Source organism: Aquabacterium sp. A08 (genome assembly GCF_011742065.1).
The window spans coordinates 1-46,801 of record NZ_JAAQQT010000639.1 but is presented as its reverse complement, the minus strand read 5'-3'; the positions used below and the strand labels follow the sequence as shown (position 1 = coordinate 46,801).

Here is a 46,801-nt window from a genome sequence, read left to right as displayed (position 1 = left end):
TGCAGCAGCTGCCAGCCGGCGCGCAGGATCTCCTCCACGCTGTCCTTGTGCTGCGCGTCCAGCCGGGGGTCGAGGTCCAGCGTCTGGGCGTAGCCCAGCATCAGGTTGAGCGGGGTGCGCAGTTCGTGCCCCATGTGGGACAGGAAGGCCGGCTGGTGCTGCGCCAGCGCGTGGCTGGCCACGGCCTGCAGCTGGCCCAGCGCGGCCTGTTTGTCGGCCAGGCTGGAATGGAGTTCCAGCATGCGCTGGCTGCTGGCGCGCAGGGCCAGCAGCAGGGCGGCATTGCGCGCGGCCTGCAGCAGCGCTTGGCGCTGTTGCGGTGTCAGCTGGCGTGGCACGGTGTCCAGGGCGCAGGCGGTGCCCAGCGGCAGCCCGGCCTCGTCGTGCACCACCGCGCCGGCGTAAAAGCGGATGAACGGCGCCCCAGTCACCAGGGGGTTGTCGGCGAAGCGCGGGTCTTTCAGCGCGTCGGGCACCTCCAGCAGCTCCGCCTCGCTCAAAGCGTGGCCGCAGAACGACACCCGGCGCGGCGTTTCGCTCAGCGCCACGCCGCGCCGCGCCTTGAACCACTGGCGGTCCGCGTCCACCAGGGTCACCAGCCCCATCGGCACCTGGCATTGCTGGCAGACGAAGTCCACGACCTGGTCGTAGGCCGCCTCGGCGGCCGTGTCCAGGATGCGCAGGGCGTGCAGGGCGGCCAGCCGTTCGGCTTCGCGGGGCAGCTCAGGCGGTGCTTGCATGTGGGACCTTCGGGTGTGGGGCGGCGGTGGGCGCCAGGGGCAGGGTGATCCAGAAGGTGCTGCCCAGCCCCGGCTGGCTGCGCACGCCGATGGTACCGCCCATCAGTTCCAGCAGTTGCCGGGTGATGCACAGCCCGATGCCGGTGCCTTCGATGCTGGCGCCGTCGGTGTCCAGCCGCTGGAAGGGCTTGAACAGGTCGTCCATGCGTTCGGGCGGGATGCCCCGACCGGTGTCGCTCACCTCCAGCCGCAGCTGGCCCCGGGGCCCGGCTTGCAGCGCCACCACCACCTGCCCATCGGCGCGGTTGTACTTCACCGCGTTGGTCAGCAGGTTGAGCAGCACCTGGCGCAGCCGCAGCGCGTCGGCCCACAGCACGGCGGTGGGGGCTTCGGGCAGGTGCAGCGTCACGCCGTGGCGCTCGGCCAGGCCGCGCACCAGCTGCTCGCAGTCGCGCAGGGTGTTGGCCAGGGGCACCGGCTCCAGCGACATCTCCACCTTGCCGGTGTTGATCTTGGCCAGGTCCAGCACGTCGTTGATCAGCTCCAGCAGGTGCCCGCCGGCCTGCAGGATTTCGGCCACGTTGTCCTGTTGCAGCGGGGTCAGCTCGGGGTCGATCTGCAGCATCTGGCCAAAGCCCAGGATGGCGTTCATCGGGGTGCGCAGCTCGTGGCTCATGGTGGTCAGGAAGCGGTCCTTGCTGCGCGAGGCGGCCTCGGCGGCTTCGCGCGCCTCGGCCAGGTCCAGTTCGTGGCGTTTGCGGCTGTCGATGTCCTGCACCGTGCCGTAGAGCCGTTCGCAGCGCCCCTCGTGCCACTCGGCGTTGCCGATGTGTCGCACCCACAGCTCGCGGCCGTCGGCGGTGACGATGGTCAGCTCCAGGTCCCAGCCCTGGCCGTGCCGCAGGGCGCGCCCGGCCGCCAGGCGCAGGGCATGGACCTGGCGCACGCGGCCCAGCGCATCGCTGAGGCCAAGCGCGGTGCCACTGGGCACACCAAAGATCTGGCAGGTCACCGGCGACCAGTGCACCTGCGCGCTGCCCACCTCGTGGTCCCAGGTGCCAATGCCGGCGGCCCGGTTCGACATCTCCAGCGCCTGCTGGGTGTTGCGCAGCAGCTTTTCGTCGGCCTTGCGCGCGGTGATGTCGTGGCTCATGCAGACGATGCGGCGGATGTGGCCGTGGCTGTCCAGCACCGGGGTGACGGTGCTGTCGAGCCAGTAGAGGTGGCCGTCGCGGGCACGGTTGCAGACCTCGCGCCGCCACGGCCGGCCGCTGCGCATGTGGGCCCACAGGTCGTCCCAGAATTCCCGGGGGTGCACGCCGGAGCGCAGCAGCCGGTGGTCCTGGCCGATGAGCGCCTCCGCCGGGTGGCCGCTGATGCGGGCAAAGGCCTCGTTGACCCGGGTGATGGTGCCGGCGCTGTTGGTTTCGGCGTACACGCTGTGCTCGGTCATGGCGCGCGCGAACGAGGCCAGTTCGCTGCGCAGTTCCTGGCGCCGGCGGCGGTTGTGGGTTTCCTCGGTGATGTCGCTGAGCAGGCCGACGAACACGTCCTGTGGCGGCAGCCGGGCCTGCCCGACCGACAGCCGCACCGCCAGCCGGCGGCTGTCCGCCTTGAGCAGCAGCAGTTCGCGCACGCCGGGCCGGATCAGGCCCAGCGGGTCGGGGTCGGGCGCGTCGGTGTCGGTGCACAGCCAGCTGTGCAGCCGGCGCTCGGGCAGGCCGTCAGCGGGCAGTCCCAGCAGCTCGCGGGCCCGCACGTTGGCCGTCAGCAGCCGGCCTTGGGCGTCGAAAGTCACCAGGCCGTCGAGCGCGTTGTCCAGAATGGCCGCAAAGCGGTGTTCCTTGTCGGACAGGGCCTGCACGGTCTGACGGTAGGCCAGCCAGGTGGCGCTGCCCCCCGCCACCAGCAGCACCAGCAGGAACACCAGCAGGGTTTGCGACAGGCGGATCGGGTCGGTGCCCACCTGCAGCGACGCCAGCACGTGGTGCATGCCCAGCAGCGAGAGGTAGTGGCTCAGCACCAGCCCCGCCCCCGCCACCCCCCCGGCCAGCAGGTCGCGCTTGAGCAGCTGGCCGGTTGACCGGCCCAGCGTGCCGCGCCCCAGGCGCAGCCAGAAGGCCCAGCCAAAGCCCAGACCCGACAGCAGCAGCGGCGGCAGGTCGTGCCAGCCCAGCAGCGCCGTCCAGGGGGTGCCGGCGGCGGCCACCGCGCCGATGTGGCTGCCCAGCATGCCGGCGCTGATCAGCAGCCCGGCGGTGGCGCAGCGCCGGTACGACACCGGCGGCGCCGCCAGCCGGTCCAGGCCCAGCCAGGCCGCGGCCACGGTGGGCACGATCGACAGCAGCAGCCCGCCGTCGTCGGCCGGCAGGGCCGTGCCCTGCAGCCCCAGGGCAAACGCCCCCAACAGGTGCACCACCCACAGGCCGGTGCCCAGGGTCAGCGCCGCGCTCAGGTGGGCCAGGCGCGCCTGCAGCGGCACCGCGGCCTTGTGGGCCAGGCCGGTGATCTGCATCACCAGCACGCAGGCGGTGACGGCGGCCAAGGCCGACAGCGCCACCAGCCAGCCGTCCGGGCTGGGGGCCGGGTGGGGCAGTGACAGTGCGTCGGTCAGCGTCCAGGCCATGGCGCGGGTCAGCGGGGCCGGCGCTCGTAGGTCACGAAGGCAAAGGCCAGCCCGTCGTCGCTGCGGTGGCGCTCGCGGGCGGTTTCGGTCCAGTCCGGCCCCAGGGTGGGGGCGTGGGCGTCGCCGTCGTACACGCGGTCGATTTCGGTCACCAGCGCCCGCTGCGCCAGCGGTTCGGCTTGGGCGTAGATTTGTGCGCCGCCCATGACCCAGACCTCGGCCGGGGCGGGCGTTTGAGCGCGGCACCGGGCCAGGGCCGCCTCCAGGCTGTCCACGGGCACGGCGCCTTCGGCCTGCAGCGCCGCGGCGCGCTGGGGGTCGCGCGTCAGCACCAGATTCAGGCGGCCGGGCAGGGGCCGAAAGCGCGCCGGCAGCGACTCCCAGGTGGCCCGCCCCATGACGACCGGGCAGCCTTGGGTGTGGCGCCTGAAGTGCGCCAGGTCTTGCGGCAGGTGCCAGGGCATGGCGTTGTCCCGGCCGATGACGCCGTTGGCGGCGCGGGCGTAGATGAGGTTGATGCGCATGGCGGCCCAGCATAGCAGCCCCGCCCCGCCGTGGCTGGCCGGGGGGTATGGTCCGTCCTGGCCCATCCGCCGCCACCGCCCGGCCCGGTTTGGGCACAATGCCCGCATGCCGAACACCACCGCCGCCTTTCCCTTTTGTGCCTGGCTGGGCCTGCGTCACCCCGTGGTCCAGGCGCCCATGGCCGGCTCGCAGGACAGCGCGCTGGCGTTGGCCGTGTGCGCCGCTGGCGGCCTGGGCTCCCTGCCCGCCGCCACCCTGAGCCTGGACGCTTTGCGTGCCGAACTGCAGCGCTTGCAGGCGCAGGCGGCCGGCCCCTACAACGTCAACTTCTTCTGCCACCGCCCGCCCACGCACGACGCGGCGCGCGAAGCCGCCTGGCACCGGGCTCTGGCGCCGTTCTGCGCCGAGGCCGGTCTGCCGCCGCCCAGTGGCCCGGCCGTGGCGGCGCGCGCCCCCTTCAGCGCCGCCGCCGCCGAGCTGCTGGCCGCCTTCCGCCCCCCGGTGGTGAGTTTTCACTTTGGCTTGCCCGAGCCGGCGTTGCTGGCGCAGGTCAAGGCCTGGGGGGCCAAGGTGCTAGCCAGCGCCACCACGGTGGACGAGGCGCGCTGGCTCGAAGCCCACGGCGCCGACGCCGTGATCGCCCAGGGGCTGGAGGCCGGCGGCCACCGCGGCCTGTTCCTTACCGACGACCTGACCACCCAGCTGGGCACCTTCGCCCTGCTGCCCCAGGTGGTGCGCGCGGTGCGGGTGCCGGTGATCGCGGCCGGGGGCATTGTGGACGCCGCCGGCGTGGCCGCCGCGCAGGCCCTGGGCGCAGCCGGCGTGCAGGTGGGCACCGCCTACCTGCTGTGCCCCGAGGCCACCCCCACGCCGCTGCACCGCCAGGCGCTGCGGTCCGACGCGGCACAGCACACCGCGCTGACCAACCTGTTCACCGGGCGACCGGCGCGCGGCATCGTCAACCGCGCCATGCGCGAACTGGCCGCCGGCACGGTGGGCCTGAACCCGCTGGCCCCGGCGTTTCCGCTGGCGGCCAGCGCCATGGCGCCCTTGCGCGCCGCCGCCGAAAGCGCGGGCCGCAGCGACTTCACCCCGCTGTGGGCGGGCCAGGGCGCGCCCGCCTGCCGCCCCCTGCCGGCGGGCGCGCTGACCCAGGCACTGGCCAGCGGCTGGCGGACCTGAGCGCCGGCCGCGCCACGGCGGGCCGCTTCGGCGTGCCCGACCGTCGCCCGGCGGTGCCTGTCGCTAAAATGAAGGGTTAGCCCAGCCGGTGCCCGTGCGCCGCTGCGCCGGCCCCTCAACCCCGACCCCCCGCGTGGTGCCGCCACGCCGCAGCCGACCATGACCCAGCCTTCCGCGACACCCGTGGCCTCCGTGGCCGAGATCCGCAAGACCTTCCTGGACTTCTTCGCCGCCAAGGGCCACACCGTGGTCGCGTCCAGCCCGCTGGTGCCCGGCAACGACCCGACACTGATGTTCACCAACAGCGGCATGGTGCAGTTCAAGGACGTGTTCCTGGGCACCGACAAGCGCAGCTACGTGCGCGCCGCTTCCGTGCAGGCCTGCCTGCGCGCCGGTGGCAAGCACAACGACCTGGAAAACGTGGGCTACACCGCCCGCCACCACACCTTCTTCGAGATGCTGGGCAACTGGTCCTTCGGCGACTACTTCAAGCGCGAATCGCTGAAATGGGCCTGGGAACTGCTGACCGAGGTCTACCAGCTGCCGGCCGAGCGCCTGCTCGCCACCGTGTACGCCGAGGACGACGAGGCCTACGACATCTGGACCCAGGAAATCGGCCTGCCGCCCGAGCGCGTCATCCGCATTGGCGACAACAAAGGCGGCCGCTACAAGTCCGACAACTTCTGGATGATGGCCGACACCGGCCCCTGCGGCCCGTGCTCGGAAATTTTCTACGACCACGGCGACCACATCCCCGGCGGCCCCCCGGGCAGCCCGGAAGAAGACGGCGACCGCTTCATCGAGATCTGGAACAACGTGTTCATGCAGTTCGAGATGCACGAAGACGGCTCCGTCACCCCGTTGCCCGCCCCCTGCGTGGACACCGGCATGGGCCTGGAGCGCCTGGCGGCCATCCTGCAGCACGTGCACAGCAACTACGAAATCGACATCTTCGACGCGCTCATCCAGGCCGCCGCCCGCGAAACCGGCTGCAGCGACCTGGCCAACCCGTCGCTGAAGGTGATCGCCGACCACATCCGCGCCACCGCCTTCCTGATCAGCGACGGCGTGATTCCGTCGAACGAAGGCCGCGGCTACGTGCAGCGCCGCATCGTGCGCCGCGCCATCCGCCACGGCTACAAGCTGGGGCGCAAGGCACCGTTCTTCCACAAGCTGGTGCCCGACCTGGTGCGCCTGATGGGCGCGGCCTACCCGAACCTGGCGGCACAAGCCCAGCGCATCACCGAGGTGCTGAAGGCCGAGGAAGAGCGCTTTTACGAGACGCTGGAAAACGGCATGCAGATCCTGGACGCCGCGCTGGCCGACGGCGCGAAGGTGCTGCCCGGCGACGTGGCCTTCAAGCTGCACGACACCTACGGCTTCCCGCTCGACTTGTCGGCCGACGTGTGCCGCGAGCGCGGCCTGGGCGTGGACGAGGCCGGCTTCAAAGCCGCCATGGAAAAGCAAAAAGCCCAGGCCCGCGCCGCCGGCAAGTTCAAAATGGACAAGGCGCTGGACTACACCGGTGCCGGCAACACCTTCGTCGGTTACGAGCAGCTGGCCACCCAGGCCAAGGTGCTGGCCCTGTACGTGGACGGCACCCCGGTGGCCGAACTGAAGCACGGCCAGACCGGTGTGGTGGTGCTGGACACCACGCCCTTCTACGCCGAAAGCGGCGGCCAGGTGGGCGACCAAGGCGCGCTGACCAGCGGCTCGGCCCGCTTCGCGGTCGAAGACACCCTGAAGATCAAGGCCGATGTCTTCGGCCACCACGGCGTGCTGGAACAAGGCACCCTGGCCGTGGGCGACCACGTGGCCGCCGAGGTGGACACCGCCCTGCGCGCCGCCACCGTGCGCAACCACAGCGCCACCCACCTGATGCACAAGGCCCTGCGCGAAGTGCTGGGCGGCCACGTGCAGCAAAAAGGCTCGCTGGTCAACGCCGAGCGCACCCGCTTCGACTTTGCCCACAACGCCCCGGTGACCGACGCCGAAATCCGCCAGATCGAGGCCATCGTCAACGCCGAAATTCTGGCCAACGCCGCCGCGCAGGCGCGGGTGATGGACATCGAAAGCGCCCAGAAGACCGGCGCCATGATGCTGTTCGGTGAGAAATACGGTGAGACGGTGCGGGTACTCGACATCGGCTCCAGCCGCGAACTGTGCGGCGGCACCCACGTGCAGCGCACCGGCGACATCGGCCTGTTCAAGGTGGTGGCCGAAGGCGGCGTGGCCGCCGGTGTGCGCCGCATCGAAGCCGTGACCGGCGCCAACGCTTTGGCCTACCTGCAAAGCCTGGAAGCCACCGTGAGCGAAGCCGCCGGTGCCCTCAAAGCCCCCGCCGCCGAACTGACCGGCCGCGTCGCGCAGACGCTGGAGCAGATCAAGGCGCTGGAAAAGGAAGTGGCCGCCTTGAAAGGCAAGCTGGCGTCCGCCCAGGGCGACGAGCTGCTGGGTCAGGCGGTGGACGTGAAAGGCCTGAAAGTGCTGGCCGCGAAGCTGGACGGCGCCGACGCCAAGGTGCTGCGCGAGACCATGGACAAGCTCAAGGACAAGCTGAAAACCGCCGCCATCGTGCTGGCCGCCGTGGACGGTGGCAAGGTACAGATCGCCGCCGGTGTGACCGCCGACAGCGTGGGCAAGGTCAAGGCCGGCGAACTGGTGAACTTTGTGGCCCAGCAGGTGGGCGGCAAGGGCGGCGGCAAGCCCGACATGGCCATGGCCGGCGGCACCGACGCCGCGGGCCTGCCCCAGGCCCTGGCCAGCGTGCAAGGGTGGGTGGCCGAGCGGGTGTGATCGCCGCAGTCTGCCCCGGCTGAATGCCCAAGCCGCAACGTCTGAGCGTTGCGGCTTTTTTATCAAACATCCCCCAAACAGGGGATGTTCAAAGTGCTGACAAGTTGAAACAATCCACGAAGTTTTAACACGGTGGAGTAAATAAATGAAAGTAGGGCTTTTCCTGCTGGCTGTCGCAGCAATCACTGCAGGTTGTGCGGCACCCGCTCGCTTCGATTTCGTAAAAGAAGGAGCATCAGATCACCAGCGTACAGATGCTCGTTCTGAATGTGACTACCAAATTCGGTTGAACAAAACGCCTGCTCATGAACAAGAAGAATTGCGCAGACTTTGTATGCAAGGCAAGGGGTATCGTTTGAAACGAATCAATTGAGAGCAGGTGCTCCTCAGCATCCCGATTGATAATATCTCAGTTTTACTGGCGCTGGTTTCAGAAGAGAAGTCGCCCAAACTGAAGGGCGATTTGGGTATTGGCAAAAGCAGTTTGGGCTTGAATTCTGAGATAAGTTGACGGTATGGCGTCTTTGCTACGCATTCCTCCGTACCCACCGCCCCAGCGGTGCCTCCACCCAGCGTTCGAACGCCCCGCCGAGCAGCACGCTCACGCCCCACACCGCCAGGAACAGCGCCACCCCGGCCACGGCGCCGTGCAACTCCCAGGCCGCGAACAGCGCGTTGCCCAGCAGCAGCACCGGGAAGTGCACCAGAAACAGCGCGTACGACGAGCGCCCCAGCACCTGCAGCGCGGCGCCCAGGCCGCAGGGCAAGGGCAGGCGCCAGGCCCAGCGCTGCACGGTGGCCAGCCACAGGGCCACGGCCAGCGCCAGGGCGATGCGGTGCCGGAATTCCAGCAGCAGGGCCAGCGTGCCCAGCACGACCAGGCCGGCGAGCCACGCGCCCCGGGCCCACGCCTGTGGCCATTGCCCGGACCAGCGCGCCATCACCCCCAGCCCGTAGGCGCCGAAGAAGTAGATCGACCAGTCGTCCAGCCCAGGGGCGCGGTTCCACCACAGCAGGGAGGCGGCCGCGGCCCCCAGCACCAGCACCTGCGCCGGCCACGCCTGCCCGCCGCGCTGGCCCAGCCACAGCAGCAGCGCCAGCAGCGCGTACAACTGGAAGTCGATGGCCACGTACCAGATGCCGGCCGACAGCGCTTCCACCCCCATCACCTCCTGCAGCAGCAGGGCGTGGGCCAGCCATTCGTCCAGCGAGGGGGGCTCGGGCACCAGGTCGCCGCTCAGCCAGGGGCGGGACACGGCCGCAGCCGCCATGGCCAGCGCCAGCGCCACCAGGAACGGCGGGGCCAGCCGCAGGTAGCGCCGCCACAGGCTGAGCCCCAGCGCCGACACGCCGCCCGCCATGGCCGGCATCAGGCTGGGCACGGCCAGGTAGCCGCCCAGCACCAGGAACACCTGCACCGCCATGCGGCCGTAGCCGTAGAGCCAGTCCATCAGGGCCGGGGCGGCGTGTTCCATGGCCTCGGCCACCGGCCCGTAGGCCGACAGGTGGTGCAACACGATGGTTTGCGACGCCAGCACCTTGAGCGCGTCGATGCCGGGTTGGCGGGCGGTGGTCACGGTGCGTCCGGCCAGCGCAGGCAACGCGCGCTCTCGAAGCGCCGGGGCGCGCCGGTCACCGGGTCGGTGAAGGCGATGGCCTGGGCCAGCAGGCGCAGCGGGTTGGTAAAGTCTTCGGCCTCGCCCGGTGCGCGCCGCACCACCGGGTAGAACTGGTCGCCCGCCATCGGCAGGCCCAGGCCGTTCAGGTGCACGCGCAACTGGTGGCGTTTGCCGCTCACGGGTTCCAGCCGGTAGCGCGCCCACGGGCCGCGCTGCTCCAGCAGGTGGATGTGGGTTTCGCTGTTGTCGGGCAGGCCTTCGTGCGGCGCGGCTTCGCGCATTTTGTAGAAGGCGTCCTCGCACTCCAGGATGTGGCTGCGGCGCGTCTGCGGCCAGGCCAGGTGCGGCGCAGCGGGGGCGATGGCTTCGTAGGTTTTGGCTATGTGCCGTTCGCGGAACAGGCGCTGGTAGGCGTCGCGGTCTTGCGGGCGCACGCTGAACACCACCAGCCCGGCGGTTTCGCGGTCGATGCGGTGCAGCGGGCTGAGGTTGGGCAGGTTCAGCCGTCTTTTCAGGCGCACCAGCAGGCTCTGCTGCACGTAGCGCCCACCGGGAGTGACGGGCAGAAAGTGCGGTTTGTCGGCCACCACCAGGTGTTCGTCCTGGAACACCACCGTTTCCTCGAACGGAATGACCGGCTCCTGCGGCAGCGCGCGCCAGTAGTACACGCGGGCGCCGTTCTCGTAAGGGGCTTCGGGTGGCAAGGGCAAGCCGTCGTCGCCCACCACCTCGCCGGCTTGCATGCGCTGCAGCCATTCGGTGCGCGGCACGCGCGGCAGGCGCTCGGCCAGAAAGTCCAGCAGCGTGGGCCAGGGCGCCACGCGCATGCGCGGCAGCGCCACGCAACTGGGCGAGACCCCGTCGCGCATGGGGATGGACGCGTTTTTGGGCACGTGGGCCATGGTGGCTTTTGGGGGCGCGGTCAGCGCAGGAAGCGGGCGCGCACCCGCAGGTCCGGCCCCACGGGCGTCACCTCGTGGAAAGCCAGCTTGGGCCCTTGGTCCAGTTCGGTGAACGGGCCGATGTTCGCCAGCCCGGCGCCGGGGCCCAGCAATTGCGGCGCCAGGTAGAGCAGCAGTTCGTCCACCAGCCCTTCGCGCAGAAAGGAGCCGTTGAGCTTGTGGCCGGCCTCCAGGTGCAGTTCGTTCACGCCACGCCGGGCCAGGTCGGCCAGCATGGCGGCCAGGTCCACCTTGGCGTGCGCTCCCGCAGCGCCGGGGGCACCGGGACAGTCCACCACGGTGGCGCCTGCTTGCGCCAGCGCGGCGCGCTGGGCGGCGGTGGCGGGCGGGTCGCTGGCGGTGTAGATCAACACCTCGCCCGGCGGCGGCAGAATGCGCGCGGCTGGCGCGATCTCCAGCCGGGAGTCCACCACCACCCGCAGCGGCTGGCGCGGGGTGGGCACCAGCCGCACATCGAGCCGGGGGTCGTCTTCCAGCACGGTGCCGATGCCCGTCAGCACGGCCGATGCGCGCCGGCGCCAGGCGTGGCCATCGGTGCGGGCGGCTTCACTGGTGATCCACTGGCTCACGCCGTTGGCCAGCGCGGTGGTGCCGTCGAGCGACGCCGCAATTTTCAGGCGCACCCAGGGCCGGCCGCGTTCCATGCGGCTCAAAAAGCCGATGTTCAGCTCGCGGCTGGCCACGGCCAGGGGGTGTTGCGGGTCCAGCAGGTGCACGTCAATGCCAGCGGCGCGCAGCCGCGCCAGCCCTTGGCCGCCCACCAGCGGGTTGGGGTCGGGCAGGGCCACGACCACACGCCCCACCTGGGCGGCGATCAGCGCGTCGCAGCAGGGCGGGGTGCGGCCGTGGTGGCTGCAGGGTTCCAGCGTGACCAGGGCGGTGGCCCCACGCAGGTCGGCCCCAGAGGCCTGGGCGGCGCGCAGCGCCACCACTTCGGCGTGTGCGCCACCGGCTGCTTGGGTGTGCCCCTCAAACACCTGCCCGTTGCGGGTGACCAGCCGGCACGCCACCCGCGGGTTCGGGTCGGACAGGCCGATGGCCTGGGCCGCCAACGCGTCCAGGCCGTCCAGCCACTCGGGCGGGCAGGGGGCGGGGGAGGGGGCGTTCATGTCAGCGCGCCGTGCGGCCGGGGGCGGCGCGGTTCAGGCCGGGCGGCGGAACACCAGGTCCCACACGCCGTGGCCCAGGCGCAGGCCCCGGTTCTCGAACTTGGTCAGCGGCCGGTACTCGGGCTTGGGTGCGTAGCCGCCCAGGCCGGCGTCGGTGGCGGTGTTGGCCAGCAGCGGCTCGGCGGTCAGCACCTCCAACATCTGCTCGGCGTAGGGCTGCCAGTCGGTGGCGCAATGGATGTAACCACCGGGCTTGAGCCGGCTCACCAGCTTGGCCACCAGCGGCGGCTGGATCAGGCGGCGCTTGTTGTGCTTCTTTTTGTGCCAGGGGTCGGGGAAGAAGATGTGCACCCCGTCCAGCGTACCCTCGGGCAGCATGTGGTCCAGCACCTCCACCGCGTCGTGCTGCAGGATGCGGATGTTGGCAATCGCCTGCTCGCCGATGCGTTTGAGCAGCGCGCCCACGCCGGGCTCGTGCACTTCGCAGCACAGGAAGTTCTCGTCCGGGCGCACCCGGGCGATGTGCGCCGTGGCTTCGCCCATGCCAAAGCCAATTTCCAGAATCAGCGGCGCGCTGCGGCCGAAGGCGGCGGGTGCGTCCAGCGCCTGCGGCGCGTAAGGCAGCAGAAAACGCGGCCCCAGGTCGGCAAAGGCCTTGGCCTGGCCGGTGGTGGTGCGGCCCGCGCGCTTGACGAAGCTCTTGATGGTTTTGGGGTGCGGCACGCCCTGGGGCGCACCGGCCGCGTCGGCGGGCGGCTGGTGGGGGGCGGTGTCGCCCGGGGTGGGGGATGGGGTAGCGTTCACAGCCCGGCATTGTAGGCACCCGGGCCGTTGCTGGCCATGTGCCGGCTGGCCACCATGGCGGCGCACGCGGGCGGCGCGGGGGTCAGGTCAGCGCCGCCCGCCGGGCCCAGTGCTCGGTCCAGGCGGCCAGCGCCGCTTCCACCGGGCCGTGCTGGGCGGGCAGGTGCAGCGCCCGGGCGGCGGCGTTCAGGGCGGCCAGCGGGTCGCGCACGTCCAGCGGCGGGGCGCCGTGTTGCTTCGAGAGTTTTTCGCCGTCCGCACCGCGCACCAGCGGGGTGTGGCGGTAGCGCGGCGTGGGCAGGCCCAGCGCCCGCTGCAGCAGGATTTGCCGTGCGGTGTTGTCGGCCAGGTCCTCGCCACGCACCACATGGGTGATGCCCTGGTCCGCATCGTCCACCACCACCGCCAGCTGGTAGGCCCACAGGCCGTCGGCGCGGCGCAGCACGAAGTCGCCCACGGCCTGGGCCACGTCCTGGTGCTGCGCGCCCAGGCGCGCGTCGTGCCAGCGCAGGGGCGTGGCGCTGCCGGTGGCGGCCAAGGCCGCCGGCACGTGCAGCCGCCAGGCGCGCGCGGGGCGGCCCTGCAGCCCGCCGCGTTCCGGGCGGCAGGTGCCGGGGTAGGGCCGTTCCACGTGCCGTTCGTGCGCCCAGCCCTGGGCCGCCAGCGCCTGTGCAATGTCCTTGCGGGTGCAGGCGCAGGGGTAGGCCAGCCCCGCAGCCACCAGTCGGTCCAGCGCGGCCTGGTACAGCGCGCCGCGCCGCGATTGCCAGCACACCGGCCCGTCGGGGTGCAGGCCCAGCGCGGCCAGTTGCTGCAGGATCTGCGCGTCGGCCCCCGGCACGCAGCGGCCCGCGTCCACGTCCTCGATGCGCACCCGCCAGACGCCGTGGTGGGCGCGGGCGTCCAGCCAGCTGGCCAGCGCCGCCACCAGCGAGCCCGCGTGCAAGGGCCCGGTGGGCGAGGGCGCGAAGCGCCCGTGGTAGCCGGCGGGCCGCGCCGTCATGCCATGGCGAGTGCCAGTTCCAGGCCCGACACGAAAGCGTTTTCCACCCGGTACCCCAGGCACCAGTCGCCGCACAGGCCCAGGCCCTGGCGCGCGTCCCACAAGAAGGGCAGGCCCAGCGGGGTTTGCGTTTGCGCGTAGCGCCAGCGGTGCACCGCGGCGTGCCCGGGCTGGGCGCGGATGCCGGTGATCTCGGCAAAACCCTTGAGCAGTTTGGCCGTCACGCGCTCGGCGTCGTCTTCCAGGTGTTCGGCCGACCAGGCCGGGCTGGCCTGGACCGTCCAGCGCTCCACCGGGCTGCGGCCGGGTTTGCTGGTTTCCCGCGCCAGCCAGCGGATGCGGTGGTGGTCGCCGCGCGCGGCGTGCCAGCGCGGCCCAAAGCCCGCGGCACCGGCCTGCGTCGCCTGGGGAAAGGCGACCATCAGCGTCCAGCAGGGGGCCACCGCCACCGCGTCCAGCTGGGTCTGCCAGGCTGGGGCCAGGCCGCTGTCGCGCAGCAGCGCCTGGGCCTGGGGGTGCGGCACGGCCAGCACCACCTGGTCAAAGCCGCCATGCACCTGCTGGGCGCCTTGCGGGCCTTGGGTGCGCAGCTGCCAGCGCAGGGGCGAGACGGCGTCGGCCTCCAGCCGCGTGACCTGGGTTTCGAGCACGGTCTGGGCGTTCAGGCTGCCGTCGGCCAGGGGCGCGGCCCAGGTTTTCACCAGTGCGTTCATGCCGGGGGTGGCCACCCAGTGGGCCTCGCGCGGGGGTGGGGCGCTGGCCATGGTCTGGCCCAGGTGGTCCAGCACGCGCACGGTGTTCACCCGCCACGGGGCGGTCAGGCCGGGCACCGTGTCCAGCGCCTGCTGGAAGCGCGGGTCGCGCACGGTGAAGAACTGGGCGCCGTGGTCGAAGCCGCCGAAGTCGCTGCGGCGGGTGGCCATGCGACCGCCGGCGCCCCGGCTTTTCTCGAACAGGGTGACGCGGTGGCCGGCCTGCACCAGGGTGCGGGCGCAGGCCACGCCGGCCATGCCGGCCCCGACGACGGCGATGTGGCGGGGTTCAGCAGGGGAGGCGCTGGGAGCGGTGCGGCGGCGCGGTGCGGGCATGGTGGGGGTCTCCAGGGCGGTGTGTGCAGCCACTGTACCAGCCCTGCGGGCCTCAGCGGGCGTGGTGGTTGTGCAGCAGGGCGTGTCGGGTGGCGGGTCGGGCCAGCTGGGCGGTCCACCAGGCCAGGGCGCGGCCCGCTTGGCCGCTGCCGCGGCGCCCACCGGGGGCCGCGTGGCCGCGCCAGGCGTAGCTGGGGCGGTACAGGCGCGCCGGCAGCGTGGTGGCCTTCACCACCAGCCGGCCCGCGTCCACAAACGGTTGCACCAGCGGCAGCGGCAGCGAGCCGCAACCCAGGCCGCGCAGTTGCGCCTCCAGCTTGTGCTGCATTGTGGGCACGGTCAGCACGTCCTGGCCGGGCAGCAGGCCAAAGGTCAGGCCGCTGCCGCGCTGGGTCGAATCGGCCACCGCCACCACCCGGTGGGGTTGCAGGTCGGCGGGGGTCAGCGCTTCGGTGGCCTGGGCCAGCGGGTGGTGCGGCGCCACCACAAACACGAATTGCACCTCGCCCAGCGGCGCGCTGTGCAGACCCTGGGCGTTCACGCTGTCCAGCGTCACCCCCAGCGCCAGGTCGGCCTGGCCGGTCAGCAGCGTCTCCAGCGTCCCCGACAGGGTTTCGGCCCGCAGCCGCAGCCGGGTGGGCGCACCCAGTTCGTAAAACGCCTCGCACAGCTCGAACAGGGTGGTGCGCGAGACGATGGCGTCGGCGGTGATGGTCAGCTGCGGCTCCCAGCCGGTGGCGATGCGCTTGACGCGCTGGGCCACCGCGTCCAGTTCCAGCAGCAGGTGCTCGCTCACGCGCAGCAGCTCGGCGCCGGCGGGGGTGAGCTGGGCGCGGCGCGCGTGGCGGTCGAACAGCAACACGTCCAGCGCCTCCTCCACCTGGCGCACCCGGTAGGTCAGGGCGCTGGGCACCAGGCCCAGTTCGCGCGCGGCCGCGGCCATGCTGCCGGCGCGTGCCACGGTGCCGATCAGGGTGAGGTTTTCGGGTGACAGGGCGGCGCGCTGTTTTTGCATGCAAGGGTCTGGAGTGTTCAGTATTTTTGAATCATGCCAGCAAACCGCTGCGCCGTCACCCCGGCCGCCGCGGGCTACAGTGGAGTCCTCGCCACCCCACACCGGAGACCGCCATGATGCAACTGCGCCGCTCGCAAGAGCGTGGCCACGCCGACCACGGTTGGTTGCAAAGCCACCATTCCTTTTCCTTCGCCGACTACTTCGACCCCGCCTTCATGGGCTGGGGCAACCTGCGCGTCATCAACGAAGACCGCATCGCTCCGGGCACCGGCTTTGGCACCCACGGCCACCGCGACATGGAAATCGTCAGCTACGTGCTGGCCGGCAACCTGGCCCACCGCGACAGCCTGGGCAACGTGCAGGGCATCCCCCCCGGCGAGGTGCAGCGCATGAGCGCCGGCCGTGGCGTGACGCACAGCGAGTTCAACCACGCCCCGAACCAGACCACGCATTTCCTGCAGATCTGGATCGAACCGAGCGAGCGCGGCATCGACCCCGGCTACGAGCAAAAAGCCTTTGCCGAGGCCGACAAACGCGGCCGCCTGCGCCTGGTGGCCGCGCCCGACGGCGCCGACGGCGCGGTGACCCTGCACGCCGATGCGCGCCTGTACGCCGGCCTGTTCGACGGCCCGGAAACCGCCGAACTGGCCCTGGATCCGGCCCGCAAGGCCTACGTGCACCTGGTGCGCGGCCGCCTGCGCGCCAACGGCCAGCCGCTGAGCGCTGGCGATGCGCTGATGCTCCAGGACGAATCGTCCCTGCGGCTCGACCAGGGCTGTGAGGCCGAAGTGCTGGTGTTCGACCTGGCCCCCTGAATTTTTCACCCCCTCGGCCCGCCCGGGCCCTTCCCTTGCAGGAGTTGTTTCCATGACCCAAGTCGTTGTTGTTTACCATTCCGGCTACGGCCACACCCAGCGCGTGGCCCAGCTCGTGGCCGAAGGCGCCCAAGCCGAGCTGCTGCCCATCGACGCCGACGGCAACCTGCCCGACGGCGGCTGGGACACGCTGAACGCGGCCGACGCCATCATTTTCGGCACCCCCACCTACATGGGCGGCCCGAGCTGGCAGTTCAAGAAGTTTGCCGACGCGTCGTCCAAGGCCTGGTTCGGTCGCGCCTGGCAGGACAAGGTGTTCGGCGGTTTCACCAACAGCGCCAGCCTGAACGGCGACAAGGGCGCCACGCTGATCCAGCTCCAGACCCTGGCGTCGCAACACGGTGGGCTGTGGGTCAGCCTGGGGCTGCTGCCGGCCAACACCCTGGCCGCCACCCGCCAAGACGTCAACAACCTGGGCGGCTCGGTCGGCCTGTTGGTGCAGTCGCCGTCCGACGCCGGCGCCGACAAAATCCCCCAAGGCGACCTGGACACCGCCCGCCTGTACGGCGCGCGGGTGGCCGCGGTGGCGGCCAAGTTGCGCGGCTGACCTGACCTAGGCTGGGCCGCGGTGATGCGTCTCGTGCCCGGCGACGGGGTCGCCCCGGGCTTGGCCTGCCGGCCCCCTGCGCCAGGGGGGGCCTCTACAATCCCCGGATGTTTGTCCACCTGCGCCTGCACACCGAATTTTCCGTGGTCGATGGGACCACCCGCGTTGACGAAACGGTGGAGGCCGCCGCGGCCGATGGCCAGCCGGCCCTGGCCATCACCGACCTGAGCAACCTCTTCGGCGCGGTCAAGTTCTACAAGGCCGCGCGCGGCGCCGGCGTCAAGCCGGTGATCGGTGCCGAGGTGTTTGTGCAGGGCCTGGGCGGCGAGGTCGCCCCCGGCGCGTCGGTGCAGGCGCAGAGCCTGCCGCGCCTGCTGCTGCTGGTGCAAAGCCACCCGGGCTACCTCAACCTGTGCGAGCTGCTGGCGCGCGCCTGGACGCGCAACGTGGTGCGCGACCAGGCCGGCGTCAAGTGGGAGTGGTTGCAGGAGCTGAACGACGGGCTGATCGTGCTGTCCGGCGCCCACAGCGGCCCGGTGGGCCAGGCCCTGCTGGCCGGCGACGAGGCCAAGGCCGCCGACCTGGCGCTGCAACTGGCCGGCGCCTTTCCGCACCGTTTCTACATCGAACTGCAACGTGCCGGCCGCCCCGATGACGAACGCCACGTGGCCGCCGCCGTGCCCCTGGCCGCTCGGCTCAAGCTGCCGGTGGTGGCCACCCACCCGGTGCAGTTCCTGGGCCCGGACGACTACGAAGCCCACGAAGCACGTGTCTGTATCGCCGAAGGCGAAATCCTGGGCAACCACCGCCGGGTGCGCAAGTTCACCCGCGACCAGTATTTCAAGTCGTCCGAAGAAATGGCCGCGCTGTTCGCCGATGTGCCCAGTGCCCTGGCCAACACGGTGGAAATCGCCAAGCGCTGCAACCTCACGCTCACGCTGGGCAAGCCGCAGTTGCCCAACTTCCCCATTCCGCCGGTCGATGGCGTGGTGATGTCGGTGGAGGACTACTTCCGCCACGTCTCGCACGAGGGATTGAAGGCGCGCCTGATCCACCTCTATCCGGACGAAGCCCAGCGCGAAGCCGAGCGCCCGCGCTACGTGGAACGGCTGGAGTTCGAGCTCAACACCATCCTCAAGATGGGCTTCCCGGGCTACTTCCTCATCGTGGGCGACTTCATCCAGTGGGCCAAGGAAAACGGCTGCCCGGTGGGGCCGGGCCGGGGTTCCGGCGCCGGTTCGCTGGTGGCCTACGCGCTGCTCATCACCGACCTGGACCCGCTGCAGTACAACCTGCTGTTCGAGCGCTTCCTGAACCCGGAGCGGGTGTCCATGCCCGACTTCGACATCGACTTCTGCCAGACCAACCGCGACCGCGTCATCGATTACGTCAAGGACAAGTACGGCAAGGACGCGGTGAGCCAGATCGCCACCTTCGGCACCATGGCGGCGCGTGCGGCCATCCGCGACGTGGGCCGGGTGCTGGACTTTGCCTACGGCTTCTGCGACGGCATTTCCAAGCTCATTCCCAACAAGCCGGGCATGAGCGTGACGCTGCAGTACCCGCCCGACCCGCCCAAGCCCGGCGACAAGAACAACTACGCGATCGCCATGGAGCCGGTACTGGCCGAGCGCATCCAGAAAGAGGAAGAGGTCAAGCAGCTGATCGAGCTGGCGCAGAAGCTCGAAGGCATGACGCGCAACATCGGCATGCACGCCGGGGGGGTGCTGATCGCGCCCGGCAAGCTGACGGATTTCTGCCCGCTGTACCAGCAGCCAGGCAGCGAATCGGCCGTCAGCCAGTACGACAAAGACGACGTGGAGGCCGTGGGCCTGGTGAAGTTCGACTTCCTGGGCCTGGCCACGCTGACCATTCTGGAACTGGCCAAAGAATTCATTCTGCGGCGCCACCCCAGCCAGGCCGGCTTTGCGTTCGAGAACATCCCGCTCGACGACAAAGCCACCTACAAACTGTTTCAGGACGGCAAGACCGAAGCGGTGTTCCAGTTTGAAAGCCGCGGCATGCAGGGCATGCTGCGCGACGCCAAGCCCACCCGGCTGGAAGACCTGATCGCCCTGAACGCGCTGTACCGCCCGGGCCCGATGGACCTGATCCCCAGCTTCGTGGCGCGCAAACACGGCCGCGAAGAAGTGGAGTACCCGCACCCGGCGGTGGCCGACATGCTGTCCGAGACCTACGGCATCATGGTCTACCAGGAGCAGGTGATGCAGACCGCGCAGATCCTGGGCGGCTACAGCCTGGGTGGCGCCGACCTGCTGCGCCGCGCCATGGGCAAGAAAAAGGCCGAGGAAATGGCCGAGCACCGCGAGAAGTTCCGCGCCGGTGCCCTGGCCACCCACGGCATCGGCCAAGACAAGGCCGACGAGGTCTTCGACCTGATGGAAAAGTTCGCGGGCTACGGCTTCAACAAGTCGCACGCCGCCGCCTACTCGCTGCTGGCCTACCACACCGGCTGGCTCAAGGTCCATTTCACGGCGGAGTTCTTCTGCGCCAACATGACCATCGAAATGGACGACACCGACAAGCTCAAGGTGTTGTTCGAGGACGCGCTCAAGTTCGGCATCACCTTCGAGGCGCCCGACGTGAACCGCGGCACCTACCGCTTCGAGCCGGTCAGCGACAAGGTCATCCGCTACGGCCTGGGCGCCGTCAAGGGCACCGGCCAGCAGGCCATTGAAGCCATCGTGGCGGCCCGCGAGGGCAAGGGCGTGGGCCCGGCCGGCGACACCGTGGGCCCGTTCAAGAGCCTGTTCGACTTCTGCAACCGGGTGGACCGCAGCCGCCTGAACAAGCGCACGGTGGAGGCACTGATCAAGGCCGGCGCCTTCGACCATTTCGACCTCAACCGCGCGGCGCTGCTGGCCTCGGTGGAGCGGGCCTTCGACTACGCCAACGCCCAGCAGGCCAACGCCAACCAGGGCGGCCTGTTCGACATGTTCGGTGCCGACGACCACGGCGCCAGCACCCAGGAACCCGACCTGGTGGACATGCTGCCCTGGGGCATCAAGGAACGCCTGACGCACGAGAAAACCGCCATCGGCTTCTACCTCAGCGGCCACCTGTTCGACGAGGTGGAGCGCGAGGTGCGCCGCTTCGCCCGCACCCCCATCGGTGACGTGGTGGACAGCCGCGACCCGGTGCTGCTCGCCGGCATCGTCACCGACCTGCGCATCATCAATGGCCAGCGCGGCAAGGTCGCCATTTTCAAGCTGGACGACAAGACCGGCACGCTGGAAGCCACCGCCGATGAAGCCCTCATCAACCAGCACAAAAACCTGCTGAAGGACGACGAACTGGTGCTGGCCCAGGTGCTGGCGCAGCCGGACCGCTTCTCGGGCGGCTTGCGGCTCAAGGTGCAGCAATTGTGGGATTTGGGCGCGGCGCGTTGCCGCTTTGGCAAATACCTGCGCGTGGCGGTCAATGGCCAGGCGCCCGACGTGGCGGCGCTGTTGCGCGAGTTCCCGGCCAAGCGCGAGATGAGCGAGCAGGGCGAACTGGTGCGCGGCCTGCCGGTGCGCCTGCAGGTGCTGCGCGGGACCGCGCGCTGCGACATCCAGCTGGGCGAGCAGGCGCTGGTGTTCCCGTCGGACGCGGCCCTGGCCGCCTGGAAGGCCCAGGCCCACGAGCGCCGCGCCGAAATCGTGTTCGACTGACCCCGCGCCCGAGCGGTTGTTCAGTCCTGCGGCCGGAAGCCCAGGATCAGCGTGCCGGGCACCCGGCCGTTCTCGTCCTGCGGCAGTTTGCCGGTGCGTTCCACCGCGCGCAGCACCGCGTTGTCCCACGCCGGGTGGCCGCTGGACTGCAGCAAGCGGCTGCCCACGATGGTGCCGTCGGGCAGGGTTCTGACCTCCACCTCGGCACGCGGGTTGCCGGCCACGGCGTCGGCGAAGACGATGTTGGGGCGGATGCGTGCCACCAGCTTGCCCGCGTAGCCGGCCGACGGCCCGCTGGACTGCTGGGCCGTGCCGCGCGCACCCGCCGACCCGGTGGCCCCGGCCTGCCCCATCATGCGGGCCAGGTTTTTCTGGCGTTCGGCCTCCAGCAAGGCGTCTTGTTTGGCGGCCTCGGCCTTGGCGCGCGCCGCTTTGTCGCGCGCCAGCTGGGCGGCTTTTTCTTGGTCTGCCTTGGCTTGGGCCGCCCGCTCCTGGGCCTGCCGCTCCCGGCGTTCCTGCTCCCGCCGTTTGTGTTCCGCCTCACGCGCCAGCGCCTGTTGCCGGGCTTGCTCCTCGCGCGCCTTTTTCTGTTGTTGGGCCAGGGCGATGTCGGCGTCGCGCCGCGCCTGCGACACGTCGGGCGGGGGCGGTTCGGCGGGCCGCGGCTTGGGGGCGGGGGCCGGCGCAGGCGTCGGTTCCGGCGCCACCAGCTTGGGCGCCGCCACCTGCGGCAGGCGCGACCACAGCTCGGCCTCGGCCACCACCACCGTGTCGGTCTGCCAGCCCACACCCCAGGTCAGGGCCAGCACCAGCAGCGCGTGCACGCCCAGAGCCCAGCCCAGCGGGCCGCGCCAGCGGCCGCCGTCGGGCGGGTTCAGGTCCAGGGTGTCGGCGGTGGCCTGCATCGCCTGGGGTCAGCGGCCGGGTTGCACCGACAGGCCCACGCGGGCCACGCCGGCCACCTGCAAGGCGTTCATGGCCTGCACCACCACCTCGTACTGCACCGCCTTGTCGGCGCTGATGATGACCGGTGCCGGGCCTTCGCCCGCGGCTGGGGTGCCTTGCAGCGCTTGCACCCGGCCCACCAGGTTGGCCGCGGTCACCGGCTCGCCCGGGCCGGGGCTGCCCCCTTCCTTCACCGCGGTCCGGCCTTCCTTGTCGATCAGCACCTCGACAAAGCGCTTGGGCGGCGCCGCGCTCTTGCCCACGCTGGGCAGCTCGATCTGGCTCGGTGCGAGCATCGGCGCAGTCACCATGAAGATGATCAGCAGCACCAGCATCACGTCAATGAACGGCACCATGTTGATGTCGTTCATCGTGCGGCGGCCTTTGCCGCGAGAGGCGAGGGCGGGCATGGCGGCGTTCCGGTCAGCGGCCGGCCGGGGCCAGGCCGGCGGGCGCACCCGCGGCCCCGACGTTGCGGTGCAGGATGTTGGAGAACTCTTCCATGAAGGTCTCCAGCCGGTTGGCCACGCGGTCGATGTCGTGGGTGAAGCGGTTGTAGGCCACCACCGCCGGAATCGCCGCGAACAGACCGATGGCCGTGGCCACCAGCGCCTCGGCGATGCCGGGGGCCACCGTGGCCAGGGTCACCTGCGTCAGCGCCGCCAGGCCGGTGAAGGCGTGCATGATGCCCCAGACCGTGCCGAACAGCCCGACGTAGGGCGACACCGAGCCGACCGAGCCGAGGAAGGAGAGGTTGACCTCCAGCGCGTCCACCTCGCGCTGGTAGCTCGCGCGCATGGCGCGCCGCGCGCCGTCGAGCAGTGCGTCCGGCTGGGTGATGCGGCGCTCGCGCAGCTTCTGGAACTCGCGCATGCCGCTGGCGAAAATCCGCTCCATCGGGCTGCCGGCCTGGGCGTTGCGGCTGGCCGCGTCGTACAGGTCGTTCAGGTTGGCGCCCGACCAGAAGTCGCGCTCGAAGGTCTCGGTCAGGCCGTTCACGCGCTTGAGGGCGACCACCTTGCGGAAGATCGCGGCCCAGCTGATGACCGACACCGTTATCAGCAGGGCCACCACGGCCTGCACCACCCAACTGGCGTTGAGCATCAGCGAGACGATGGAAAAGTCGTGGGTCATGGGGGCGTCAGGGCGTGGAGGATGGAATCGGGGATGCGGCCGGGCCGCAGGCGGGCGGCGTCCACCCAGCCGATGCGGATCGTGCCTTCGCACAGCCGCTGCTCGGGGGCGCCATCGCGCAGCAGCCAGGCCTCCTGTTGCAGTGTCATGGAGGCGCGGCCAAGTTCCGTCACCCGGGCGCTGACTTGCAACAAATCGTCCAGCCGCGCCGGGCGGTGGTAGCGCAGCTCGGTGCCGGTGACCACGAACATGCCGCCGGTGGTGTCGCGCAGCCGCTGCTGCTCCACCCCCAGGCTGCGCAGCCACTCGGTGCGGGCGCGCTCAAAAAACTTCAGGTAGTTGGCGTAGAAGACGATGCCGCCCGCATCCGTGTCTTCCCAATACACCCGCACCGGCCATTGAAACACCTGGGTGCTCCCCTCAGGCGTCGGCGGCCGGCGGCGCATCGGCCGGTGCGCTGGTGGGCACGACCGCCTTGGCCGGCCGGCCGTGGCCGCGCTTCTGGTCGCGCTCCACCTCCAGCGCACGCCACTGCGGCGCCAACTGGTTCAACACGCCGTTGACGTACTTGTGCCCGTCGGTGCCACCGAAAGACTTGGCCAGTTCGATGCACTCGTTGATCACCACCCGCCACGGCACGTCCACGCAGTGGCGGAACTCGTAGGCGCCGATCCACAGCACGCCGCGCTCGATCGGCGAAATCTCGGCCAGCGGGCGGTCCAGGCAGGGGGTGATGGCCGCGTCCAGCTCCACCGCCTCGGCGATGCAGCCGTGCAGCAGCGCGTCGTAGTGGGCGCTGTCGGCCTTGTGGAAACCGCTCAGGTCGCGGGTGAACTGGTCCACGTCTTCGGCCTCGTTGCGGCCGACCAGGTGCTGGTAGAGGGCCTGCAGCGCGAATTCGCGGGCGCGGGTGCGGGCCGACTTGTCGGCGGCCTTGCGCGGACGCTCGGTGCCCGTGGGGGGGGTGGGCTGGCTCATGCGCGGTTCAACCGTTGCAGCAGGCGCGCCATTTCCACCGCCACCTGGGCGGCGTCGCGGCCTTTTTCTTCCTGGCGGGCCACGGCCTGCGGCAGGTTTTCGGTCGTCAGAATGGCGTTGGCCACCGGGATCTGGTGGTCCAGTGCCACCCGGGTCACGCCCGCGGCCGATTCGTTGCACACCAGCTCGAAGTGGTAGGTTTCGCCGCGGATGACGCAGCCCAGCGCGATCAGCGCGTCGAAGCGCTCGCTTTCGGCCATGGCCTGCAGCGCGGTGGGCACCTCCAGCGCGCCGGCCACCTGCACGTGCTCGATGTCGCCGGCCTGCACGCCCAGGGCCTGCAGCTCACCCACGCAGGCCTGCGCCAGGGCGTCGGTGATGCCCTGGTTGAAGCGCGCCTGCACGACGCCGATGCGCAAATTCGTTCCGTCCAGCGCACCGGCGCTGCCCTTGTTGGCACCCAACATCTCAATTTCCTTCGGTTTTGCTCAAAAAGCCGGTCACTTCCAGGCCGTAGCCGGTCATGCTGGGCATGCGCCGCGGCGTGCCCAGCAACTGCATCTTGTGCACGCCGCAGTCGCGCAGGATTTGCGCGCCCACGCCGTAGGTGCGCAGGTCCATGCGGCCGCGCTCCGGCGCTTGCGCCGAGCGGGCGGTGCCCTCGAACTGCGCCAGCAGCTGCTCACCGCTTTCGCCACAGTTCAGCAGCACCACCACGCCGCGGCCCCGGTCGGCCATGTGGCGCAGGCTGGTTTCCAGCGTCCAGGAGTGCATGGCGCGGTCCACCTCCAGCGCGTCCAGCACGCTCAACGGCTCGTGTACCCGCACGCTCACCGTGTCGGTGGCGCCCCAGCTGCCCTTGACCAGGGCCAGGTGCACCGCGCCGCTGGGCTGGTCGCGGTAGGCGTGCGCGGTGAACTCGCCAAACGCCGTCTGCAGCGGGCGCTGGCCCACCTTCTCCACCAGGCTTTCCACCCGGCTGCGGTGTTCGATCAGGTCGGCAATGGTGCCGATCTTCAGGCCGTGCTCGGCGGCGAACAGCTGCAGGTCCGGTAGGCGCGCCATGGTGCCGTCGTCCTTCATGATCTCGCAGATCACCGCCGACGGCGAGCAGCCGGCCATGGCCGCCAGGTCGCAGCCGGCTTCGGTGTGGCCGGCGCGCATCAGCACCCCGCCCTCGACCGCCTGCAGCGGGAAGATGTGACCAGGCTGCACCAGATCGGCGGCTTGGGCGTTGGCGGCCACCGCCACCTGCACGGTGCGGGCGCGGTCGGCGGCCGAAATGCCGGTGGTCACGCCCTCGGCCGCTTCGATGGACACGGTGAAGGCCGTGCCCATTTTGGTGCCGTTGCGCGGCACCATGGGCGGCAGTTGCAGGCGTTCGCAGCGTTCGCGCGTCAGCGTCAGGCAGATCAGGCCGCGGCCAAAGCGCGCCATGAAGTTGATCGCTTCGGGCGTCACGTGGTCGGCGGCGAGCACCAGGTCGCCTTCGTTCTCGCGGTCTTCCTCGTCCACCAGGATGACGATCTTGCCGGCCTTCATGTCGGCAACGATGTCTTCCACGGGCGAGATGGCGACCGGCGCCAGAGGGGTGTTGGGGGTGGTCATGGGAGGTGGGGTTCAGGCGCTGGCCGTCGCGGCGGTGGCCGGGGCGCCCAGCATGCGCTCGACGTAGCGCGCGATCAGGTCGATTTCCAGGTTCACCGGGCTGCCGCTTTGCAGCTGGCCCAGGGCGGTGTGTTCCACCGTGTGCGGGATCAGGTTGATGCTGCATTCGCAGCCTTCGGGCAGGTCTTGCACCCGGTTGACGGTCAGGCTCACGCCGTTGACGGTGATCGAGCCTTTGTAGGCCAGGTACTTGCCCAGGGCGGCGGGCGCCCGCACCCGCAGTTCCCAGCTTTCGCCCACGCGCGCAAAGTGGCTGACGTGCCCGATACCGTCCACGTGGCCCGACACGATGTGCCCGCCCAGGCGGTCGTGGGCGCGCAGCGCCTTTTCCAGGTTCACCGGGCCGGGCTGGTCCAGACCGGCGGTCTTGTCCAGCGATTCGGCCGAGATGTCGATGGTGAAGCGCTGCTGCGCCGGGTCCAGGGTGGTCACGGTCATGCAGGCGCCGTTGAGCGCGATGCTGTCGCCCAGGCCCACGTCGTCGAGGTAGCCGGGCGGCGCCTCCAGGGTCAGGCGTTTGCCGTGTTGCGAAGAAGAACCCAAGGGGTGGACGGCGGCGATGCGCCCCACGCCGGTGATGATGCCGGTGAACATCCCGCTATTGTCGCAGGATTGGCCCGGCCCCGGGCGGCGGTGGCCGGCCGGTCACTGGCGCACTTCGTCGACCAGGGTCTTGAACTCGTCGATGTCCTCGAAGCTGCGGTACACGCTGGCGAAGCGGATGTAGGCCACTTGGTCGAGTTTTTTCAGCTCGCGCATCACCATTTCGCCCAGGCGGTGCGAGGGCACCTCGCGCGCGGGCAGGCTCAGCAGCTTTTCCTCGATGTGTTCCATGGCCGCGTCCACCTGTTCGGTGCTGACGGGGCGTTTGCGCAGGGCCAGGGCGAAGCTGGCGCGCAGTTTGGCCGGGTCGTAGTCGATGCGCCGGCCGTCCTTTTTCACCACGGCCGGGAAGGTGACCTCCGGCCGTTCGTAGGTGGTGAAGCGTTTGTCGCAGGCGCCGCAGCGGCGTCGGCGGCGGATGAAGGTCCCCTCCTCGGCGACACGCGTCTCCACCACCTGGGTGTCGGCGTGGCCGCAGAAGGGGCACTTCATGGCCGGTTTACTTGTACACCGGGAAGCGGGCGGTCAGGGCGTTGACCTTGGCACGCACCGCTTCGATGTTGGCCGGGTCGCGCGGGTTGTCCAGCACGTCGGCGATCAGGTGGGCGGTGGCGCGGGCCTCTTCGTCCTTGAAGCCGCGGGTGGTCATGGCCGGGGTGCCGATGCGCACGCCGCTGGTCACCATCGGCTTTTCCGGGTCATTCGGAATCGCGTTCTTGTTGATGGTCATGTGGGCGGCACCCAGCACGGCCTCGGCTTCCTTGCCGGTGATGCCCTTGGCGCGCAGGTCCACCAGCATCACGTGGCTTTCGGTGCGGCCGCTGACGATGCGCAGACCGCGCTGGGTCAGCGTTTCGGCCACGATCTGTGCGTTCTTCACGACCTGTTGCTGGTAGGCCTTGAATTCGGGGGTCAAGGCTTCCTTGAAGGCCACGGCCTTGGCGGCAATGACGTGCATCAGCGGGCCGCCCTGCAGGCCGGGGAAGATGGCGCTGTTGATGGCCTTCTCGTGCTCGGCCTTCATCAGGATGATGCCGCCGCGCGGGCCGCGCAGGCTCTTGTGGGTGGTGGAGGTCACCACGTCGGCGAACGGCACCGGGTTGGGGTACACGCCCGCGGCGATCAAGCCGGCGTAGTGGGCCATGTCCACCATGAAGATGGCGCCGATTTCCTTGGCGATCTTCGCGAAACGCTCGAAATCGATGCGCAGGCTGTAGGCGGACGCGCCGGCCACGATCAGCTTGGGGCGGTGCTCGCGCGCCTTGGCTTCCATGGCGTCGTAGTCGATTTCTTCCTGGGCGTTCAGGCCGTAGGACACGACGTTGAACCACTTGCCCGACATGTTCAGCGGCATGCCGTGGGTCAGGTGGCCGCCTTCGGCCAGGCTCATGCCCATGATGGTGTCGCCGGGCTTGAGGAAGGCCAGGAACACGGCCTCGTTGGCCGAGGCGCCGCAGTGCGGCTGCACGTTGGCGGCGTCGGCACCGAACAGTTGCTTGACGCGGTCGATGGCCAGTTGTTCGGCCACGTCCACGTACTCGCAGCCGCCGTAGTAGCGCTTGCCGGGGTAGCCCTCGGCGTACTTGTTGGTGAGTTGGGTGCCCTGGGCAGCCATCACGGCCGGCGAGGCGTAGTTTTCGCTGGCGATCAGCTCGATGTGGTGTTCCTGGCGCGCGTTTTCGGCCTGGATGGCGGCGAACAGCTCGGGGTCGGTCTGTTCGATGAGGATGTTGCGGTCGTACATGGCAGTCCTGGAGTCGTCGAATGACCCTTGGTGACCAAGGGCTGCCCAGGCGAACGGCACAACACCCGCCGGCGGTGACGGCAGGGCGGCGCGCTTCCCCGTGGTAAGCCCACGTCAGTCACTTGGCGCCGGCCAGGGCCGGCGGGACCTATCGCCAGTCGCGCGCGAACGGGATTTTATCAGGACGCCTGCGGCAGCGCCCCGGTCTGGGTTGGGCTGGCTTCGGCTTCCAGTTCGGCGTCAACGCTCTGTGGCGCTTGGGGGCCTGTGGGCACCACGGTGCGGCGCTGGTGGGCGTTGAAGGCCACGCGCTGGCCCTGGGCCACGCGCTGCAGCCGCTCGTGCTCCGACAGGACCTTGTCGATGTAGTCCTGGCCGCTGCTGGACACCGCGCCGACGTACAGGCGCAGCCCACCTTCGACGCTGCCGGCGCGGCGGATGGTTTCCTGCAGCACCTGGGCCCCGACCCGCAGGTTGCTCACCGGGTCGAACGCGGCCAGGCGGCCACCGAAGTCCTCGTACTTGTCGGCATGCACCCGGGTCATCACCTGCATCAGACCCTGGGCGCCCACCGGGCTGGCCGCGAACGGGTTGAAGCGCGATTCGATCGCCATCACCGCCAGGATCAGCGTCGGGTCCAGGCGGGCGCGGTCGCCGATCTCGAAGGCCTCGGCCACCAGCGCGCCGATGGGTTCCGGCGCCACGCGGTATTTGCGGCTGAGCCAGTCGGCCACCTGGGCCTGCTCGCGGGGCAGGGCCTTGGGGTTGGTCGCGGTCACGCGGTCCACCGCGCTGGGGTCGGCGGGGATCTCGCCGTTCTGCGACTGGCGCTCTTCCAGCCAGCCGAACAGCTGGCGTTCGGCGCTGCTGCGCAGGTCCGGCTGGCTGACGAACAGCACCAGGCAGGCGGCGAGCAGCAGGCCCAGCAGGGCCAGGCTGTTGTGGGTCACGGACACAAAACCCTGGGCCACGTCCTTGAACGCGGTCTGGGTCACTTGCAGGGCCCCGGACAAGCGGGGCATTTGGGGCGCTGGCATAGCACTCTCCTTTCTGGGCGTCGGGGCGGGCGGTTGAAGCCCGGCGGCGCGAGATTGGGGGGTCGCCATCGACCGCCATGGTGCGGTCAACTGGGCCGGTTTCGGCGGCGTCTAAGGGTTCTCACGGATGAAAGTGGCGCGATGTTAGGGGGATCGACATTACCAGTCAATACTTATGAACATTCTTTTTATGCAATAAAAAGAATATGAATTCGGCGCCGCAGGGGCGCCCGTGGGCAAAAAAATGCCAATGAACGGGGGGTGGGCGATTGGCAAAATCAGTTGGCCACAGGGGCCAATGCCACTACACTGAAACTGTCGGTGGTGACGCTTCAAGCACAGTTCCCACCGGCCACTGCCCGCGGTCCAGTCCGCTGGATTGCCTGGCAATCAACGGGAAGCAATACCTTGCTTCCGGCGGGGTGAGACATCCAACTTCCATTCCGCCCATCGGCACGAACTGGGTTCTGCCGAAAGCCCTGGCGGGTGCAGCCTGCCGGGGCTTTTTCTTTTCAGTCCCGGGTCGCGCGGGCCCGCACCGCGTCGATGTAGGCCTGCCCGTCGGGCGGCCGGCCGCTGCGCTGGCTTTCCCAGAGCATGCGGCCCAGGCAGTCCATCACCTGGTGGTGGGCGTCGTGCACCGAATCGAGCCGCGCGGCCAGCAGTTCCACCGCCTGGCGGATGCCCAGGGGCTGGTCGATCGAGCATTGTTCACTGATGCTCAGGTGCATGGACAGGTGCAAGAACGGGTTGTCGCGCGCTTCGGCGGCCTCGTGCATGCGGCGCAAGGCCGCGTCCACGTCGGCCAACTCGGCGTGGTATTCGGGGTGGCGCTGGATCCACTCATGGGCCAGCACCTCGATGGCCTCCATCGGCGCGGCGTGCTGGGCTTTGTCGTACACCGCACAGAAGAAGCGGCGCACATCGGCTTGGGAGGGGGCGAACATGGCTATCGGTTCAAAAAAAGGATCAGATGCGCCAGGCCGGCAGCGACCAGTTGCGCCACAGTGCCAGACCGCGCAGGCCGGCCGTCACCAGCACGCACACCAGCAGGGCCTGGCTCGGGGAGCCGCTGAACTGCCACCAGCCGACGTAGGCCCAGCCGCCCACAAAGGCGCAGACCGCGTAGGGCTGGTGGTCGTGGAAGGCGCGCGGGATTTCGTTGCACACCATGTCGCGCAGCACGCCGCCGAACACGCCGGTGACCACGCCCATGAGCACCGCCACCAGCATAGGCGAGCCGCTGTGCAGGGCCTTGCTCACCCCGGCGGCCGCGAACAGGCCCAGGCCCAGCGCGTCGGGCCACTGCATCGCGCGCTCGGTGGGCTCGAAGTGGCGGTGCCGCACAAACAGCATGGCGCCCACGGTCAGGGCCATCAGGGCCCAGAGCCAGTGCACGTGGGCGGCCCAGAAGAAGGGGCGCTGGTCCAGCAGCAGGTCGCGCAGGGTGCCGCCGCCGAATGCGGCCAGAAAGGTCACGGTGAACACGCCCACCGCGTCCAGGCGCTTGCGCGCGGCCGCGAACAGGCCCGACAGGGCAAACGCCAGCGTGGCGGCCACTTCGACCGCCAGACGCAGGTGCTCGGCCCAGGGATTGAGGTCTTGCATGGGCTGCGATGGTAGCGCTCCGCTACCATGCCTGCCCAGCCATGGACTTTGCCGCTTTACCCTTTGCCCCCATTGCCGACCCGTGGTTCTACGCCGTGGCGGTGCCGGCCGTGCTGCTCATGGGCATCAGCAAAAGCGGATTCGGCTCTGGTTTCGGTTCGCTCGCGGTGCCTTTGATGGCCCTGGCGGTGACCGTGCCGCAGGCCGCGGCCATCCTCATGCCGTTGCTGCTGGTGATGGATGTGCTGGGCATGGCCGCCTTCCGCAAAGACCTGGACCGCCGGCTGCTGGCCTTTCTGCTGCCGTTTGCCCTGCTGGGCACGCTGCTGGGCACGGTGCTGTTCCGGGTCGTCGATGCCCGACTGGTGGCCGGTGTCGTCGGCGTGGTCACCTTGCTGTTCCTGGCCCAGCGGCTGCTGTTTCCCCCGCGCGCCGACGCCCCGGCCCCGCCCCGTTGGGTGGGCGCGGTGCTGACGGTCACCGCCGGTTTCACCAGTTTTGTGGCGCACGCGGGCGGCCCGCCGGTCAACGCCTACGTGCTGCCCTTGCGGCTGCGGCCGGTGGTGTTCACCGCCACCATGGCTTTTCTGTTTTTCGCGGTCAACCTCAGCAAATGGCTGCCCTATGCGTGGCTGGGGCTGCTGGACACGCGCAACTTCGCTACTTCGCTGGTGCTGCTGCCGCTGGCGCCGCTGGGGGTCTGGATCGGGGTGACGCTGGCGCGCCGCATCGACGCCCGGCTGTTTTACTGGCTGATCCACTGGGGCATGGGCCTGACCGGCGTCAAGCTGGTTTGGGACGGCTGGTTCTGAGACGCTGGCCTGTCGCTGGCCGGACAGGGCGCGTCCGCCGCTCGGACTACAGTGGCGGCATGCGCACTTTTTGCACCCTCGACGAACTCGCGGCCTGCGTCGGCCAGCCCGTGGCCGTGAGCGACTGGCACGAAGTCACCCAGGCCCAGGTTCAACGCTTCGCCGACGCCACCGGCGACCACCAGTGGATCCACGTGGACCCCGAGCGCGCGCGGCAGGGGCCGTTCGGCGCGCCTGTGGCGCACGGTTTCCTGACCCTGTCGCTGATGCCGGCGTTTCTGGAGTCGGCCCTGCGGGTCGACGAGGTGCGCATGGGGGTCAACTACGGCATGAACCGGGTGCGCTTCACCGCGCCGGTGCCGGTGGGCAGCCGGTTGCGCGCGCATTTCACGCTGAAAGCCTGCGACCCGATCGAGCCGCGCGGGCGACAATCGACCTGGGACGTGAGCGTGGAGCGTGAGGGCAGCGACAAACCGGTCTGTGTGGCCGAGTTCCTGGCCCGCAGCTATGCCTGAACGGCGCCTGGGTCAGGCGAAGCTCTGCTGGCGCCAGGCCTCGTAGGCCACCACCGCCACCGCGTTCGACAGGTTCAGGCTGCGCTGGCCGGGCCGCATCGGCAGGCGCAGACGCTGCGCGGGCGCAAAGCTGTCGCGCAAGGCCGGGCCCAGGCCGCGGGATTCGGAGCCGAACACCAGCCAGTCGCCGGGCCGAAAGGCCACCTCGTGCACCGCACGGGTGCCGCGGGTGGTCATGGCAAACAGGCGGTCGGGGGCGGGTTGGGCGGTGCGCACCAAGCTGTCCCAGTCGGCGTGGCGCTGGACGTCGGCGTACTCGTGGTAGTCCAGTCCGGCGCGGCGCATGTGCTTGTCGTCCATGGAAAACCCCAGTGGCTCCACCAGGTGCAGCCGGCAGCCGGTGTTGGCGCAGAGCCGGATGACGTTGCCCGTGTTGGGTGGGATTTCGGGCTGGACCAGGACGATGTGAAACATGGGGTGCGGATTATTCCACGCGGTCGGGCGCGGGCGTGCGTGCGAACACCAGCCCGCTCACCCAGGCCGCGCCGGCCGCCCGCAAGACCTGGGCGGCCGCCTGCAGGGTGGCGCCGGTGGTCATCACGTCGTCGACCAGCAGCACCTGGGCGCCGGCCAGCCCGCCGGTGAACCGCGGATCGGCAGTGAAAGCCTGCTGGGCGGCGTCGATGCGCTGGGCGCGGGGCAGGGTGTGGATCGCGGCCCCGCCGACGCTGCGTTGCAGCAGCTGGGCCTGCGCCGGGGCGCTGCCGGGCGTCTGGCGGCGCAGTTGCCGCAGCAGTTCCCAAGCCTGGTTGTAGCCCCGCTCCAGCAGCCGTGGGGTGGGCAGGGGGATCGGGACCAGCAGGTCGGCGGTGCGCAAGGCCTCGGTCACGTCGGGGTCTTCCCGCATCAGCTCGGCCAGATGTCGGGCCCAGGCCGGCTCTTGCTGGAACTTGAAGCGCTGCACCAGGCCGGTCCAAGGGTAAGCGTAGTCCACCCGGGCCAGGCAGCGGTGCAGCACCCCCGGGCCCTCCTGCGTACAGCGGTTGCAGCGCTCCAATCCGGGCGCCAGGGCCAGAGCACAGCCGGGGCAGCGGCGCTGTATCTGGCCCCAGTCCTGCCGGCAACCGTCGCACACCGGGCGCGCCGGCCAGCGGGCACACAGTTCGCAGGTGGCGGGCCAGCGCCAGGCGTCGGGCAACAAGGACATGTCAAGACTATACTGCCGCGACCTTGCCGAGCCACTCCATGAACGCCCCTTCAGACCCGACGCCCGCCGTGCCCGACCTGGACCCGGTGGCGGCGGCCCGCTGGCGCCAACACCCGCGCACCGAGAGCCCCTGGCTTTGCGAAGAAGTTGCTGCCCGCATGGCCCAGCGCCTGGACTGGATGCGTCAGGTGCCCCAGGACTGGGTGCACTGGGCGCCGCTCTGGGGAGGGCTGCGCGGCCACCGGGCCCTGAGCGAGCGCTACCCGCAGGCCCGCGAGTGGCTCGCCGGGGAGCAGGCCGAGGCGGCCCGGCGTGTGCTCGCGCCGCCGCCGGACGGATGGAGGGGATGGACGCAGCGGCTGGTGGGCCGGGCAGAACCCGGTCCTGCGCCGGTGCCCGATGGCGGACAGGGCCTGGCCGACCTGGTCTGGGCCAACCTGGCGCTGCACCTGCATCCCCAGCCCATGGCCTTGCTCAACCGCTGGCGTGAGCTGCTGCGGGTGGGGGGCTTTGTCATGTTCTCCGGTCTGGGGCCCGACACCTTGCACGAACTGCGGGCCGTGCATGCCCGCATGGACTGGTGCCCGCCGGCCCACCCCCTGACCGACATGCACGACTGGGGCGACATGCTGGTCGAGGCCGGCTTCGCCGAGCCGGTGGTGGACATGGAGCGCCTGACCTTGACCTACCCGAGTGCGGAGCGCCTGTTGGCCGACCTGCGCGCCTGGGGGCGCAACCTGCACCGCGAGCGGCCCCGTGGCCTGCGTGGCAAGGGGTACAGGCAGGCGTGGCTCGACGCCGTGGAGCGGTACCTGCCGCGCCAGCCCGACGGCAGCCTGGCGGTCACGGTGGAGGTGATCTATGGTCACGCTTTCAAACCCGAGCCCCGCGTCAAACTGGCGGCCAGCAGCCAGGTGCCGCTGCAAGACATGCGCGCCATGCTGCGCCAGCCGCGGCCCCGTTCCTGAAAGCCCCTGGACGGGCTTTGTCAGGGATTCGGCGGAAAGCCCGGCTACAATTGACATAGATCAAGGTCTGGAGCGTGCCCGCCAAGGTGGCGCCCAGGCCTCGCCTGTGTTTCAGAAGGTGCTTTCCGTGTCTTCAGCCATGCAGTCCTACCGATTCGCCACCGTCACGCCGCAGGGCTTGTGCTGGACCCTCAAGCGCAACTGTTCCCTGACCCCGGCGCAGCTCCTGGCGGCGTATGGTGGGCTGTGTGTGTTGTCCCTGTCGGTGGCCGCGCTGTTCTGGTCCATCGGTGCGGTTTGGGTGTTGCCTTTCACCGCGCTGGAATTGCTGGCTTTGGCGGCGGCGTTTCTCTGGTACGCCCGCCATGCGGCCGACCGCGAGCAGATCCGCCTCGGCCCCGCCAGCCTGGTGCTGGAATGGGAAGACGGTGGGCGCGTGTGCCGGCACGAAGGGGCACGCCAGGGCGTGCGGGTTCGGCCGGTCACCCAGCGCAGCGCGCTGGTGGCGCTGCAGGTGGCCGGGCAAACCGTGTATGTGGGGCGTTTTCTGCGGCCCGACCTGCGCGAGCAGCTGGCCCGGGAAATTCGCCAGGCCTTGCACGGCGCCTGAGCCGGCTGGGGTCTTTGAGGATGCACAGAGGTCAAAAGTTTGGTGTAATCGGTGTTGATATAAATCAATGCTTATATTTGAGGCGAGAAAAGTGAGCACGATGAAGAAGTCAGGACATTCGTTGCGCCGGCTGTGGGCCAGCGCCAAAGCCGGCATCGGCACCCTGTCCCTGGGGGCGGCCGCCTGGGTCTCCACCGCGGCGCACGCGGTGAGCGATCTGCCGGGTGGCCCAGCGGTCAACCAGCTGAACTTCCACCCGCCCGTCACCAAGATCGCCGAAGAGCAGCACTGGCTGCACTGGTTCATGATGGCCATCTGCTCGGTCATTTTCGTGATCGTCTTCGGGGTGATGTTCTACTCCATCGTCAAGCACCGCAAATCCGTGGGCCACAAGTCTCAGGAGCTGCCCGAGCCGATCTGGGTGGAGCTGGGCTGGACCATCGTGCCCCTGCTGATCGTCATCGGCATGGCGTTGCCCGCCACCAAAGTGCTGGTGGCCCAGAAAGACACCACCAACAGCGACCTGACCATCAAGGTCACCGGCATGCAGTGGAAGTGGGGCTACGACTACATCAAGGGCGAGGGTGAGGGTATTGGCTTCCTGTCCACCCTGGACAACAGCCAGCGCGTCGCCTCCGACTCGGGCAAGCCCGAAGCCGTGGACAACTACCTGCTGAAGGTGGACAACCCGATGGTGGTGCCGGTCGGCAAGAAGGTTCGCATCATCACCACCGCCAACGACGTGATCCATGCCTTCATGGTGCCGTCCTTTGGCATCAAGCAAGACGCGATCCCCGGTTTCGTGCGCGACACCTGGTTCCGCGCCGAAAAGACCGGCGACTACTACGGCCAGTGCGCCGAGCTGTGCGGCAAGGAACACGCCTACATGCCCATCCATGTCAAAGTGGTCTCGGCCGAGGAATACACCGCCTGGGTCGATGCCCAGCAGAAGCTGATGGCCGCCAAGGCCGACGACCCGAACAAGGTCTGGACCCTGGCCGATCTGGTCAAGCGCGGCGAGTCCGTGTACGCCGCCAACTGCGTGGCCTGCCATCAGGCCAATGGCAAGGGCGCCGGCCCGATCAAGCCGCTGGACGGCGCCGCGGTGGTCACCGCTGCCGATCCGTCGCAGTTCGTGCAGATCCTGCTCAACGGCGCTGCCGGTGGGGCCATGCCGTCCTGGAAACAACTGTCGGACACGGAAATTGCCGCTGTCATGACCTTTGCGAAGAACAGCTGGTCGAACAACACCGAGCAGCTGGTGCAGCCCGCTGAAGTGCTGGCCGCGCGCAAGTGACCCGGCTTTGGAATTACTGAAACGAGGAAAATGCCATGAGTGCAGTTCTTGATCACCACGACGCGCACGCGCACGATCATGACCACCACGCGCCCACCGGCTGGCGCCGCTGGGTGTTCGCCACCAACCACAAAGACATCGGCACGCTGTACCTGCTGTTCAGCTTTGCGATGTTGATGGTGGGCGGCGTGCTGGCCCTGCTGATCCGCGCCGAGCTGTTCCAGCCGGGTCTGCAACTGGTGAACCCGGAGTTGTTCAACTCCTTCACCACCATGCACGGCATCATCATGGTGTTCGGGGCCATCATGCCGGCCTTTGTGGGTTTCGCCAACTGGATGCTGCCGCTGCAAATCGGCGCCTCCGACATGGCCTTTGCCCGCATGAACAACTTCAGCTTCTGGCTGATGGTGCCCGCCGCCATCATCATCGTGCTGTCGTTCTTCATGCCCGGTGGCGCCCCCGCCGCCGGCTGGACGCTGTACGCCCCGCTGACGCTGCAGATGGGTCCGTCCATGGACGCCGCCATCTTCGCGATGCACATCCTGGGCGCCTCGTCCATCATGGGCTCGATCAACATCATCGTGACCATCCTCAACATGCGCGCCCCGGGCATGACACTGATGAAGATGCCGATGTTCGCCTGGACCTGGCTGATCACCGCCTACCTGCTGATCGCCGTGATGCCTGTGCTGGCTGGCGCCATCACCATGACGCTGACCGACCGCCACTTCGGCACCAGCTTCTTCAACCCCGCCGGCGGCGGTGACCCGGTGATGTACCAGCACATCTTCTGGTTCTTCGGCCACCCCGAGGTGTACATCATGATCCTGCCGGCCTTCGGCATCGTGAGCCAGGTCGTGCCCGCCTTCGCGCGCAAAAAGCTGTTCGGTTACGCCTCCATGGTGTATGCCACCGGCTCCATCGCCATCCTGTCCTTCGTCGTGTGGGCGCACCACATGTTCACCACCGGCATGCCGGTGACCGGCCAGCTGTTCTTCATGTACAGCACCATGTTGATCGCCGTGCCCACGGGTGTGAAGATCTTCAACTGGATCGCCACCATGTGGAAGGGTTCGATGACCTTTGAGACCCCGATGATGTGGGCCGTGGGCTTCATCTTCGTGTTCACCATCGGTGGCTTCACCGGCCTGATCCTGTCGATGGCCCCCATCGACATCAACTTCCAGGACACCTACTACGTCGTGGCCCATTTCCACTACGTGCTGGTGGCCGGCTCGCTGTTCGCCATGTTCGCGGGTGTTTACTACTGGCTGCCCAAGTGGACCGGTGTGATGTACAGCGAATTCCGCGGCAAGCTGCACTTCTGGTGGTCGATGATCTCTTTCAACATCACCTTCTTCCCGATGCACTTCCTGGGTCTGGCCGGCATGCCCCGCCGCTACGCCGACTACCCGATGCAGTTCGCCGACTTCAACGCCATCGCGTCGGTGGGTGCCTTTGCCTTCGGTTTTGCCCAGGTTTACTTCTTCCTGTTCGTGATCATCCCCGCGATGCAGGGCAAGGGCGAAAAGGCCGTGCAGAAGCCTTGGGAAGGTGCCGAGGGCCTGGAATGGGAAGTGCCGTCGCCGGCCCCGCACCACACCTTTGAGAACCCGCCCAAGCTGGACGTGACCGCCACCAAGGTCATCGGCTGAACCGACACCACGCACCACCATGACGCCTGAACAACGCAAGCACAACGTCAAGCTGGGGTTGATCCTCGCTTCGGTGGCGCTGGCCTTCCTGGTCGGCTTCGTGGGCAAGTTCGTGCTGTTTGGAAAGTGAGCCGTATGTCGCTGCGCAAGGAAAACCTCAAGGTGACCGGCAAACTGGCCGTGATTGCCTTGGGCATGTTTGCCTTCGGTTACGCGCTGGTGCCCATCTACCGCGCCATTTGCGAGATGACGGGCATCAACGTGTTGGCGCTTTCGGAGCGTCAGGTCCCGGGCATGGGCCCGACGCTGCCGGCCAACACCCAGGTGGACACCTCGCGCAAGATCACCATCGAGTTCGACACCAACGTGCGTGGCCCCTGGGACTTCAAGCCCCTGGTGCGCTCGATGGAGGTCCACCCGGGCGAGCTGACCACGGTGATGTACGAGTTCCAGAACATCCAGAACCGCACCATGGCGGCGCAGGCGATTCCGAGCTACGCGCCGCGCCAGGCGGCCAACCATTTCAGCAAGGTCGAGTGTTTCTGCTTCACGCAGTACACCCTGGCTCCCGGCGAGAAGAAAGAGTGGCCGGTGGCCTTCGTCATCGACCCGCGCCTGCCCAAGGATGTGACCACCATCACCCTGTCGTACACCTTCTTCGAGGTGGGCGGCAAAACGCCGGAGGCGCCGACCGCGCAGCTGGCGCCCCGGGTGGTGCCAGCCATCACGGCGGCGGAGGCTTCATGAACACCCCCGCACACACACGCAAGGGCGCCTTGCTGGACACGGTCCGGGCGGTGCTCTGGGGTTTTCTGGGGGTGCGGCGCAAAAGCGATTTTCAGCACGACATCGCCAAGCTCAACCCGATCCACTTGCTGGTGGTCGGGGTGGTGCTGGCCATTGTGTTCGTGGCCGTCCTGATGGGTGTCGTCTTCTGGGTGACCCGTTGACCGCTGCACTGGGCAAAGAATTTAATTTAACAATCAAGCGCAAGTAGGAGTGAGCATGTCCGCAGCAACGCATGGCCAGACGCCATACTATTTCGTCCCCGGGCTGTCCCGGCACCCGGTCATGTCCGCGATCGGTCTGTTCTTTGTCGCGCTCGGCGCCGGCCAGTGGATCAACGGCGTGGCCTGGGGCAAATTCTCGGTGGCCTTCGGTCTGGCCTGGTGGCTGATCGTGCTGTACCAGTGGTTCCGCGATGCGGTGGCCGAGAGCGAAGGTGGCCTCTACGGCCGCAAGATCGACATCTCCTACCGCTGGAGCATGAGCTGGTTCATCTTCTCGGAGGTGATGTTCTTTGGCGCCTTCTTCACCGCGCTGTGGTGGGCCCGCACCCATTCGGTGCCGGCGCTGGGCAACATCGAAAACGCGCTGCTCTGGCCCGACTTCCAGTCGATCTGGCCGTCGGTCATGGCCGGCGTCACCGCGTCGCCCGCTGGCATCGTCGAGCCCTTCCAGACCATGGGTCCGTTCTGGTTGCCCACCATCAACACCGCGCTGCTCCTGACCTCGGGCGTGACCCTGACCATCGCCCACCACGCGATCCAGGACGGCAACCGCAGCAAGACCATCGCCTTCATGTGGCTGACGGTGCTGCTGGGCGTGGTGTTCCTGTTCGTGCAGGGCTACGAGTATTCCCACGCCTACGCCGACCTGAACCTGCGCATGGACTCCGGCATCTTTGGTTCCACCTTCTACATGCTGACCGGCTTCCACGGCTTCCACGTCTTCGTGGGCATGCTGATGCTGCTGTTCATCACCCTGCGCCTGCAAAAGGGTCATTTCACCAAGGAGCGCCATTTCGGTTTCGAAGGCGCCGCCTGGTACTGGCACTTTGTGGACGTGGTGTGGCTGGGTCTGTACATCCTGGTTTACTGGATGTGATGGGTCGGCCGAACCCGGCAAGACAAAAAAGCGCCCTGGGGCGCTTTTTTGTTGTGGTGGCGCAGGCCGTTCTGCTTGGCGCCACGAAAATGTCGGGTGTCAGCGCAAGGGCAGTCCGGTGGGCTGGATCCAGCCCATCAGGTAAGCGACCAGGACCGCGATGAACAGCAGCACCGACAGGCCGATGCGCACCGTCAGGGCGCGGGCCATGCGGCGCGACTTGGTGGCGTTGGCGTCGTTGGAGTGGCCGCGCATCATGGAGACCAGGGCCACGCCCAAACTGCCGACGATGAGCACAAATGCCAGGATCACAAGGTAAGTCATGACGGGAATTATCCGATGAGTCGCGCCTTGCGCGCGTCGGCCCGCCGTTGGTGGGTGGCTTTGGCTGCGGCGGTCGGGGTGGCGGTGACCGCTTCCCTGGGGTTTTGGCAGCTGGGGCGGGCCGAGCTGAAGGCCGGCCTGTGGGCACAGCGCGAAGCCCGCGAGACCCTGGCCCCGGTGGGCTGGGAGGCGCTGGACTCGGTGCAGCCGGGCGGCGACACGAGCGGCCTGCACGACCGCCGTGCCACGCTGCAGGGCCGCTGGCTGCACGAGGCCACGGTGTTCCTGGACAACCGCCCGATGAACGGCCGCACCGGCTTCATCGTGGTCACGCCCTTGCTGCCCAGCCACGGCGGGCCGGCCTTGCTGGTGCAGCGGGGCTGGGTGCCGCGCCGCATGGACGACCGCACCGCGTTGCCGCCGGTGCCCCAGCCCGACGGCACAGTGGCCGTGGCCGGGCGTTTGGCCCCAGCCCCTTCGCAGCTTTATGCCTTCGGCGAGGACGCCCCCGGGCCGATCCGGCAAAATATCGACCTGTCGGCCTATGGGGCCGAATGGTCGCTGCGGCTCCACCCCCTGTCGCTGCAGCAGTCCGCACCCGATACCCCCGACGGCATGACCCGCGATTGGCCCCGCGTTGGGGCCGACGTCCACAAGCACTACGGCTACGCCTTGCAATGGTTTGGCCTGGGTGCGCTCATCACGATCTTGTATGTCTGGTTCCAAATCCTCGTCCCACGGCGCCGGCGCGGCTGACGCCCACGCCCGCCAGACCGCCCGCGACGAACCGCTGACCCTGACGGTGCATTCCCTGCCCCGCGCCGAGCCCGGCACCGCGCGCGACCCGGCCATGACCCGGTCGGGTCGCTGGAAGATGTTCCTGGTGCTGCTGGTGTGCGCCTCGCCGGTCATCGCTTCCTACCTGACCTACTACGTCATCCGACCTGAAGGCCGGCGCAACTACGGCGAGCTGATCGAGCCGCAGCGGCCCATGCCGGCGCTGCGCGGGACCAACAACGCCGGCCAGCCCCAGGTGCTGACCGACCTGAAGCACCAGTGGCTGTTCATCAGCGTGGCCGACAGCGCCTGCAACGCCCAGTGCGAGCGGCACCTGTACCTGCAGCACCAGCTGCGCGAGGGCTTGGGCCGCGAAAAGGATCGGATGGATTGGGTGTGGTTGCGCACCGGCGCCCCGGAGTTGTCCGACGTGTTGAAGAAGGCCACCGAAACGGCGGTGGTGCTGCACCTGCCGGAATCCGACATCGCCGGCTGGCTCGAGCCGGCCCCGGGCCAGCGGCTGAGCGACCACCTGTACGTGGTGGACCCCTTGGGCAACTGGATGATGCGTTTCCCGGCCGAGGCCGAGCCCGCCAAGGTGCGGCGCGACCTGGACCGGCTCTTGCGCGCCTCCAGTTTCTGGGACCGGGCGGGGCGCTGAGCATGGACGCACAAGCCTTGTACGACTACAGCCCCGTGCTGCGCCTGATGGGGCTGGGCCTGGTGATCGCCCTGGGGCCACTGGCCTGGGTCTGGCTGCGCCGGCGCGACGCCAGCCCGGCCCAGCGCCTGGCCTGGCTCACCGGCCTGACCCTGTTCCTGACCTTTGACCTGGTGCTGTTCGGCGCCTTCACCCGGCTGACCGATTCTGGTCTGGGCTGCCCGGACTGGCCCGGCTGCTACGGCAGTGCCAGTCCCATCGGGGCGAGCGCGTCCATCGCCGCGGCCCAGGAAGCCATGCCCACCGGGCCGGTGACGTTCTCCAAGGCCTGGATTGAGATGATCCACCGCTACCTGGCGACCGCGGTGGGGGTGCTGATTCTGGTGCTGGCCAGCGTGAGCTGGTTCGAGCGCCGGCGCCTGCAGCAGTCGCTCTTCTGGCCCCTGGTGACCCTGTTCTGGGTCTGCCTGCAGGGCGCGTTTGGCGCCCTGACGGTGACCATGAAGCTGTTTCCGGCCATCGTCACCCTGCACCTGCTGGGCGGCATGGCCCTGCTGGCCTTGCTGCGGCTGCAGGCGGTGCGCTACCAGCAGTTGCTGGAACCACCGTCGGCCCACCAACGCCCGGGTGCCGGTACCCGCTGGGCGCTGTGGGCCATGTTCGGGTTGCTCTGGGTGCAGATTGCGCTGGGTGGCTGGGTCAGCACCAACTACGCGGTGCTGGCCTGTCGCGACTTCCCCACCTGCCAGGGCAGCTGGTGGCCGGTCATGGACTTTGCCGGCGGCTTCGAGTGGTGGCGCGAATTGGGCCAGCGCCGCTCGGGCGACGCCATTCCCTTCCCGGCCCTGACCGCCATCCACTACACCCACCGCCTGGTGGCCTACGGCGTGCTGCTGGCCCTGGCGGCCCTGGCTTGGCACCTGCACCGCCGCGAAGGCCGCGCCGACCAGGCCCGCACCCTGCTGCTGCTGGGCGGCTGGCAGTTGCTGACCGGCCTGTCCAACGTGGTGCTCGAGTGGCCGCTGGTGGCCGCCGTGGCCCACACCGGCGGCGCCGCCGCCCTGGTGGTGGTGCTGACCGGCTGGCTGACCCAGGCCCACCCCCGTGGTGTTGAGACCGCGCCACCCCCGACCGCCCACGGATACCCCGCATGAGTGCCACCGAGACCTCCCTGACCGCTCCCTTGCCGCCCACTTGGCGGCAGTTTTACGCGCTGATGAAGCCCCGCGTCATCCAGCTCATCGTCTTTTGCGCGCTGATCGGCATGGTGCTGGCCGTGCCCGGGGTGCCCAGCGCGGCGCAGGTGGGCACGGCCGCACTGGCCTGTCTGGGCATCTGGCTGGTGGCCGGTGCGGCGGCGGCGTTCAACTGTGTGGTCGAGCAGCACATCGACGCCAAGATGAAGCGCACCGCCTGGCGGCCGACCGCCAAGGGCGAACTGACCAACGCCCAGACCCTGACGTTTTCGGCGCTGCTGTGTGCGCTGGGCTCGGTCCTCCTCTACGTCTGGGTCAACCCGCTGACCATGTGGCTGACCTTTGCCACCTTTGTCGGTTACGCCATCGTTTACACCGTGGTGCTCAAGCCGCTGACGCCGCAGAACATCGTGATCGGCGGGGCCTCGGGCGCCATGCCGCCGGTGCTGGGCTGGGCCGCCATGGCCGACACCGTGACGCCCGAGGCGCTGGTGCTGTTCCTGATCATCTTCCTGTGGACGCCGCCGCACTTCTGGGCGCTGGCCCTGTACCGGGTGGAGGACTACCGCAAGTCCGGCCTGCCGATGCTGCCGGTGACCCACGGCTCCGAATTCACCCGGCTGCAGATCTTCCTCTACACCCTGATCCTGTTCGCGGCCTGCCTGCTGCCCTTCATGCTGCGCATGAACGGCTGGCTCTACCTGGCGGTGGCGGTGGCGCTGAGCGTGGGCTTCACCGGCTACGCCTGGGCGCTGTGGCGCAACTATTCCGACCAGTTGGCCCGCAAAACCTTCCGTTTTTCCCTGATCCACCTGTCGCTGCTGTTCGCGGCGATGCTGCTGGACCATTACCTGGTGTGAGCCCTATGCCTGTTGTGTCTTCCCGTCGCCGCGCCCTGTGGGCCCTGGCCATCGCCGCCGTGTTGCCCTGGGCCCTGACGGCCTGCAGCGAACAGCCGGCCTTCGTGGGCATCGACATCACCGGGGCCGATTACGCCACCGGTTTCGACCTGACCGACCACAACGGCCAGCGCCGCACCCTGAAGGACTTTGAGGGCAAGGCGGTGGTGGTGTTCTTCGGCTTCACCCAGTGCCCGGACGTCTGCCCGACCTCGCTGGGGGAACTGGCGCAGGCCAAGGCCCTGCTGGGTGCCGACGGCGACCGGCTGCAGGGCCTGTTCGTCAGCGTGGACCCGGAGCGCGACACGCCGGAGGTGATGCGCGAGTACATGGCCAATTTCGACCCCAGCTTTCTGGCCTTGTACACCACGCCCGAGGCTTTGCCGGCGCTGGCCCAATCGTTCAAGGTGTACTACAAAAAGGTCGAGGGCCAGACCCCGACCAGCTACACCATGGACCATTCGGCGGGCAGCTACGTGTACGACCCGAAAGGGCGCATCCGCCTGTACCACCGCTACGGCAGCGGCGCCCAGGCGCTGGCCAGCGACGTCAAACGCCTGCTGTCGGAGTGAGCCACCGGACGGCGCGGCACCCGGCCCGGGGCGACCGGGCCAGGTGATGGGCCGCGTCAGCCCAGTTTGTCCTGCTCCGAGGTGAAAGCGTCGGCGTAGAACTCGTCGGCCGGCAGGCCGGCGGCCAGGTAGTCGCGCTGCGCCGACTCGACCACGATGGGCGCGCCGCAAGCATAGACCTGGTGGCCCGACAGGTCGGGGCAGTCTTCCAGCACCGCGCGGTGCACAAAGCCGGTGCGGCCGGTCCAGCCGTCTTCGGGCAAGGCGTCGGACACCACCGGCACGTAGCGCAGCTGCGGCATGTCGGCGCACTGGGCCTCGACCCAGTCGCTTTGGTACAGGTCGGCGGGGCGGCGGCCGCCCCAGTACAACCTCACCGGGCGTTGGATGTTCTTGAAGCGCAGGTGCTCGATCAGGGCCTTGATCGGCGCGAAGCCGGTGCCCGAGGCCAGCAGGACGATGGGCTTGTCGCTGTCCTCGCGCAGGTAAAAGCTGCCGTAGGGGCCTTCGATGCGCAGGATTTCCTTTTCTTTCATGCCGCCGAACACGTGGTCGGTGAACTTGCCGCCGGGCATGTGGCGGATGTGCAGTTCCATGGTCGGGGCTTCGGCCTGGCGGTGCGGCGCGGTGGCCATGGAGTAGCTGCGGCGTGCGCCATCGCGCAGCAGGAACTCGACGTACTGGCCGGCGTGGTACTGGAAGGTGTCGCTGGCCGGGAGCTGCAGCGTCAGCACCATCACGTCGGGAGAGGCCTTGGCCAGGGCGGTGACGCGCACCGGCATCTTCTTGATCGGAAAGGCCCCGGCCTCGGTCACCTGGCGCGACTCCAGCACCACGTCGCTGGTGGCGGTGGCGCAGCAGGTGAGCACAAAGCCGGCGGCTTCTTCGTCGGCGCTCAGGGCCTTGCTCTGGTGCGGGCCGTGCACCACGCTGCCTTCGAGCTTTTTGCACTTGCAGGAGCCGCAGGCGCCGTCCTTGCAGCCATAGGGCAGGCCGATGCCTTGGCGGATGCCGGCGGCCAGGATGGCCTCGTCGGGCTGGGCGGTGAAGGTGCGCCCACTGGGCTGGACGGTGATCTGGAATGTCATACTGTGCGGGGTGGTGCGGGCGCCCGGTGCGCCCGAGAGCCGGGGATTTTCTCAAATTTGCGAGGCTGCATGGTCTGGATGGGGGCTTTGCCGGCGCGGTTCCGCCGCGAACGGGTGTTGGTGGTGGGGTGTGGTGACGTGGGGCTGCGCAGCGTGCAGGGGCTGGGCGCGGGCCGGCGTGCCCGGGTGCTGGCCCTGACCTCGTCGCCCGAACGGGTGCCCGGCTTGCGCCAGGCCGGGGTGACGCCTCTGCTGGGCAACCTGGACGACCCGCGCAGCTTGCAGCGCCTGGCGGGGTTGGCCACGCGGGTGCTGCACCTGGCGCCGCCGCCGAACGAGCCGGCCGGCGGGGTGCAAGACCCGCGCAGCCGCGCCCTGGCCCAGGCCCTGGCGCGGCGCGGCCGCCCGGTGCGCCTGGTGTACGGTTCCACCACCGGGGTGTACGGCGACTGCCAGGGCGCCTGGGTGGACGAAACCCGTCCGGTGGCGCCCGACACCCCCCGGGCCCGGCGCCGGGTGGACGCCGAGGGCTACCTGCGTTGGTGGGGCCGAGCCTATGGGGTGGCGGTGGCGGTGCTGCGCATTCCGGGCATCTACGCCCACGACCGGGCCGGCGGCGCCCGCGAGCGCCTGCTGCGGGGCACGCCGGTGCTGCGCCCCGAGGACGACGTGTACACCAACCATGTCCAGGCCGACGACCTGGCCCAGGCCTGCGTGCGCGCGCTCTGGCGCGCCCCGGCGCAGCGGGTGTACCACGCCTGCGACGACACCGACCTGAAGATGGGCGACTACTTCGACCTGGCCGCCGATGTGCTGGGCTTGCCTCGACCCCAACGCATCGCTCGGGCCGAGGCTCCGCACCGGGTGTCGCTGATGGTGCTGAGCTTCATGAACGAGTCGCGCCGCCTGCGCAACGACCGGCTCAAGCGCGAACTGGGCTGGACCCCGCGCTACCCCACGGTGCGCGAGGGGCTGCAGGCTCAGGCCGGGGTGCCCAGGGTGGTGTAGAGCAACCAGGCGGTGTAGCCGGCAAAGGTCAGCACCAGCAGGGCGCCTTCCCAGCGGTTGATACGCCCGGGTTGGCCTTGGTGGCCGTAGCCCAGCACGAACAGCGCCAGCGTCAGGGCGCCCATCACCGCCATGTCGCGCGTCAGCACCGCCGACTCCACCGCCATGGGCTGGATGGCCCCGGCCAGACCCACCACCGCCAAGGTGTTGAACAGGTTGGAGCCCAGCACGTTGCCCAGCGCCAGGTCGTGCTCGTTCTTGCGTGCCGCCGCCACGCACGAGGCCAGTTCGGGCAGCGAAGTGCCCACGGCCACCACAGTCAGACCGATGACCAGGTCGCTCACGCCCAGGCTCTGCGCGATGGTGACCGCGCCCCACACCAGCAGCCGCGAACTGGCGACCAGCAGCAGCAGGCCGGCGGCCAGCCAGAACCAGGCCTTGCCGATGGCCAGGGGGTGGGCGTCGAGCTCGGCCTCGGTTTCGGTGCCCAGGGCGTCGGGTCCGCTGCGCAGCCCTTCACGCACCGACCAGGCCAGCAGCAGGCCGAAGACGCCGAGCAGGATCCAGGCGTCGGTGCGGCCGATGTCGAGGTCCCACACGAGTCCGACCGACAGGGCGGTGATGCCGGCCAGGATGGGCAGTTCCTTGCGCAGGATGCTGGACTGGACCACGATGGGGCTGATGAGCGCCGTCAGGCCCAGGATGAGGGCGATGTTGGCGATGTTGGAGCCGTAGGCGTTGCCCAGCGCGATGCCGGGGCTGCCCTCCATGGCAGACAGCACCGACACCGCCATTTCGGGGGCCGAGGTGCCAAAGCCGACGATGACCACCCCGATGAGCAGGGGCGGCAGGCTGAAATGACGGGCCACGGCGGCCGCGCCGTCGATGAATTTGTCGGCCGACCAGACCAGAATGGCCAGACCCGCCAAAACCGCCAGCAAAGGCATCCACATGGTTCAGTTCCTGTGCGTTGGGAAAACAAAGAAAAAGGGCAACATCTTGTGAATGTTGCCCTTTTTAGAGTTTGGTGCCGGGGGCCGGAC

General features: G+C 69.2%; 51 protein-coding genes and 1 riboswitch. Of the genes, 23 read left to right on the top strand and 28 right to left on the bottom strand.

Annotated features, from left to right (window positions below):
* From HA630_RS13635 to HA630_RS13625, 3 genes are all read right to left on the bottom strand, one after another.
* On the bottom strand, positions 1-740 hold a 740-nt coding region (locus tag HA630_RS13635; RefSeq protein ID WP_166835354.1), incomplete at its 3' end, for a GAF domain-containing protein.
* Complete coding sequence (locus tag HA630_RS13630) at positions 724-3,366, bottom strand: ATP-binding protein (RefSeq protein WP_166833879.1); 2,643 nt, start codon at positions 3,364-3,366, stop codon at positions 724-726. The genes HA630_RS13630 and HA630_RS13635, both read right to left, overlap by 17 nt.
* A gap of 8 nt (positions 3,367-3,374) precedes the next feature.
* Positions 3,375-3,890 carry a dihydrofolate reductase gene (locus HA630_RS13625; protein ID WP_166833877.1) on the bottom strand — a complete coding sequence of 172 codons (516 nt, stop codon included), beginning with the start codon at positions 3,888-3,890 and terminating at the stop codon, positions 3,375-3,377.
* Between the two features lie 106 nt (positions 3,891-3,996).
* On the opposite strand from HA630_RS13625, the gene HA630_RS13620 reads away from it, so the two are divergent.
* From HA630_RS13620 to HA630_RS24760, 4 genes are all read left to right on the top strand, one after another.
* Entirely contained in the window at positions 3,997-5,073 is a 1,077-nt protein-coding gene (locus HA630_RS13620; protein WP_166833875.1) for a nitronate monooxygenase family protein, read from the top strand.
* A 159-nt stretch (positions 5,074-5,232) separates the two neighbouring features.
* Positions 5,233-7,869, top strand: coding sequence for an alanine--tRNA ligase (gene alaS, locus HA630_RS13615; RefSeq protein WP_166835352.1), 2,637 nt, complete (start codon positions 5,233-5,235; stop codon positions 7,867-7,869).
* Between the two features lie 145 nt (positions 7,870-8,014).
* The gene (locus tag HA630_RS13610) at positions 8,015-8,242 is read left to right on the top strand and encodes a hypothetical protein (RefSeq protein ID WP_166835350.1); all 228 of its coding nucleotides are present in this window, start codon (positions 8,015-8,017) and stop codon (positions 8,240-8,242) included.
* Positions 8,243-8,248: 6 nt separating this feature from the next.
* Positions 8,249-8,380: a hypothetical protein gene (locus tag HA630_RS24760; protein WP_256368641.1), complete on the top strand. Its 132-nt coding sequence runs from the start codon at positions 8,249-8,251 to the stop codon at positions 8,378-8,380.
* 16 nt (positions 8,381-8,396) lie between these two features.
* On the opposite strand, the gene HA630_RS13605 is transcribed toward HA630_RS24760, so the two are convergent.
* From HA630_RS13605 to HA630_RS13575, 7 genes are all read right to left on the bottom strand, one after another.
* Complete coding sequence (locus tag HA630_RS13605) at positions 8,397-9,446, bottom strand: acyltransferase family protein (protein ID WP_166835348.1); 1,050 nt, start codon at positions 9,444-9,446, stop codon at positions 8,397-8,399.
* Complete coding sequence (locus HA630_RS13600; RefSeq protein ID WP_166834682.1) at positions 9,443-10,390, bottom strand: pseudouridine synthase; 948 nt, start codon at positions 10,388-10,390, stop codon at positions 9,443-9,445. Before HA630_RS13600 ends, HA630_RS13605 begins: the two co-directional genes overlap by 4 nt.
* Positions 10,391-10,410: 20 nt before the next feature.
* Entirely contained in the window at positions 10,411-11,559 is a 1,149-nt protein-coding gene (gene ribD, locus HA630_RS13595; protein ID WP_166834680.1) for a bifunctional diaminohydroxyphosphoribosylaminopyrimidine deaminase/5-amino-6-(5-phosphoribosylamino)uracil reductase RibD, read from the bottom strand.
* A 33-nt stretch (positions 11,560-11,592) separates the two neighbouring features.
* Entirely contained in the window at positions 11,593-12,363 is a 771-nt protein-coding gene (gene trmB, locus HA630_RS13590) for a tRNA (guanosine(46)-N7)-methyltransferase TrmB (protein WP_166834678.1), read from the bottom strand.
* 82 nt (positions 12,364-12,445) lie between these two features.
* Positions 12,446-13,366: a tRNA glutamyl-Q(34) synthetase GluQRS gene (gluQRS, locus tag HA630_RS13585; RefSeq protein ID WP_166834676.1), complete on the bottom strand. Its 921-nt coding sequence runs from the start codon at positions 13,364-13,366 to the stop codon at positions 12,446-12,448.
* The gene (locus HA630_RS13580; protein WP_166834674.1) at positions 13,363-14,454 is read right to left on the bottom strand and encodes an NAD(P)/FAD-dependent oxidoreductase; all 1,092 of its coding nucleotides are present in this window, start codon (positions 14,452-14,454) and stop codon (positions 13,363-13,365) included. The genes gluQRS and HA630_RS13580 overlap by 4 nt, the downstream gene beginning before the upstream one ends.
* 52 nt (positions 14,455-14,506) lie before the next feature.
* On the bottom strand, positions 14,507-15,469 hold the full coding sequence (locus HA630_RS13575) for a LysR family transcriptional regulator (protein ID WP_166834672.1): 963 nt from the start codon (positions 15,467-15,469) through the stop codon (positions 14,507-14,509).
* Positions 15,470-15,582: 113 nt separating this feature from the next.
* Here HA630_RS13575 and HA630_RS13570 point away from each other — a divergent pair, with 113 nt between their 5' ends.
* From HA630_RS13570 to dnaE, 3 genes are all read left to right on the top strand, one after another.
* Positions 15,583-16,284 (top strand): pirin family protein, encoded by a 702-nt coding sequence (locus HA630_RS13570; protein WP_166834670.1) that lies wholly within the window; start codon positions 15,583-15,585, stop codon positions 16,282-16,284.
* A 52-nt stretch (positions 16,285-16,336) separates the two neighbouring features.
* Positions 16,337-16,891 (top strand): flavodoxin family protein, encoded by a 555-nt coding sequence (locus tag HA630_RS13565; protein WP_166834668.1) that lies wholly within the window; start codon positions 16,337-16,339, stop codon positions 16,889-16,891.
* 107 nt (positions 16,892-16,998) lie between these two features.
* Positions 16,999-20,565 (top strand): DNA polymerase III subunit alpha, encoded by a 3,567-nt coding sequence (gene dnaE / locus HA630_RS13560; RefSeq protein ID WP_166834666.1) that lies wholly within the window; start codon positions 16,999-17,001, stop codon positions 20,563-20,565.
* A 20-nt stretch (positions 20,566-20,585) separates the two neighbouring features.
* Here the strand turns inward: dnaE and tolA are convergent, their stop codons facing one another.
* The 13 genes from tolA to HA630_RS13495 all read right to left on the bottom strand — a co-directional run bounded on the left by tolA (position 20,586) and on the right by HA630_RS13495 (position 30,282).
* Entirely contained in the window at positions 20,586-21,470 is an 885-nt protein-coding gene (gene tolA, locus HA630_RS13555; protein ID WP_166834664.1) for a cell envelope integrity protein TolA, read from the bottom strand.
* 9 nt (positions 21,471-21,479) lie between these two features.
* On the bottom strand, positions 21,480-21,920 hold the full coding sequence (locus HA630_RS13550; protein WP_166834662.1) for a biopolymer transporter ExbD: 441 nt from the start codon (positions 21,918-21,920) through the stop codon (positions 21,480-21,482).
* Positions 21,921-21,933: 13 nt separating this feature from the next.
* On the bottom strand, positions 21,934-22,644 hold the full coding sequence (gene tolQ, locus HA630_RS13545) for a protein TolQ (protein WP_166834660.1): 711 nt from the start codon (positions 22,642-22,644) through the stop codon (positions 21,934-21,936).
* Positions 22,641-23,090 (bottom strand): tol-pal system-associated acyl-CoA thioesterase, encoded by a 450-nt coding sequence (ybgC, locus tag HA630_RS13540; protein WP_166834658.1) that lies wholly within the window; start codon positions 23,088-23,090, stop codon positions 22,641-22,643. The genes tolQ and ybgC overlap by 4 nt, the downstream gene beginning before the upstream one ends.
* On the bottom strand, positions 23,065-23,622 hold the full coding sequence (nusB, locus tag HA630_RS13535) for a transcription antitermination factor NusB (RefSeq protein ID WP_166834656.1): 558 nt from the start codon (positions 23,620-23,622) through the stop codon (positions 23,065-23,067). The genes ybgC and nusB overlap by 26 nt, the downstream gene beginning before the upstream one ends.
* A complete protein-coding gene (ribH, locus tag HA630_RS13530) occupies positions 23,619-24,089 on the bottom strand; it encodes a 6,7-dimethyl-8-ribityllumazine synthase (RefSeq protein ID WP_166834654.1) in 471 nt (156 codons plus the stop codon). Before ribH ends, nusB begins: the two co-directional genes overlap by 4 nt.
* A 1-nt stretch (position 24,090) precedes the next feature.
* Positions 24,091-25,230 (bottom strand): bifunctional 3,4-dihydroxy-2-butanone-4-phosphate synthase/GTP cyclohydrolase II, encoded by a 1,140-nt coding sequence (gene ribBA / locus HA630_RS13525; protein ID WP_166834652.1) that lies wholly within the window; start codon positions 25,228-25,230, stop codon positions 24,091-24,093.
* A gap of 12 nt (positions 25,231-25,242) precedes the next feature.
* Positions 25,243-25,884 carry a riboflavin synthase gene (locus HA630_RS13520; protein WP_166834650.1) on the bottom strand — a complete coding sequence of 214 codons (642 nt, stop codon included), beginning with the start codon at positions 25,882-25,884 and terminating at the stop codon, positions 25,243-25,245.
* Between the two features lie 51 nt (positions 25,885-25,935).
* Positions 25,936-26,385, bottom strand: a complete 450-nt coding sequence (gene nrdR, locus HA630_RS13515; protein ID WP_166834648.1) for a transcriptional regulator NrdR — start codon at positions 26,383-26,385, stop codon at positions 25,936-25,938.
* A gap of 7 nt (positions 26,386-26,392) precedes the next feature.
* Positions 26,393-27,637, bottom strand: coding sequence for a serine hydroxymethyltransferase (gene glyA, locus HA630_RS13510; protein ID WP_166834646.1), 1,245 nt, complete (start codon positions 27,635-27,637; stop codon positions 26,393-26,395).
* A 36-nt stretch (positions 27,638-27,673) separates the two neighbouring features.
* A riboswitch (ZMP/ZTP riboswitch) is annotated at positions 27,674-27,809 on the bottom strand.
* 7 nt (positions 27,810-27,816) lie between these two features.
* Positions 27,817-28,674, bottom strand: a complete 858-nt coding sequence (locus HA630_RS13505; protein WP_371809241.1) for a lytic transglycosylase domain-containing protein — start codon at positions 28,672-28,674, stop codon at positions 27,817-27,819.
* Between the two features lie 512 nt (positions 28,675-29,186).
* Entirely contained in the window at positions 29,187-29,621 is a 435-nt protein-coding gene (locus HA630_RS13500) for a DUF1841 family protein (RefSeq protein ID WP_166834644.1), read from the bottom strand.
* A 22-nt stretch (positions 29,622-29,643) separates the two neighbouring features.
* Positions 29,644-30,282 (bottom strand): trimeric intracellular cation channel family protein, encoded by a 639-nt coding sequence (locus HA630_RS13495; protein ID WP_166834642.1) that lies wholly within the window; start codon positions 30,280-30,282, stop codon positions 29,644-29,646.
* A 41-nt stretch (positions 30,283-30,323) separates the two neighbouring features.
* On the opposite strand from HA630_RS13495, the gene HA630_RS13490 reads away from it, so the two are divergent.
* Positions 30,324-31,094, top strand: a complete 771-nt coding sequence (locus HA630_RS13490; RefSeq protein ID WP_166834640.1) for a sulfite exporter TauE/SafE family protein — start codon at positions 30,324-30,326, stop codon at positions 31,092-31,094.
* A 59-nt stretch (positions 31,095-31,153) separates the two neighbouring features.
* Complete coding sequence (locus HA630_RS13485; protein WP_166834638.1) at positions 31,154-31,609, top strand: MaoC family dehydratase; 456 nt, start codon at positions 31,154-31,156, stop codon at positions 31,607-31,609.
* Between the two features lie 12 nt (positions 31,610-31,621).
* Here the strand turns inward: HA630_RS13485 and trmL are convergent, their stop codons facing one another.
* Positions 31,622-32,083 carry a tRNA (uridine(34)/cytosine(34)/5-carboxymethylaminomethyluridine(34)-2'-O)-methyltransferase TrmL gene (gene trmL / locus HA630_RS13480; protein ID WP_166834636.1) on the bottom strand — a complete coding sequence of 154 codons (462 nt, stop codon included), beginning with the start codon at positions 32,081-32,083 and terminating at the stop codon, positions 31,622-31,624.
* 10 nt (positions 32,084-32,093) lie between these two features.
* The gene (locus tag HA630_RS13475; RefSeq protein WP_166834634.1) at positions 32,094-32,816 is read right to left on the bottom strand and encodes a ComF family protein; all 723 of its coding nucleotides are present in this window, start codon (positions 32,814-32,816) and stop codon (positions 32,094-32,096) included.
* Positions 32,817-32,854: 38 nt separating this feature from the next.
* Here HA630_RS13475 and HA630_RS13470 point away from each other — a divergent pair, with 38 nt between their 5' ends.
* From HA630_RS13470 to HA630_RS13440, 8 genes are all read left to right on the top strand, one after another.
* A complete protein-coding gene (locus HA630_RS13470) occupies positions 32,855-33,784 on the top strand; it encodes a biotin synthase (protein WP_166834632.1) in 930 nt (309 codons plus the stop codon).
* A gap of 127 nt (positions 33,785-33,911) precedes the next feature.
* Entirely contained in the window at positions 33,912-34,394 is a 483-nt protein-coding gene (locus HA630_RS13465; protein ID WP_371809240.1) for a DUF2244 domain-containing protein, read from the top strand.
* A gap of 100 nt (positions 34,395-34,494) precedes the next feature.
* On the top strand, positions 34,495-35,691 hold the full coding sequence (gene coxB / locus HA630_RS13460; RefSeq protein WP_166834628.1) for a cytochrome c oxidase subunit II: 1,197 nt from the start codon (positions 34,495-34,497) through the stop codon (positions 35,689-35,691).
* A 35-nt stretch (positions 35,692-35,726) separates the two neighbouring features.
* A complete protein-coding gene (ctaD, locus tag HA630_RS13455) occupies positions 35,727-37,346 on the top strand; it encodes a cytochrome c oxidase subunit I (protein ID WP_166834626.1) in 1,620 nt (539 codons plus the stop codon).
* Between the two features lie 19 nt (positions 37,347-37,365).
* Entirely contained in the window at positions 37,366-37,476 is a 111-nt protein-coding gene (locus HA630_RS23705; protein WP_243855445.1) for a cytochrome oxidase small assembly protein, read from the top strand.
* A gap of 5 nt (positions 37,477-37,481) precedes the next feature.
* Complete coding sequence (locus tag HA630_RS13450; protein WP_166834624.1) at positions 37,482-38,093, top strand: cytochrome c oxidase assembly protein; 612 nt, start codon at positions 37,482-37,484, stop codon at positions 38,091-38,093.
* Positions 38,090-38,296 (top strand): DUF2970 domain-containing protein, encoded by a 207-nt coding sequence (locus tag HA630_RS13445; protein WP_166834622.1) that lies wholly within the window; start codon positions 38,090-38,092, stop codon positions 38,294-38,296. Before HA630_RS13450 ends, HA630_RS13445 begins: the two co-directional genes overlap by 4 nt.
* A 55-nt stretch (positions 38,297-38,351) precedes the next feature.
* Positions 38,352-39,233, top strand: coding sequence for a cytochrome c oxidase subunit 3 (locus HA630_RS13440; protein WP_166834620.1), 882 nt, complete (start codon positions 38,352-38,354; stop codon positions 39,231-39,233).
* 99 nt (positions 39,234-39,332) lie between these two features.
* On the opposite strand, the gene HA630_RS13435 is transcribed toward HA630_RS13440, so the two are convergent.
* Positions 39,333-39,557 (bottom strand): twin transmembrane helix small protein, encoded by a 225-nt coding sequence (locus HA630_RS13435; RefSeq protein ID WP_166834618.1) that lies wholly within the window; start codon positions 39,555-39,557, stop codon positions 39,333-39,335.
* 15 nt (positions 39,558-39,572) lie between these two features.
* On the opposite strand from HA630_RS13435, the gene HA630_RS13430 reads away from it, so the two are divergent.
* From HA630_RS13430 to HA630_RS13410, 5 genes are read left to right on the top strand one after another with little or no spacing between them, the layout of a single operon-like run.
* Complete coding sequence (locus HA630_RS13430; RefSeq protein WP_166834616.1) at positions 39,573-40,313, top strand: SURF1 family protein; 741 nt, start codon at positions 39,573-39,575, stop codon at positions 40,311-40,313.
* On the top strand, positions 40,270-40,995 hold the full coding sequence (locus tag HA630_RS13425; protein WP_208300060.1) for a hypothetical protein: 726 nt from the start codon (positions 40,270-40,272) through the stop codon (positions 40,993-40,995). Before HA630_RS13430 ends, HA630_RS13425 begins: the two co-directional genes overlap by 44 nt.
* Before the next feature lie 2 nt (positions 40,996-40,997).
* Complete coding sequence (locus HA630_RS13420; RefSeq protein ID WP_166834614.1) at positions 40,998-42,149, top strand: heme A synthase; 1,152 nt, start codon at positions 40,998-41,000, stop codon at positions 42,147-42,149.
* Positions 42,146-43,051, top strand: coding sequence for a heme o synthase (gene cyoE, locus HA630_RS13415; RefSeq protein WP_166834612.1), 906 nt, complete (start codon positions 42,146-42,148; stop codon positions 43,049-43,051). Before HA630_RS13420 ends, cyoE begins: the two co-directional genes overlap by 4 nt.
* A gap of 5 nt (positions 43,052-43,056) precedes the next feature.
* Positions 43,057-43,662, top strand: coding sequence for an SCO family protein (locus HA630_RS13410; RefSeq protein WP_166834610.1), 606 nt, complete (start codon positions 43,057-43,059; stop codon positions 43,660-43,662).
* A gap of 56 nt (positions 43,663-43,718) precedes the next feature.
* On the opposite strand, the gene HA630_RS13405 is transcribed toward HA630_RS13410, so the two are convergent.
* The gene (locus HA630_RS13405; RefSeq protein WP_166834608.1) at positions 43,719-44,750 is read right to left on the bottom strand and encodes a CDP-6-deoxy-delta-3,4-glucoseen reductase; all 1,032 of its coding nucleotides are present in this window, start codon (positions 44,748-44,750) and stop codon (positions 43,719-43,721) included.
* Between the two features lie 78 nt (positions 44,751-44,828).
* On the opposite strand from HA630_RS13405, the gene HA630_RS13400 reads away from it, so the two are divergent.
* Complete coding sequence (locus HA630_RS13400) at positions 44,829-45,758, top strand: SDR family oxidoreductase (protein ID WP_166834606.1); 930 nt, start codon at positions 44,829-44,831, stop codon at positions 45,756-45,758.
* On the opposite strand, the gene HA630_RS13395 is transcribed toward HA630_RS13400, so the two are convergent.
* Positions 45,731-46,711 carry a calcium/sodium antiporter gene (locus tag HA630_RS13395; RefSeq protein WP_166834604.1) on the bottom strand — a complete coding sequence of 327 codons (981 nt, stop codon included), beginning with the start codon at positions 46,709-46,711 and terminating at the stop codon, positions 45,731-45,733. The genes HA630_RS13400 and HA630_RS13395 overlap by 28 nt on opposite strands.
* Positions 46,712-46,801 lie beyond the last annotated feature (90 nt).

What these genes read in the sequence shown, in the direction of transcription:
- glyA (WP_166834646.1), bottom strand. Translation starts at nt 27,637, where the DNA reads ATGTACGACCGCAACATCCTCATCGAACAGACCGACCCCGAGCTGTTC.
- HA630_RS13475 (WP_166834634.1), bottom strand. Translation starts at nt 32,816, where the DNA reads ATGTCCTTGTTGCCCGACGCCTGGCGCTGGCCCGCCACCTGCGAACTG.
- HA630_RS13425 (WP_208300060.1), top strand. Translation starts at nt 40,270, where the DNA reads ATGTCTGGTTCCAAATCCTCGTCCCACGGCGCCGGCGCGGCTGACGCC.
- gluQRS (WP_166834676.1), bottom strand. Translation starts at nt 13,366, where the DNA reads ATGACGGCGCGGCCCGCCGGCTACCACGGGCGCTTCGCGCCCTCGCCC.
- trmL (WP_166834636.1), bottom strand. Translation starts at nt 32,083, where the DNA reads ATGTTTCACATCGTCCTGGTCCAGCCCGAAATCCCACCCAACACGGGC.
- HA630_RS13500 (WP_166834644.1), bottom strand. Translation starts at nt 29,621, where the DNA reads ATGTTCGCCCCCTCCCAAGCCGATGTGCGCCGCTTCTTCTGTGCGGTG.
- nusB (WP_166834656.1), bottom strand. Translation starts at nt 23,622, where the DNA reads ATGAGCCAGCCCACCCCCCCCACGGGCACCGAGCGTCCGCGCAAGGCC.
- HA630_RS13450 (WP_166834624.1), top strand. Translation starts at nt 37,482, where the DNA reads ATGTCGCTGCGCAAGGAAAACCTCAAGGTGACCGGCAAACTGGCCGTG.
- nrdR (WP_166834648.1), bottom strand. Translation starts at nt 26,385, where the DNA reads ATGAAGTGCCCCTTCTGCGGCCACGCCGACACCCAGGTGGTGGAGACG.
- HA630_RS13490 (WP_166834640.1), top strand. Translation starts at nt 30,324, where the DNA reads ATGGACTTTGCCGCTTTACCCTTTGCCCCCATTGCCGACCCGTGGTTC.
- HA630_RS13610 (WP_166835350.1), top strand. Translation starts at nt 8,015, where the DNA reads ATGAAAGTAGGGCTTTTCCTGCTGGCTGTCGCAGCAATCACTGCAGGT.
- HA630_RS13520 (WP_166834650.1), bottom strand. Translation starts at nt 25,884, where the DNA reads ATGTTCACCGGCATCATCACCGGCGTGGGGCGCATCGCCGCCGTCCAC.
- HA630_RS13630 (WP_166833879.1), bottom strand. Translation starts at nt 3,366, where the DNA reads ATGGCCTGGACGCTGACCGACGCACTGTCACTGCCCCACCCGGCCCCC.
- HA630_RS13570 (WP_166834670.1), top strand. Translation starts at nt 15,583, where the DNA reads ATGATGCAACTGCGCCGCTCGCAAGAGCGTGGCCACGCCGACCACGGT.
- cyoE (WP_166834612.1), top strand. Translation starts at nt 42,146, where the DNA reads ATGAGTGCCACCGAGACCTCCCTGACCGCTCCCTTGCCGCCCACTTGG.
- HA630_RS13505 (WP_371809241.1), bottom strand. Translation starts at nt 28,674, where the DNA reads ATGCCAGCGCCCCAAATGCCCCGCTTGTCCGGGGCCCTGCAAGTGACC.
- HA630_RS13620 (WP_166833875.1), top strand. Translation starts at nt 3,997, where the DNA reads ATGCCGAACACCACCGCCGCCTTTCCCTTTTGTGCCTGGCTGGGCCTG.
- HA630_RS13435 (WP_166834618.1), bottom strand. Translation starts at nt 39,557, where the DNA reads ATGACTTACCTTGTGATCCTGGCATTTGTGCTCATCGTCGGCAGTTTG.
- HA630_RS13470 (WP_166834632.1), top strand. Translation starts at nt 32,855, where the DNA reads ATGAACGCCCCTTCAGACCCGACGCCCGCCGTGCCCGACCTGGACCCG.
- HA630_RS13495 (WP_166834642.1), bottom strand. Translation starts at nt 30,282, where the DNA reads ATGCAAGACCTCAATCCCTGGGCCGAGCACCTGCGTCTGGCGGTCGAA.
- dnaE (WP_166834666.1), top strand. Translation starts at nt 16,999, where the DNA reads ATGTTTGTCCACCTGCGCCTGCACACCGAATTTTCCGTGGTCGATGGG.
- tolA (WP_166834664.1), bottom strand. Translation starts at nt 21,470, where the DNA reads ATGCAGGCCACCGCCGACACCCTGGACCTGAACCCGCCCGACGGCGGC.
- HA630_RS23705 (WP_243855445.1), top strand. Translation starts at nt 37,366, where the DNA reads ATGACGCCTGAACAACGCAAGCACAACGTCAAGCTGGGGTTGATCCTC.
- HA630_RS13485 (WP_166834638.1), top strand. Translation starts at nt 31,154, where the DNA reads ATGCGCACTTTTTGCACCCTCGACGAACTCGCGGCCTGCGTCGGCCAG.
- HA630_RS13625 (WP_166833877.1), bottom strand. Translation starts at nt 3,890, where the DNA reads ATGCGCATCAACCTCATCTACGCCCGCGCCGCCAACGGCGTCATCGGC.
- alaS (WP_166835352.1), top strand. Translation starts at nt 5,233, where the DNA reads ATGACCCAGCCTTCCGCGACACCCGTGGCCTCCGTGGCCGAGATCCGC.
- ybgC (WP_166834658.1), bottom strand. Translation starts at nt 23,090, where the DNA reads ATGCGCCGCCGGCCGCCGACGCCTGAGGGGAGCACCCAGGTGTTTCAA.
- tolQ (WP_166834660.1), bottom strand. Translation starts at nt 22,644, where the DNA reads ATGACCCACGACTTTTCCATCGTCTCGCTGATGCTCAACGCCAGTTGG.
- HA630_RS13550 (WP_166834662.1), bottom strand. Translation starts at nt 21,920, where the DNA reads ATGCCCGCCCTCGCCTCTCGCGGCAAAGGCCGCCGCACGATGAACGAC.
- HA630_RS13410 (WP_166834610.1), top strand. Translation starts at nt 43,057, where the DNA reads ATGCCTGTTGTGTCTTCCCGTCGCCGCGCCCTGTGGGCCCTGGCCATC.
- HA630_RS13395 (WP_166834604.1), bottom strand. Translation starts at nt 46,711, where the DNA reads ATGTGGATGCCTTTGCTGGCGGTTTTGGCGGGTCTGGCCATTCTGGTC.
- HA630_RS13420 (WP_166834614.1), top strand. Translation starts at nt 40,998, where the DNA reads ATGGACGCACAAGCCTTGTACGACTACAGCCCCGTGCTGCGCCTGATG.
- HA630_RS13400 (WP_166834606.1), top strand. Translation starts at nt 44,829, where the DNA reads ATGGGGGCTTTGCCGGCGCGGTTCCGCCGCGAACGGGTGTTGGTGGTG.
- ribD (WP_166834680.1), bottom strand. Translation starts at nt 11,559, where the DNA reads ATGAACGCCCCCTCCCCCGCCCCCTGCCCGCCCGAGTGGCTGGACGGC.
- HA630_RS13575 (WP_166834672.1), bottom strand. Translation starts at nt 15,469, where the DNA reads ATGCAAAAACAGCGCGCCGCCCTGTCACCCGAAAACCTCACCCTGATC.
- ribBA (WP_166834652.1), bottom strand. Translation starts at nt 25,230, where the DNA reads ATGACCACCCCCAACACCCCTCTGGCGCCGGTCGCCATCTCGCCCGTG.
- HA630_RS13445 (WP_166834622.1), top strand. Translation starts at nt 38,090, where the DNA reads ATGAACACCCCCGCACACACACGCAAGGGCGCCTTGCTGGACACGGTC.
- HA630_RS13565 (WP_166834668.1), top strand. Translation starts at nt 16,337, where the DNA reads ATGACCCAAGTCGTTGTTGTTTACCATTCCGGCTACGGCCACACCCAG.
- HA630_RS13430 (WP_166834616.1), top strand. Translation starts at nt 39,573, where the DNA reads ATGAGTCGCGCCTTGCGCGCGTCGGCCCGCCGTTGGTGGGTGGCTTTG.
- HA630_RS13580 (WP_166834674.1), bottom strand. Translation starts at nt 14,454, where the DNA reads ATGCCCGCACCGCGCCGCCGCACCGCTCCCAGCGCCTCCCCTGCTGAA.
- ribH (WP_166834654.1), bottom strand. Translation starts at nt 24,089, where the DNA reads ATGTTGGGTGCCAACAAGGGCAGCGCCGGTGCGCTGGACGGAACGAAT.
- HA630_RS13600 (WP_166834682.1), bottom strand. Translation starts at nt 10,390, where the DNA reads ATGGCCCACGTGCCCAAAAACGCGTCCATCCCCATGCGCGACGGGGTC.
- coxB (WP_166834628.1), top strand. Translation starts at nt 34,495, where the DNA reads ATGAAGAAGTCAGGACATTCGTTGCGCCGGCTGTGGGCCAGCGCCAAA.
- HA630_RS13405 (WP_166834608.1), bottom strand. Translation starts at nt 44,750, where the DNA reads ATGACATTCCAGATCACCGTCCAGCCCAGTGGGCGCACCTTCACCGCC.
- ctaD (WP_166834626.1), top strand. Translation starts at nt 35,727, where the DNA reads ATGAGTGCAGTTCTTGATCACCACGACGCGCACGCGCACGATCATGAC.
- HA630_RS13440 (WP_166834620.1), top strand. Translation starts at nt 38,352, where the DNA reads ATGTCCGCAGCAACGCATGGCCAGACGCCATACTATTTCGTCCCCGGG.